The 57,671-nt window shown below is 47.3% G+C and carries 46 protein-coding genes (2 of these 46 cut by a window edge); 20 read left to right on the top strand and 26 right to left on the bottom strand.

Annotated elements, in window-relative coordinates:
• Both BM607_RS11660 and mazG read right to left on the bottom strand, forming a co-directional pair.
• A protein-coding gene (locus tag BM607_RS11660; protein WP_006082617.1) for a CTP synthase crosses the window boundary here: on the bottom strand, positions 1 to 1,331 show its 5' portion. Its footprint begins 307 nt before the window's first position; only the first 1,331 of its 1,638 coding nucleotides appear in the window; it begins with the start codon at positions 1,329 to 1,331; the stop codon falls past the left edge of the window.
• A gap of 116 nt (positions 1,332 to 1,447) precedes the next feature.
• Positions 1,448 to 2,344 carry a nucleoside triphosphate pyrophosphohydrolase gene (gene mazG, locus BM607_RS11655; RefSeq protein WP_071938338.1) on the bottom strand — a complete coding sequence of 299 codons (897 nt, stop codon included), beginning with the start codon at positions 2,342 to 2,344 and terminating at the stop codon, positions 1,448 to 1,450.
• 546 nt (positions 2,345 to 2,890) lie between these two features.
• On the opposite strand from mazG, the gene aguA reads away from it, so the two are divergent.
• A complete protein-coding gene (gene aguA, locus BM607_RS11650; RefSeq protein WP_071938339.1) occupies positions 2,891 to 4,003 on the top strand; it encodes an agmatine deiminase in 1,113 nt (370 codons plus the stop codon).
• Positions 4,004 to 4,076: 73 nt separating this feature from the next.
• Positions 4,077 to 5,783, top strand: coding sequence for an amidase (locus tag BM607_RS11645; protein WP_087486544.1), 1,707 nt, complete (start codon positions 4,077 to 4,079; stop codon positions 5,781 to 5,783).
• A 219-nt stretch (positions 5,784 to 6,002) separates the two neighbouring features.
• Here the strand turns inward: BM607_RS11645 and BM607_RS11640 are convergent, their stop codons facing one another.
• Together BM607_RS11640 and BM607_RS11635 are read right to left on the bottom strand one after the other, a co-directional pair.
• Positions 6,003 to 7,082: a methionine synthase gene (locus BM607_RS11640; protein WP_012089815.1), complete on the bottom strand. Its 1,080-nt coding sequence runs from the start codon at positions 7,080 to 7,082 to the stop codon at positions 6,003 to 6,005.
• A 55-nt stretch (positions 7,083 to 7,137) separates the two neighbouring features.
• On the bottom strand, positions 7,138 to 8,112 hold the full coding sequence (locus tag BM607_RS11635) for a DUF1852 domain-containing protein (protein ID WP_071938340.1): 975 nt from the start codon (positions 8,110 to 8,112) through the stop codon (positions 7,138 to 7,140).
• 838 nt (positions 8,113 to 8,950) lie between these two features.
• Here BM607_RS11635 and BM607_RS22005 point away from each other — a divergent pair.
• Positions 8,951 to 9,451, top strand: coding sequence for a hypothetical protein (locus tag BM607_RS22005; RefSeq protein WP_212669161.1), 501 nt, complete (start codon positions 8,951 to 8,953; stop codon positions 9,449 to 9,451).
• 12 nt (positions 9,452 to 9,463) lie between these two features.
• The gene (locus BM607_RS22000; RefSeq protein WP_212669160.1) at positions 9,464 to 10,327 is read left to right on the top strand and encodes a HEPN domain-containing protein; all 864 of its coding nucleotides are present in this window, start codon (positions 9,464 to 9,466) and stop codon (positions 10,325 to 10,327) included.
• A gap of 448 nt (positions 10,328 to 10,775) precedes the next feature.
• Here the strand turns inward: BM607_RS22000 and relA are convergent, their stop codons facing one another.
• Both relA and rlmD read right to left on the bottom strand, forming a co-directional pair.
• Positions 10,776 to 12,986 carry a GTP diphosphokinase gene (gene relA, locus BM607_RS11625; RefSeq protein ID WP_071938342.1) on the bottom strand — a complete coding sequence of 737 codons (2,211 nt, stop codon included), beginning with the start codon at positions 12,984 to 12,986 and terminating at the stop codon, positions 10,776 to 10,778.
• Positions 12,987 to 13,138: 152 nt separating this feature from the next.
• Positions 13,139 to 14,491: a 23S rRNA (uracil(1939)-C(5))-methyltransferase RlmD gene (rlmD, locus tag BM607_RS11620; RefSeq protein WP_071938343.1), complete on the bottom strand. Its 1,353-nt coding sequence runs from the start codon at positions 14,489 to 14,491 to the stop codon at positions 13,139 to 13,141.
• A 100-nt stretch (positions 14,492 to 14,591) separates the two neighbouring features.
• Between rlmD and barA the strand changes: the two genes are divergently transcribed.
• The 3 genes from barA (at position 14,592) to BM607_RS11605 (ending at position 18,421) form a co-directional block, all read left to right on the top strand.
• Entirely contained in the window at positions 14,592 to 17,393 is a 2,802-nt protein-coding gene (barA, locus tag BM607_RS11615; protein ID WP_071938344.1) for a two-component sensor histidine kinase BarA, read from the top strand.
• The gene (locus tag BM607_RS11610) at positions 17,368 to 17,967 is read left to right on the top strand and encodes a YjaG family protein (RefSeq protein WP_006082631.1); all 600 of its coding nucleotides are present in this window, start codon (positions 17,368 to 17,370) and stop codon (positions 17,965 to 17,967) included. The genes barA and BM607_RS11610 overlap by 26 nt, the downstream gene beginning before the upstream one ends.
• A gap of 220 nt (positions 17,968 to 18,187) precedes the next feature.
• On the top strand, positions 18,188 to 18,421 hold the full coding sequence (locus BM607_RS11605; RefSeq protein ID WP_006082632.1) for a DUF3319 domain-containing protein: 234 nt from the start codon (positions 18,188 to 18,190) through the stop codon (positions 18,419 to 18,421).
• Positions 18,422 to 18,443: 22 nt separating this feature from the next.
• Here the strand turns inward: BM607_RS11605 and BM607_RS11600 are convergent, their stop codons facing one another.
• A complete protein-coding gene (locus BM607_RS11600; RefSeq protein WP_071938345.1) occupies positions 18,444 to 19,343 on the bottom strand; it encodes a LysR family transcriptional regulator in 900 nt (299 codons plus the stop codon).
• Positions 19,344 to 19,642: 299 nt separating this feature from the next.
• Between BM607_RS11600 and BM607_RS11595 the strand changes: the two genes are divergently transcribed.
• Both BM607_RS11595 and recN read left to right on the top strand, forming a co-directional pair.
• Complete coding sequence (locus BM607_RS11595) at positions 19,643 to 20,605, top strand: AEC family transporter (RefSeq protein WP_071938346.1); 963 nt, start codon at positions 19,643 to 19,645, stop codon at positions 20,603 to 20,605.
• A 128-nt stretch (positions 20,606 to 20,733) separates the two neighbouring features.
• The gene (gene recN, locus BM607_RS11590) at positions 20,734 to 22,392 is read left to right on the top strand and encodes a DNA repair protein RecN (RefSeq protein WP_071938347.1); all 1,659 of its coding nucleotides are present in this window, start codon (positions 20,734 to 20,736) and stop codon (positions 22,390 to 22,392) included.
• Between the two features lie 123 nt (positions 22,393 to 22,515).
• Here the strand turns inward: recN and BM607_RS11585 are convergent, their stop codons facing one another.
• From BM607_RS11585 to glyA, 9 genes are all read right to left on the bottom strand, one after another.
• Entirely contained in the window at positions 22,516 to 23,010 is a 495-nt protein-coding gene (locus BM607_RS11585; RefSeq protein ID WP_006082636.1) for a phosphatidylglycerophosphatase A, read from the bottom strand.
• Positions 23,010 to 23,966 carry a thiamine-phosphate kinase gene (gene thiL, locus BM607_RS11580; RefSeq protein WP_037392620.1) on the bottom strand — a complete coding sequence of 319 codons (957 nt, stop codon included), beginning with the start codon at positions 23,964 to 23,966 and terminating at the stop codon, positions 23,010 to 23,012. Before thiL ends, BM607_RS11585 begins: the two co-directional genes overlap by 1 nt.
• 78 nt (positions 23,967 to 24,044) lie before the next feature.
• Positions 24,045 to 24,449: a transcription antitermination factor NusB gene (gene nusB, locus BM607_RS11575; protein WP_006082638.1), complete on the bottom strand. Its 405-nt coding sequence runs from the start codon at positions 24,447 to 24,449 to the stop codon at positions 24,045 to 24,047.
• A gap of 11 nt (positions 24,450 to 24,460) precedes the next feature.
• Positions 24,461 to 24,940: a 6,7-dimethyl-8-ribityllumazine synthase gene (ribE, locus tag BM607_RS11570; RefSeq protein WP_006082639.1), complete on the bottom strand. Its 480-nt coding sequence runs from the start codon at positions 24,938 to 24,940 to the stop codon at positions 24,461 to 24,463.
• 130 nt (positions 24,941 to 25,070) lie between these two features.
• On the bottom strand, positions 25,071 to 26,174 hold the full coding sequence (gene ribBA / locus BM607_RS11565) for a bifunctional 3,4-dihydroxy-2-butanone-4-phosphate synthase/GTP cyclohydrolase II (RefSeq protein ID WP_063882553.1): 1,104 nt from the start codon (positions 26,172 to 26,174) through the stop codon (positions 25,071 to 25,073).
• A gap of 66 nt (positions 26,175 to 26,240) precedes the next feature.
• Positions 26,241 to 26,897: a riboflavin synthase gene (locus BM607_RS11560; RefSeq protein WP_071938348.1), complete on the bottom strand. Its 657-nt coding sequence runs from the start codon at positions 26,895 to 26,897 to the stop codon at positions 26,241 to 26,243.
• A gap of 11 nt (positions 26,898 to 26,908) precedes the next feature.
• Positions 26,909 to 28,063: a bifunctional diaminohydroxyphosphoribosylaminopyrimidine deaminase/5-amino-6-(5-phosphoribosylamino)uracil reductase RibD gene (ribD, locus tag BM607_RS11555; RefSeq protein ID WP_071938349.1), complete on the bottom strand. Its 1,155-nt coding sequence runs from the start codon at positions 28,061 to 28,063 to the stop codon at positions 26,909 to 26,911.
• A gap of 146 nt (positions 28,064 to 28,209) precedes the next feature.
• Complete coding sequence (nrdR, locus tag BM607_RS11550; protein ID WP_006082643.1) at positions 28,210 to 28,659, bottom strand: transcriptional regulator NrdR; 450 nt, start codon at positions 28,657 to 28,659, stop codon at positions 28,210 to 28,212.
• A gap of 286 nt (positions 28,660 to 28,945) precedes the next feature.
• A complete protein-coding gene (glyA, locus tag BM607_RS11545; protein WP_006082644.1) occupies positions 28,946 to 30,199 on the bottom strand; it encodes a serine hydroxymethyltransferase in 1,254 nt (417 codons plus the stop codon).
• 189 nt (positions 30,200 to 30,388) lie between these two features.
• Between glyA and ettA the strand changes: the two genes are divergently transcribed.
• Positions 30,389 to 32,056 carry an energy-dependent translational throttle protein EttA gene (gene ettA, locus BM607_RS11540; RefSeq protein ID WP_006086878.1) on the top strand — a complete coding sequence of 556 codons (1,668 nt, stop codon included), beginning with the start codon at positions 30,389 to 30,391 and terminating at the stop codon, positions 32,054 to 32,056.
• Positions 32,057 to 32,489: 433 nt separating this feature from the next.
• On the opposite strand, the gene BM607_RS11535 is transcribed toward ettA, so the two are convergent.
• A complete protein-coding gene (locus BM607_RS11535) occupies positions 32,490 to 33,434 on the bottom strand; it encodes a LysR family transcriptional regulator (protein WP_071938350.1) in 945 nt (314 codons plus the stop codon).
• 273 nt (positions 33,435 to 33,707) lie between these two features.
• Between BM607_RS11535 and BM607_RS11530 the strand changes: the two genes are divergently transcribed.
• From BM607_RS11530 to BM607_RS11500, 7 genes are all read left to right on the top strand, one after another.
• Complete coding sequence (locus tag BM607_RS11530) at positions 33,708 to 34,628, top strand: MBL fold metallo-hydrolase (RefSeq protein WP_071938352.1); 921 nt, start codon at positions 33,708 to 33,710, stop codon at positions 34,626 to 34,628.
• A gap of 220 nt (positions 34,629 to 34,848) precedes the next feature.
• Positions 34,849 to 35,541: a protein-disulfide isomerase gene (locus BM607_RS11525; RefSeq protein WP_071938354.1), complete on the top strand. Its 693-nt coding sequence runs from the start codon at positions 34,849 to 34,851 to the stop codon at positions 35,539 to 35,541.
• 2 nt (positions 35,542 to 35,543) lie between these two features.
• On the top strand, positions 35,544 to 36,014 hold the full coding sequence (locus tag BM607_RS11520; protein ID WP_212669159.1) for a nuclear transport factor 2 family protein: 471 nt from the start codon (positions 35,544 to 35,546) through the stop codon (positions 36,012 to 36,014).
• A gap of 328 nt (positions 36,015 to 36,342) precedes the next feature.
• On the top strand, positions 36,343 to 37,545 hold the full coding sequence (locus tag BM607_RS11515; RefSeq protein WP_071938356.1) for a metallophosphoesterase: 1,203 nt from the start codon (positions 36,343 to 36,345) through the stop codon (positions 37,543 to 37,545).
• A gap of 278 nt (positions 37,546 to 37,823) precedes the next feature.
• Entirely contained in the window at positions 37,824 to 38,618 is a 795-nt protein-coding gene (locus tag BM607_RS11510) for a transporter substrate-binding domain-containing protein (RefSeq protein WP_071938357.1), read from the top strand.
• Between the two features lie 210 nt (positions 38,619 to 38,828).
• Complete coding sequence (locus BM607_RS11505) at positions 38,829 to 39,938, top strand: efflux RND transporter periplasmic adaptor subunit (protein ID WP_012587082.1); 1,110 nt, start codon at positions 38,829 to 38,831, stop codon at positions 39,936 to 39,938.
• A complete protein-coding gene (locus tag BM607_RS11500; protein ID WP_071938359.1) occupies positions 39,938 to 43,081 on the top strand; it encodes a multidrug efflux RND transporter permease subunit in 3,144 nt (1,047 codons plus the stop codon). Before BM607_RS11505 ends, BM607_RS11500 begins: the two co-directional genes overlap by 1 nt.
• 76 nt (positions 43,082 to 43,157) lie before the next feature.
• On the opposite strand, the gene BM607_RS11495 is transcribed toward BM607_RS11500, so the two are convergent.
• On the bottom strand, positions 43,158 to 44,321 hold the full coding sequence (locus BM607_RS11495) for a multidrug effflux MFS transporter (RefSeq protein ID WP_071938360.1): 1,164 nt from the start codon (positions 44,319 to 44,321) through the stop codon (positions 43,158 to 43,160).
• 142 nt (positions 44,322 to 44,463) lie between these two features.
• On the opposite strand from BM607_RS11495, the gene BM607_RS11490 reads away from it, so the two are divergent.
• On the top strand, positions 44,464 to 45,231 hold the full coding sequence (locus BM607_RS11490) for a helix-turn-helix transcriptional regulator (protein ID WP_071938361.1): 768 nt from the start codon (positions 44,464 to 44,466) through the stop codon (positions 45,229 to 45,231).
• A 72-nt stretch (positions 45,232 to 45,303) separates the two neighbouring features.
• Here BM607_RS11490 and BM607_RS11485 read toward each other — a convergent pair whose 3' ends face one another.
• Entirely contained in the window at positions 45,304 to 46,215 is a 912-nt protein-coding gene (locus BM607_RS11485) for an EamA family transporter (protein WP_071938362.1), read from the bottom strand.
• Between the two features lie 193 nt (positions 46,216 to 46,408).
• Here BM607_RS11485 and BM607_RS11480 point away from each other — a divergent pair, with 193 nt between their 5' ends.
• Both BM607_RS11480 and BM607_RS11475 read left to right on the top strand, forming a co-directional pair.
• On the top strand, positions 46,409 to 47,272 hold the full coding sequence (locus tag BM607_RS11480) for a helix-turn-helix transcriptional regulator (protein ID WP_071938363.1): 864 nt from the start codon (positions 46,409 to 46,411) through the stop codon (positions 47,270 to 47,272).
• A 293-nt stretch (positions 47,273 to 47,565) separates the two neighbouring features.
• Complete coding sequence (locus BM607_RS11475; RefSeq protein ID WP_071938364.1) at positions 47,566 to 48,039, top strand: NYN domain-containing protein; 474 nt, start codon at positions 47,566 to 47,568, stop codon at positions 48,037 to 48,039.
• 79 nt (positions 48,040 to 48,118) lie between these two features.
• Here the strand turns inward: BM607_RS11475 and BM607_RS11470 are convergent, their stop codons facing one another.
• The 7 genes from BM607_RS11470 to BM607_RS11440 form a co-directional block, all read right to left on the bottom strand.
• Entirely contained in the window at positions 48,119 to 48,595 is a 477-nt protein-coding gene (locus BM607_RS11470; protein ID WP_071938365.1) for a group 1 truncated hemoglobin, read from the bottom strand.
• The gene (locus BM607_RS11465; protein ID WP_071938764.1) at positions 48,592 to 49,467 is read right to left on the bottom strand and encodes a DUF3034 family protein; all 876 of its coding nucleotides are present in this window, start codon (positions 49,465 to 49,467) and stop codon (positions 48,592 to 48,594) included. The genes BM607_RS11470 and BM607_RS11465 overlap by 4 nt, the downstream gene beginning before the upstream one ends.
• Positions 49,468 to 49,552: 85 nt before the next feature.
• Positions 49,553 to 51,859 (bottom strand): EAL domain-containing protein, encoded by a 2,307-nt coding sequence (locus tag BM607_RS11460; RefSeq protein WP_071938366.1) that lies wholly within the window; start codon positions 51,857 to 51,859, stop codon positions 49,553 to 49,555.
• Positions 51,849 to 52,526, bottom strand: a complete 678-nt coding sequence (locus BM607_RS11455) for a methylamine utilization protein (RefSeq protein ID WP_071938367.1) — start codon at positions 52,524 to 52,526, stop codon at positions 51,849 to 51,851. Before BM607_RS11455 ends, BM607_RS11460 begins: the two co-directional genes overlap by 11 nt.
• Before the next feature lie 245 nt (positions 52,527 to 52,771).
• Positions 52,772 to 54,076: an HD domain-containing phosphohydrolase gene (locus BM607_RS11450; RefSeq protein ID WP_071938368.1), complete on the bottom strand. Its 1,305-nt coding sequence runs from the start codon at positions 54,074 to 54,076 to the stop codon at positions 52,772 to 52,774.
• A 132-nt stretch (positions 54,077 to 54,208) separates the two neighbouring features.
• Positions 54,209 to 57,367 carry a multidrug efflux RND transporter permease subunit gene (locus BM607_RS11445; protein ID WP_012089844.1) on the bottom strand — a complete coding sequence of 1,053 codons (3,159 nt, stop codon included), beginning with the start codon at positions 57,365 to 57,367 and terminating at the stop codon, positions 54,209 to 54,211.
• A 13-nt stretch (positions 57,368 to 57,380) separates the two neighbouring features.
• Positions 57,381 to 57,671, bottom strand: the end of a protein-coding gene (locus BM607_RS11440; protein ID WP_071938369.1) for an efflux RND transporter periplasmic adaptor subunit. The gene runs 948 nt beyond the window's last position; 291 of the gene's 1,239 nt are visible here — the last part of the coding sequence; the start codon falls outside the window, past its right edge; it ends in the stop codon at positions 57,381 to 57,383.

The following is a 57,671-nucleotide window of genomic DNA, read 5'->3' as shown; positions in this document are numbered from 1 at the left end:
TGAGCGCCTAAACGCATAGTGCCACCTAAGTCAGACGCCTCATGGCGCTGCTCGACATTACCTTCTTCGTCAATCCATTCAGTGATCAAACCCACGACTGGGAATGGTGTTTCTTTATTGAATTCAGTTGAATGTGCATCAGCCATGCCTGCAACATTACGCGCAAATTCAATCAGGGCAACTTGCATACCTAAACAAATACCGAAATACGGTAGATTGTTTTCACGGGCAAATTTTGCCGCCAGTATCTTACCTTCAACACCACGCTCGCCAAAACCGCCTGGTACTAAGATGCCGTCTAAGCCCTGTAAGACTTCTTCGCCTTTGGCTTCTACGGTTTGTGAATCAATGTACTTGATGGTCACAGATACGCGGTTTTTAAGGCCTGCGTGTTTTAATGCTTCGTTAACTGACTTATAGGCATCTGGCAGTTCAATGTATTTACCCACCATACCAATAACGACTTCGCCGTTTGGATTAGCTTCTTGATAAATCACATTTTCCCACTCAGACAGATCCGCTTCACGGCATTCTAAACCGAAACGCTTAACCACTAAGTCATCCAAACCTTGTGAACGTAACAAAGCTGGGATTTTATAAATACTATCAACATCTTTTAATGAAATAACCGCACGCTCTTCGACGTTACAGAACAACGAAATTTTGGCTTTTTCATTAGCAGGAATCGCACGATCACCACGGCAAACCAGCACATCTGGTGCAATACCGATAGAACGCAGCTCTTTCACTGAGTGTTGAGTTGGCTTAGTTTTCACTTCGCCAGCAGCACCTAAGAAAGGCACTAAGGTTAAATGCATGAACAGAGTACGATCACGACCCAGCTCAACACCGAGCTGACGGATAGACTCTAGGAACGGCAAGGATTCGATATCACCCACAGTACCGCCGATTTCGACGATAGCCACATCATGGCCTTCGCCACCTGCTAATACTTTTTCTTTAATCGCATTAGTGATGTGTGGGATAACCTGAATGGTTGCGCCCAAATAATCGCCACGACGTTCTTTACGTAATACTTCTTCGTAAATACGACCGGTAGTGAAGTTGTTACGACGATTCATCTTAGTACGGATGAAACGCTCGTAGTGACCCAAGTCGAGATCTGTTTCTGCACCGTCTTCAGTAACAAATACTTCGCCATGTTGGGTTGGGCTCATGGTACCCGGATCAACGTTAATGTAAGGGTCCAGTTTCATGATGGTTACATTGAGACCGCGGGCCTCTAAAATTGCAGCTAATGATGCTGCTGCAATGCCTTTACCTAGTGATGAAACAACGCCACCAGTAACGAAGATATACCTTGTAGTCATGCTGAACCTGAGAAAATGAGTTTGAAAATACGTGCTTGTAAGAAAGCACTAGGACGGGGCAGTAGTATACCAAAGGCGGCGCGATTCGACAAACACCAATCGGGATAATTTGCCGTTTATCTCGTCTCTGTCGCTTTTACTTGGTCCCAATAGGCATCAAGCTCCATTAATGTGTGCTCTTGCATGCTTTTACCGCTCTCACTCGCCAACTGTTCTACGCCGCGAAAACGGCGTTCAAATTTAAGGTTGGCTTGACGCAACGCTTGCTCTGGATCGACCTTAAGATGACGGGCTAGATTCACCACAGCAAATAATAAGTCGCCCATTTCGGACTGCACTTTCGCTTGGTCTTGCTCGGGTTGATTCACTTCATGTAAGACTTCATCGATTTCTTCGTGGATTTTAGCGACCACGGGTTCAAGTTCGGCCCAATCGAAACCGACTCGCGCCACCCTTTGCTGAATTTTGATTGAGCGCGACAGCGCAGGTTGGGTACGCGGAATATTGTCTAACGCAGAAACCACAGTGTCAGCTTGGATTTCACCCGCCACTTGCTGCGCCTTTTGTTCGCGTTCAGTCGCTTTAATCGCCTCCCAATTGGCTTTCATCGCTTGGGCGCTATCACCTATTTGCGGATTTTGCTCGCCAAACACATGGGGATGACGGCGCGTCAACTTGTCGCTAATTTTCTCAATCACAGTGGAAAAATCAAACAGCCCCTGCTCTTTACCGAGCTGACAATAGAATACGATTTGAAATAATAAGTCCCCGAGTTCATCGGGTAACTCATCCCAGGCTAAGCGCTCTATGGTATCAGCAACCTCATAGGCTTCCTCTAAGGTAAAAGGCACTATGGTTTGAAACGTTTGCGCTTTGTCCCACGGGCAACCTGTTTGCGGGTCGCGCAGTTTTTCCATAATGTTAAGCAGCGGCTCAACATCTGTAGCAGAAAGGCCCGTTATAGAAAGCCCCGTAATTGAAAATGAAGTTAATGGCGCAGTGTGGGAAGTCATGCTTACCTCCTTTAAAGATAAATGCTAAAACAGGCTAAATACTGAGGAAGAACAAAAAGAATACGCCTCAGCAACGCTGATTAGCGAAAGGCTATAATAAAGCGATGATGATAAGCGAGGTAACATAAAAGCGCTATTTTGATGCTGAAATCAGATCTTAGGGTTCTTATTTAACAGGTCTTATTTTAACTAAAAGTGCATTCGCGCCATTGTAGTGGTGAAATTCCCCCAAAGAGCAATAAACTGACGACTTAACGCCCCAACAAATTCTCATCTATGTCCTGCATACAAGTATTTAGCGCAAGCCATCTTAAATGATAAGATACGCAGCAATATTTCAATGAAGCTAAAACTCACTGGGTGAAGACCTAACAATTTCGGCCTAACTATACATGTTATGAATGCATGTAATAAATGCTCGTGATGAGCGCAGCGTGATGAATACGGTCATTCGATTTATTTGATTATGTTAGGTGTATTTCTATTCTGTCGCCCAAAATGGGGCGTACTCCCTTATAGATTTGAGCATTACTGGAGACAAAATTCATGACAAACGCGAATGTGGATGCCACGCCGTTAACGACTAAGCCATCTCAAGATGGTTTCCACATGCCCGCCGAATGGGCAGCGCAGCAAGCGGTGTGGATGATTTGGCCACATCGTCCTGACAACTGGCGCTCTGCTGGGGCTTATGCTCAAGCGACTTTTGCTAAAGTGGCCGATGCCATTGGTGGAGCGACGCCCGTCTATATGGGTGTACCTAAAGCCTTTTTAGCGGAAGCCAAAACGGTAATGCCATCCCACGTCACTTTGGTTGAAATGGACAGTAACGATTGCTGGGCGCGTGACACTGGGCCAACCGTAGTTGTGAATGATAATGGCGAATGCCGTGGCGTTGACTGGGGCTTTAACGCTTGGGGCGGCCATAACGGTGGTTTGTACTTCCCATGGGATAAAGACGAACAAGTTGCACAGCAAATGCTTGCGCAGCATGGTTTTGCCCGTTACAGCGCGCCGCTGATCCTCGAAGGGGGTTCTATCCATGTTGACGGTGAAGGCACCTGTATGACGAGTGCCGAATGTTTACTCAACGCCAACCGCAACCCAGACCTGACGAAAGAACAGATTGAAGACTTACTGCGTGACTATTTGAATGTTAAGCAGTTTATCTGGTTACAAGATGGCGTGTATATGGATGAGACCGATGGTCATATCGACAACATGTGCTGTTTTGCTCGCCCAGGCGAAGTGATTTTGCACTGGACTGATAATGAAACCGATCCCCAGTATCCGCGCTCAAAAGCTGCGCTAGGTGTGCTGCAAAATACCGTGGATGCACAAGGCCGTAAGTTAAAAATCCATCTATTGCCACAACCGGGTCCGCTGTATTGCACCGAAGAAGAATCCAAAGGTGTGACCGAAGGCACTGGCGTGCCACGCACGGCAGGTGAGCGCTTAGCGGGTTCTTATGTGAACTTTTTAATCACCAATAATCGTATCGTGTTCCCGCAGCTTGATCCTGCAACCGACGATATCGCCGCACAAAAACTGCAGGAAATCTTCCCTGAGCATGAGATTGTCGGTGTGCCTGCCCGTGAGATTTTATTAGGTGGCGGTAATATCCATTGTATTACCCAACAGATCCCCTCTGGAAAGTAATCTAAGGAGAACAGCATGACGCTTGATGTCACTGTTATTGCACCACAATTGGCTTTCAGCTGGAGGCAGTCAAATGTTTGAAGTCACTGAAGTTTCTATTGCCGAGCTGCGTGCTGCACTCGAATCCGGCCGCACCACAGCAGTTGAGCTGGTGAAGTCTTATCTCGCACGGGTTGAGGCGTATGACGGCCCAGCTACGAAGACCAAGCTGAATGCGCTAGTGGTCCGCAATCCCGATGCGCTCAAAGAAGCTGAGGCATCAGACGCTCGCCGAGCGCGTGGTGAAACCTTAAGCCCACTTGAGGGAATTACGTATACCGCCAAAGACAGCTATTTGGTGAAGGGACTGACGGCGGCGTCTGGCAGTCCAGCCTTTAAGGATTTAGTGGCGCAATATGATGCCTTTGCCGTTGAGCGCCTACGCGCCGCGGGTGCCATTTGCCTTGGCAAAACCAATATGCCACCTATGGCCAATGGCGGTATGCAGCGTGGTCACTATGGCCGCGCTGAAAGCCCATACAATGCTGAGTATCTTACTGCACCATTCGCTTCGGGCTCTTCCAATGGGGCAGGCACGGGCACAGCGGCAAGTTACTCTGCTTTTGGTCTTGCTGAAGAAACTTGGTCAAGCGGTCGAGGTCCTGCGTCCAATAACGGTTTGTGTGCTTACACTCCGTCACGGGGCGTGATTTCGGTGCGCGGTAACTGGCCGTTAACGCCGACCATGGATGTCGTCGTGCCTTATACCCGCACTATGGCCGATATGCTTGAAGTGTTGGATGTCATTGTGGCCGATGACCCAATTACCCGTGGCGACCTCTGGCGTCTGCAATCTTGGGTACAAATCCCTAAAGCATCGAGTGTCCGTCCAGCATCTTATCTGGAGCTTGCCGCTCAAGCCGACACGCTTAAAGGTAAGCGTTTTGGTGTGCCGTGCATGTACATCAATAAGGATGAATTGGCGGGAACCAGCGAAAACCCAGGTATCGGGGGGCCAACGGGTCAACGTATTCATACCCGCCAATCGGTTATCGATCTATGGGAAGCGGCTCGTAAAGCCTTAGAAGCCGCTGGCGCCGAAGTGATTGAAGTCGATTTCCCGTTGGTATCAAATTGCGAAGGTGACCGCCCAGGCGCGCCGACCGTGTTTAACCGTGGCATAGTCACGCCTCAGTTCCTCCATGATGAATTATGGGAACTCTCAGGTTGGGCGTTCGATGAATTCCTGCGTGCTAACAATGACCCTAAACTCAACAAACTTGCTGATGTTGTTGGGCATTTGATTTTCCCCCACGACTTAGGCACCTTGCCAAACCGTGAAGGTGACTTAGCGGCAGGCATGGAAGAGTACGTCAACATGGCTAAGCGTGGTCTTAAATCCTATGACCAGATCGACAGTATTCCCGATGGTCTACGTGGCTTAGAGAAGACCCGTAAGCTAGATCTCGAAGACTGGATGGACGGACTTAAGCTTGATGCCGTGCTGTTCCCAACCGTGGCCGATGTAGGCCCTGCCGATGCCCATGTGAATCCGGCTTCAGCCGATATCGCTTGGAGTAACGGGGTTTGGGTAGCAAACGGAAACCTTGCGATTCGTCACTTAGGGGTACCGACTGTGACTGTACCTATGGGCGTGATGGCCGATATTGGCATGCCAGTGGGTTTGACCTTCGCGGGCCGTGCCTATGACGATAATAACCTGCTTAAATTTGCAGGTGCATTTGAGTCGACAGGTGAAAGGCGCATGATCCCGCCACGCACGCCAAAGCTTGGTGAATAAGCGCCAAGACAATACATAAACCTAAGCACTAACTGTAAGCATTAAATGTAAGCACTAAATGTAAGCACTAAATGCATGAGCTTAGAAATGAAAACGGGATTGGCATCAATTTGCCAATCCCGTTTTTTTAACACCAATGTAGATACCCTTCCAACAAAACTGGACTCATGCTGCTATAAAACATGCTGCGGTAAAAAAGACAGCAGCACTTATCGCGTCTTATCTTAATGCCAAGAGTTCTTTTCTGACGATCTCTGCGCCTGCACTCAAAGCATTGAGTTTACCTCTTGCGACTTGATGGGATAAAGGCGTCATGCCGCAGTTGGTACAAGGATAGAGCTTGTCGGCATCGACAAATTTAAGGGCTTTTCGTAGGGTGTCAGCCACTTCCTCTGCGGTTTCAATCGTGTCGGTGGCGACATCAATCGCGCCGACCATGACTTTTTTACCGCGAATGAGCTCAAGTAGCTCCATTGGCACATGGGAGTTGTGACATTCTAGCGAGATGATATCGATATTAGACTTTTGCAGTTTAGGAAATGCTTCCTCATATTGTCGCCACTCTGACCCTAAGGTTTTTTTCCAATCAGTATTGGCTTTGATGCCATAACCATAACAAATATGCACCGCCGTTTCGCATTTAAGCCCTTCAATGGCTCGCTCTAAACAGGCAATCCCCCACTCGTTTACCTCATCAAAAAACACATTAAAGGCAGGCTCATCAAATTGGATAATATCAACACCCGCCGCTTCTAATTCTTTGGCTTCCTCATTTAGAATTTTGGCAAATTCCCACGCAAGCTTTTCGCGACTTTTATAATGGTCATCATAAAGCGTATCTATCATGGTCATTGGGCCAGGCAGCGCCCATTTAATTGGTTGCGTAGTTTGCTTGCGTAAAAATTTGGCATCTTCAACAAACACGGACTTTTGGCGACTCACTGGGCCGACAACCGTGGGTACACTCGCATCATAACGATCGCGAATTTTCACGGTTTTACGTTTTGAAAAATCAACGCCGTTGAGGTGCTCAATAAAGGTAGTGACAAAATGCTGCCGCGTTTGCTCGCCATCACTGACAATATCAATCCCTGCGTGTAGTTGATCCTGTAATGACAAACGCAGTGCATCGTGTTTACCTGCAATTAATTCCTCACCTTGTAATTTCCAAGGAGACCAAAGTGTTTGAGGCTCTGCCAGCCACACAGGTTTAGGCAAACTACCTGCCGTTGAAGTCGGTAACAGGGTTTGGTTAAGCAATGTTTTGTTAAGCGGTGTTTTATTAAGTAGTGTTGTCATGATATTGATGCCGTATTGGGTTAATTATTGAGCGTGACGATTAAGTGCAGAGCGACTAAACGAAATTAGCAGACCATTGTTCAAAAAACTTTTGGTAGGGTTTGATAAAGTACTCAGCGGCAAATTTGCCTTGCTCATTCGCCAATTGGCTACGTTCTGCTCGATCATAAACAATTTGAGTCAGTGAATGATCCAGATTTTTCAAATTGGGTTGATAGCATTTACCTGCAACAGCATTGGCGTTATAAATCTCAGGGCGATAGATTTTTTGAAAAGTTCCCATAGTGCTGATGGTGCTTATCAACTCAAGATGGGTGTAATCATTGAGTAAATCACCAAAGAAATAAAAAGCTAACGGCGCCACACTATTGGGCGGCATAAAATAGCGCACCTGTAAGCCCATTTTTTTGAAATATTGCTCTGTTAAAGACGATTCATTTGGCTGATATTCAACCCCTAATACGGGATGCTGATTCTCAATTCTATGGTAGGTTTTATTATCCGAAACACTGAGACAGATAACCGGTGGCTTATTAAAATTCTGTTTATAAGCATCAGAATTAACAAAAGACTGAAATAGCTTGCCATGTAGACCACCAAAATCATCTGGAATACTAAATTTGGCTTGGCCCTTATTATGCTCTGCCAGTAATACGCTAAAGTCATAATCGCGTACGTAAGATGAAAAGTTATTGCCGACAATACCTTCAATACGTTTATTGGTTTTATGATCAACAATATTGGTTTTCAAAACTTCAATTGATGGGAAGGTTTGACCGCTGCCGTCAATATCCAAATTAACGGAGATAATTTCAAGTTCGACAGTATAACGATCGCCTTTAGGGTTATCCCAATGCGCTAAGGCATTAAAACTGTTATCAATCATCTTTAACGCGTTGCGTAAGTTCGCTTGGCGATGGCTGCCTCTGGCCAAATTAGCAAAGTTGGTCGTGATACGCGTCTTGTCTGAGGGATGATAATTTTCATCAAGACAAATGCTGTTAATCGTAAATGTAAAATGCTTATTCATAGTGATCCAGTATCCCATTGTCTGATTTAAAACCTGAGTTTATGCCCTGCTCTTCTAGCTTCTGACCCGACTATGATAGACATTATTCGTGTTCTGTCTGAGTTTCTGTCCTGAGGTTCTTACTCAGTTGTCTCACAGTCGTTTAGGGGCGACTTACTTTTAACTTAAGTGCCGATGACTTTAGCCCTGATGGCTTAGCTAGGGTGCAACTTCAAGCTTGTCTAATATTTTGCTTGGAATCATTTATACGTGGTTCGGCACATGAACAAAAACGGTTTTATTTCACATACAACATGAGCCATATTCATGATCGATTAGCATGGCGTTGTTGATTAACCAGAACTCGGGATAGGGAAAAGCAGGGGAAGCAATATATTGTCGAGTTAGTTTCCCCCTAGAGACAGTTCGTAATATTGCCAGTTACACATATTTGCCCCATCCTCCTTAGTACAATTAATCAGTTATTTTTTGGGGCATCAGAATTTGCCATAAAATTTCTATTGATGAGTAGGGTCAAATAGTAGTTCACCCGTTACGAATTTTTATATAGTTTCAGCATCGTTTCTAGAATTTATTGCTAGACGACAGCAATAAGCACCAACACTTTTGTTCAATAACGAAGTGTTAAAACCTAATGGGGGCTATTTATCATTGCTGAGTTCCACTAATGGCATTGATATTTTAATGCAAATAAAATCATGATCTTAAAAATCATTCAGTACCATAATATGAGAGTCTGTATCTCATGAAGTAGTGGCGATTCATTCCAAATTGACTTTATGCTTATAATACCGGATCTTATCCATATTACAGTGTGTATTTTATTATGAGCAGGCTGATGAAGCTATCCAATAGTTGTAAGAAAACTCTGAACTCCTTGCTTGTGGAAATGGTAAAAAGTTACAAGCTCTGGCACACAGATCATAAAGCCTATTTCCAAGAATTTACTGGAATAGACCGTTTATTTTTAAGCATAAACGCTCCCGCCGACCTTGCTAAAGAAATGAATGATAGGTTTCATGCAGATGAGCATTGTGTATTTCAACTACATCATTCCAACCTATCATTAGTTCAAATTAGAGAGTTATCAGAAGAAGTTAGAAAGCAGAACAATCTAAATTGCCACTCTTACGAGTTAAAAAGTATTTTAGAGGGGATTATCTACGAATATTTTAATGCTGACCTCAATAGCTTTGCCGATAGTTTTGATAATGACGGTGTGTTTTATAAGCCAAATTACGAGATATTTGATAAAATTTTCAACCGCAGAATCCAGCAATTTAAAGCAACTTTTTCAAAACTTGTATATCAATTTCCAGTAATTGTTTTCAGTTTGTAGAATGCACTCAACTTGAGTCAGAACATTCGTCTCATACCGCTAATACCAGAAAAATTAAAAGAAAATGTATTATCTAAATTTAAATATTCTAGGTCATTCGCACCAAATTATTATCTTGAGGTCAGTGTTGATACGCCTTGCAGTAGAAGCCTTTCTATAGAATTGGCAGAGAGAGCGCGTGATACGGCCTATAATGTCCTAAAGTTATTGGCAACTAGATATTCCACAAATGCAGTACCGCTACTATCTGCTAATGACAGAACCTTTCATCACTTTTATTTCCATAGATCAGGTATTAATGTTGAAGCACTACACACTGATACGAGTATTCATTTTCCTGTCTTCCAAAAGGACTCTAAGGAGTTCTGGCAGCACTTCAATGACGAAAAGGACTTACCCAATAGCCTAATAAATATTGCGTTCAACATACCTGAATTGCTGTTAGTCCCAGATATGAAGCAACAAAGGGTTGTAGATCGCTTAGAGCGCTCACTGCTATGGTATGGTGATGCCTCTACCGACTCAAATTCATATTTACAGATACAAAAAATGGTGAGTTCATTAGAAGCAATAGTAAATTTTAAAGAAGCTACTACAACTGAAACATTCAAGACTAGGGTTAGAAATTTGAATATAACTCACAAAGGTATTTGTGAGGACAAAGCTAAAATGGCTGCTGAGCTTTACAATGCACGTTCAAGAATTGTGCATGGTAATTCGATTAATGAGAAGTTAAGTTTTTGTCCGGTACAATTTTGCGCTGAAACTCTGCTAAGAGCGATTTTTTATCTACACCTCTTTGGTATCCACAAAACCGGATTTAGCAAGTCACTCCCCCAATTTATTGATGACATTCCTCTAAATGCTATTATCTAAAATGAGAACTGTCGATAGTTAAGCAAATGCAGGAATAAGTCACAAGAGGACGGGACAGCAGGACCGAGGACATTATCTCATCTGAGGGTATCGTGTTTGAGCTATATATCTATCGCACTTCTGTCCCAAAGTTTCTTATGCTCAATCGAATGACTTCGCTCAAACCAAATCAGATTGAACAATTAAGCTAAATACTCATAACTTAATTTTTGAACCTACTGGTTACGCTGATACGTGAAAGGTGAGCAAGGGTGATTTGCGAGACGACCGTCCGCCCCATGGACGGGGCGGTCGAGCATCCACGGATGGACTGGCTGCGCGTCGGGGAGCAAATGCCATGGCAAACCATTGCTCAGAACGATGAACAGCCTCCCTACCGCCTCAATCCTTTATCTCTTGCTTCTAGATGGTTTCTAGATATCGCTCGCTTCGAAAGGCGTTACAAGCCTTAAAGTCGTCTTGCCTCAATCACGCTATCGACCTGGGTCAGTTTAGATAACACTCGCGATAAACCATCAAGGTTATAAAGCTCTAGTTCCAACTCAATCGCGGCGGTCTGGTTTTTAGTATCCGATGACGAACTCATGGCTAATACATTGGATTTTTCGGCAGCCAACACTGAGGTTAAGTCACGCAATAAACCGCTGCGATCGTGGGCTAATACCCGCAAACGCATTCGATAACCGCCGGAGTAATTTTCGCCCCAGACCACATCGACACCACGCTCTGGGTGAACCCGCATTAACTCTTTAACTTGTTCACAATCAGCGCGATGCACAGAAATACCACGACCTTTAGTGATAAAACCTAAGATTTCATCACCGGGAACGGGCTGACAACAACGGGCGATATGGTTAAGCAAGTTACCCACACCGTTGACTTCAACCTGACCACGGCCACTGGAGGTCGGTTTATGTTGGCCTTTCTTGACTAATTCTTCGACCGCATCTTCTTCTGACACTTCGTCGAGTCGCAGACGGCTTTGAATATGGTTAACCACTTGATGCAGACGCACATCACCGCCGCCAATCGCCGCCAGTAAATCATCCATGCTCGCCATATTAAAGCGCTCGACCGCGATGGCCGCGTCTTTAATTTTAAGGCTCACCCGCGCCAATTCGGATTCAAGCATTTCTTTGCCGGCGACAATATTCTTGTCTCTGTCCTGCTGCTTAAACCAATGCTGAATTTTCGAACGCGCCCGCGAGGTACGGATATAACCTAAGTTAGGGTTAAGCCAGTCGCGCTTGGGATTGGGCTGTTTCGAGGTGATGATCTCGATACGCTCGCCCGTTTCAACCTGATAGGTGAACGGCACAATACGGCCATCGACCTTAGCACCAATACATTTGTGCCCCACTTGGGAGTGAATGTAATAGGCAAAGTCGAGCACGGTTGAGCCCAGTGGCAAGTCGACGACTTCACCGCTTGGGGTGAACACATAGACTCTGTCTTCAAACACTTGGCTGCGGACTTCTTCGACCAAGTTGCCACTTTCGACCACGTCTTCCTGCCATTGCAGAATTTTACGTAGCCAGTTAATTTTTTCTTCGTAGCCGCTTTGCTTACCGGAATGATTATTACCTTCTTTGTATTTCCAATGCGCGGCCACACCCAGCTCTGCATCTTCATGCATGTCTTGGGTACGAATTTGAATTTCAACGGTTTTGCCCTCAGGCCCCACAACTACGGTATGAATCGATTGATAACCGTTAGGTTTAGGGTTGGCGACATAGTCGTCAAATTCCCGCGGAATATGGTGCCAAAGCGTATGCACCACACCTAACGCGCCATAACAATCCTGCAGACGATCGGTCACGATACGCACGGCGCGCACGTCAAACAACTCATCAAATTTAAGGTGTTTGCCCTTCATCTTGCGCCAGATACTGTAGATATGTTTTGGCCGGCCGTAGACCTTAGCGCGAATTTGGTCTTCATCTAATCTTTGTTGCAACTGGCTGACAAACTTGTCGATAAAGACTTCACGGTCCAGTCGTTTGCCGTCTAACTGCTTAGCGATGTCTTTATAGGTATCTGGATGCAGGTAGCGAAAAGAAATATCTTCCAGCTCCCACTTTAGTTGACCTATGCCTAAACGGTTGGCCAGCGGCGCATAAATATCGGCAATTTCGCGGGCCAGTAGCACGCGAGTTTCTTCGTCGGCATTTTTCACCGCCCGCAGCAAACACACACGCTCGGCCAGTTTAATCACCACTGCACGCACATCTTCAACCATCGCCAATAACATGCGGCGGATGTTGTCGATTTGCGGCTCGGTGGAGCGGCTGTTGGGATTGATTTTCAACGCGCCGATGGCATTCATGGTCACAACGCTCGCCACTAAACGCGCCAGCGGCTCACCAAATTTCTCTTTGATGGCCTCTTCGGTCAGTAACCCAGCATCGAACACCACAAACAAAATCGCCGCTTGCAGGGTTTCAATGTCCATGTTCAGCGGTGCGAGGATTTCGATCATCTCTCGAGCACGTTCGAGCAGTTCTCTCTTCGCCGCAGGACTCTTGGCGGGTAAGGCGTCAATCTGCCCTATCAAGGAGAGCAGCATCTGCGCTTCATCGGCATGACCGACATAGCGAGCCACCCAATCTTCTAAGTGAAAATCGGGATCATTAAAGTGCGCTTCGCGAACAGAGACCATCTAATTTATTTCCTTATCCGTGCTCAGAGAGAAAGTGGGCACCACTTCAGCTCTCCTATCTTCAGCATTGGCGCGAACTTGTCAAACCCAACCGACGTAATAATCACATTTTTTACGTTATTCAAACGCTTTGCTTACTTTGCCAGCGCAAATTACTTGGTTAATTCAAACAGTGCCATGGCTTCGATATGGTGTGTTTGTGGGAACATGTCGATAAGTCCCAATTGCTGTAATCGGTAACCGCGCTCTAACAGCACTGCGCTATCGCGAGCCAAGCTCGCAGGATTACACGAAACATACACCACTTTGCGCGGCTTCATTTTCTTTAGCCATTGCAAGCTTTCAAACGCCCCAGCACGGGCAGGATCGAGCAGTAATTTATCAATTTTACCCATCCAAGGCTCAAGGGATAAATCCGCGCTTAAGTCGCCATGGTAAAAGGTCAGTTTATCAAGGTTGTTAGCTTTCGCGTTCACCCGTGCCTGAGTCACCATCTCGGCAACCCCTTCGACGCCAATCACATCAGCGCCCATTTTCGCTAAGGGCAAACTGAAATTCCCCATGCCGCAGAACAAATCCAAAATGCGCTCATCTGGCGCTGGCGCTAACCAATCCATCGCTTGCGCGACCATGGCCTTGTTAATCTGTCCGTTCACTTGCACAAAGTTACCTGGGGTGAAACTTAAACTCACCGCATCCGACTCAGCTTTGTCATCTAACAGCTGATAAACAGGTAACACTAACTCAGCGCCGACGCCTTGGAATTGGCCTTCGTTGTCCTGCAGACAAATATGGATCTGATGCTGCTCGGCAAAGGCTGACAGCTTAGCAAGATCTTTATCGTTTAACGCCTTAGTGATCCGCAGCACGGCAAAGTGACCATTATCAGCGGCAATCAACTCAAGATGGCCTAAGCTGGCTTTAGCCGACAATTGGTTCAGCAACTTAGCAAAGGGGACGATCAAGTCCGATAACGGCTTAGCTAACACCTGACACTGGCTGATTGGTACCACATTACTGCTACTAGCGGCGCGAAAGCCTAAACTTAAGTGCTTGGTATTTTTATCAAATAAAGTTGCAAGACGGGCGCGGCGACGATAATGCCAACCTTCACCCGTTAATGCGGGCGATAACGTGCCGCCTTCGGCGCCGGCAAACTTCGCCATAATATCCAGCAGCGCCGCTTCTTTATGCTCCCGCTGACCCGATAATGACATATGCTGTAAGTCGCAGCCGCCGCAGGTGTGATAGTGTGGACACTCAGGTTCCACGCGCTCAGAGCTAGGTGTATCGACTTTAATTAACTTGGCGCGGGCATAATTTTTCTTTTGCTCGGTGAGCTGTACCGTCACGGTTTCATCGGGCAGTGCGCCGGGGATAAACACGACTTTACCTTGATGTTGTGCTATACCTGCCCCTAAGTGATCGAGCTGATTGACGCTCAGCGATAACTTAGCCGACAACTGTTTGGAACTATTTGGTTTTGCTTTAAAAAATTGCGCCATTTCGGCCTCTAAATCAATAAAATACTGGCAAAGACCGCCCTCTTTCTGGCAGTCTTATAAAATTATCTTAGTCTCTGTCACAGGAAACACCGCCGCTGCTATGAACCCAGTCAACAACATGACCAAATACAGCCTACGTTCTTGGGTTCTTGTACTGGCGCTCGCGCCAACAATCTTGGTCGGTATCCTTCTGGGCAGCTACTTTACCATAAACCGTTTTTATGAGCTCGAAGATACGCTCGTCGAACAGGGCAGCAATATTATTGAGCCGCTGTCGATTGCCAGTGAAATCGGTTTAGTGGCCAATGATCGCGAGGCAACCAAACGCTTACTCGCCGCGGCGCAGCTCAACAAATCTACCCTCGTGAAATCCATCGCGATTTTCGACGCCAATAATCAACTCTTTGTGACCTCGCACTACCACAAAGATTTTGAAATTATGCGCTACAAAGAAGCGCTTAACACACTGCATAAAACCGAAATAGAGCATGTGGGCGACAGCCTGATTTTACGGACACCGATTTTCTCCACCGGGCCCAGCGCCGCTCCCGCTAATTACGATATCCAAACAGACGATGGTCAGCTGTTAGGTTATATCTCCATCATCATCAATAAAGAACGCGCTTTACTTGAGCAACATAGAGCCGCCGTCGCCGCCTTTATTATCGTGTTAATCGGGGTGCAGTTGAACTTGCTGTTCACTTTCCGGCTGGTGAAAAACGTCACTCAGCCCATTACTGAAATGGTGCGCGTCGTCGCTAAAATCCGTGAAGGTAAATTGGACGCCCGCTTAGATGGCAACTTGATTGGTGAGCTCGACTTACTCAAACGCGGTATCAATGCCATGGCGGGGTCGTTGTCGGAATACCATGATGAGATGCAGCAAAATATCGACCAAGCGACTTCGGATCTGCGGGAAACCTTAGAGCAGATTGAAATCCAAAACGTCGAGTTAGATTTAGCGAAAAAACGCGCCCTAGAAGCCAGCCGAATTAAATCAGAATTCTTAGCCAACATGTCCCACGAATTACGTACGCCGCTCAATGGCGTTATCGGTTTTGCGCGGCAATTGGTGAAAACCCCTTTGCATTCGAGCCAAGTGGATTACATCAAAACCATTGAACGCAGCGCCACTAACCTGCTGGGCATCATCAACGATATTCTCGATTTTTCTAAACTCGAAGCCGGTAAAATGGTGTTGGAAAACATGCCCTTCGGTCTAAGGGAAACCATAGGCGATACCATCACGCTAATCTCGGGCAGCGCTCAGGCCAAGGGCCTAGAACTCGTCGTCGATATCGCTCCTAACGTACCGGACAATGTGAATGGCGATGCCATGCGCGTGTGCCAAATCATCAATAACTTGGTCGGTAACGCGATTAAATTCACCGATTCTGGCAGCGTGATGGTCAAAATCGAACTGCAAAGCCAGTCGGAAGAACAAGTGGTACTGCGTTGTGATGTGGTCGACACAGGTATCGGTATCGATGAAAGCCAGCAGGACTTTTTATTCCAAGCCTTTGGCCAAGCCGACTCGTCGATTTCCCGCCGCTTTGGTGGCACAGGCTTAGGTTTAGTGATCACTAAGCGTTTAGTGAATCAAATGGGCGGCCAAATCGGCTTTACCTCATCCCCAGAGAAAGGCTCAAACTTCTGGTTCAGTTTGCCGCTCGGCTTAGGTCAGTTCCAAATCGGTGATTCACTGCCGCTCGAAAAACTCAAAGACAAAACCATACTGTTTTATGAGCCCAGAGTGCTGACTCATGCAGTCTTGAGTCGCCAATTGAAACAATGGGATACCAAAGTGACTCACCATCAGCATATCCCAAGCTTGCTGACCACACTCAACACGGCCGAAGCGCCATACGACTATGTTCTATTGAGTTGCCATGGGTTTAGCGATGCAGGACAACTGGTAAGCACACTTAACTTGGCAAAGACCAAAACCGATTGCCTTGTGGTGCTATACGATTGCCAAGAACAAGACGCCTTAACCCAGTTTATCCGCCCGAATGCCGATGTGGTGTTGTCTCTGCCCGTGAGTGAGCACCAGCTTGCCCGCAACTTACTCTATCCACCGATGGAGTACGACATCATAGCCCCAGTGACCATAGCCACGCCGGCGGCGCGCCAATCATTAACTGTACTGGCGGTGGATGATAACTTTGCCAACTTAAAGCTAATCGACACCTTGCTCAGCGAGTTAGTGACAACGGTAGTTGCAGTCAACAGTGGCGATGAAGCAGTTAAACAGGCGAAGACGCGCACCTTTGATTTGATTTTTATGGATATTCAGATGCCAGGCACAGATGGTATCAGCGCCACTAAGCAAATTCGCCAAGGCTCGATGAACCGTAACACGCCAATTATTGCCGTGACGGCCCATGCGATTGCTGAAGAACGCGAGCTGATTTTAGGCAGTGGCATGGATGGATATTTACCGAAACCTATTGATGAAGCGGCGCTCAAAGACGTTATCCATCGCTGGATCACTCGGCCTAAATTCACCCATTTTGACCTGCATACGCTGAACTGGGATTTATGTTTAACCCAAGCAAATCATAAGGCAGACCTCGCCTTAGACATGCTGAGAATGCTGCTCGACTCCTTGCCACAAACTGTGACGACAATTCAGACGGCGCTGAGTCAAAACGATCACCCCGTCATGCTCAGTACTATCCATAAGTTGCATGGGGCCAGTTGTTACTGCGGCGTGCCTACAACCCAAAGATTATGCCAAGAAATTGAATCGGCACTAAAACGTGAAACAGCGGTCGAAGATCTCGAACCCGAAATACTAGAGTTACTTGATGAGTTAACTAAGGTAGAATCTGCGGCAAATCAAGTGATATCACAGCTATCAGCGGAAATAACAGATGACCAAAAAAACGGGCTTCTTTAAACGTCTTAAGGCGTTAACACTGCCACAAAAACAACTCTTCGCCACTGCACTTTGCCAACGCATGTTGCCCAACTATCAACTATTTTCCGAAGTCTGTGAGTTTGGTGACCCTGCAGTGTTAAGCACTGCATTAGAGCTACTGTGGCAATCCCTGTACGATCCTAAGCTTAAATTCAATATCGATGTGCATCTGCAACGTCTTGAAGATAACACCCCTGAACCCGCTGATTTTGAAGCCTATGGCGTCTATCCAGCCATGGACGCTGTGGTCGCCATATCGACCTTACTGGGTGCGATTCAAGGCAAGATTGAAGAAGATATCGTCAATATCAGCAAACTGTCATCGAGCACAGTGGCTAACTATATCGAAGCCATCAGCGATGTCGATTTAGTCGATGAAGCATTAGATGATTTTGTTTTTGCCCATGAAGTCATGGAAGAAGAGAAAGAATTACAAAATTCTCTGCTGGAAATTATCGAAGAAAATCCAAAGATCACGGCGGAACTGGTCAAAGGTTTACGCAAAGACATTATCGAAGCGGGCGTATCAAATATCGGCATCAGCGTCGCTTAATTGATAGGGTGCTTGGGGTAACTCAGGCACCCTTATTCCTAAACAATATGTCTAAACAATGTTTCTAAACAATGTTTCTAAACAATGTTTCTAAACAATGTTTCTAAACAATGTTTCTAAACAATAAGCCTCTAGTCTCGACTGCAATCACTTTCAAGCAAGCCCAAAACGAGTAAAACTAAAGCTAGCAAGTTCCATCAGCCAATATTGAGTTATTCCAATGAAAAAGATTGTTTATCAAGGATTTGTTTTAACCAATAGCGAAGGACGAACCGACAGTTGGAAACTGACTATCAAAGATCAGCAGCGTATCGGTTCTTTATTCGAACTGCGGCGTTTAGTGGGATACTTCTTGGAACTCGGTATATTACCCGCGACACGCTCCAGCTTGCAGGACGCGAAACAAACGCAAAATACTATGAGCAAAAACACGGTAAAACCTAAAAGACGTTAAAAATCAGTTCCCCCTCGTTAAATCAACGCATAGAGAATAACTCTGGCGCCTTTGACTGCATAAACTCAATAAAGACTCTGACCTTTAGCGGCTGCTGGCTGCGCTGATGATATAAAATCGAAATCCGCCTCTGCTCGCCAATCCATTCTGGCAATAATACTTTAAGTTTCCCTTCTTTAATCTGCTGTTTTACAAACAGTTCAGGACCATACAAGATCCCGCCATGGCCTAAGGTCGCCTGAATCGCACCGTGTAAATCCGTGAGGGTCAACTTAGTTGGGCCATTAAAATAGAAAGACTCACCGCTCGGATGCTTTAAATGCCAATTAAACAGCGGCCAGACTTTTATCAGCTGATGGGCTTCGAGATCATCGGGATGCTCAAGTTTAGGTGCTTGAGCCAAATATTCTGGCGTGGCAAACAGGCAATAATCCAGCTCGCCTAAGGTACTCGACACCCAAGAAGAATCAGGCTGAGCCCCGCCGACAATCGCCACATCTATGCCTTTGTCGATCAAATCCACTAACTCATTGCTCTGGGAAATGTGCAAACGGATATCGGGATACAGGCGGCCAAATTCATTCAATGCTTGAATAAACACGATGGAAATAATCGAAATCGGCGCGGCGATGCGCAGGGTGCCCTCGGGTTTATCGCTGCCCGCACCACTCAGTTCATCAAATTGGGCAACCACACTCTGGTAGCGTTGAAAGAGCGCCAGTCCTTCCTCAGTCAGTCGCAACTTGCGGGTGCTGCGCATAAAGAGCTGTTTATCGAGCTTGTCTTCCAACTTCGCTAACTTGCGGCTCACTGTGGCAATGGGCATATCAAGCTCCTTCGCCGCCTGTGAAAAACTGCCCGCATTGACTAAATGCACAAAAAGATAGACAAGTTGTAGTTCAGCGCCTAAATCATCACTCATTGCATGTCCTAATTCTGTTCTAGCTGCCCACTTTAGGCACTATATAAAGTCATCAACAATCACAGCGTACGCTAAGTCATTGTGTTTTAAACATCAATTAATCCACTTATACGACCATAGCGCAATAGCCTTAGACTGAAATGATATGTTATTTTGTGGCGAGTTTTACTGCGCTGGCGCTAGTTCTGGTTCTAACGTGACATAAAAAAGGCAAGCGCCCACCTAAAATCATAGCGATAGTAGAAATGACGGTGGTGGCTGAGTTTATTCAAATTTAATCGTAAGGATGAGTGAGGGAAATGACCATTTTAACCCCTCTGTTTGCCGTCTTCGGGATCATGTTGCTCGGCACACTAGTGCAAAAATTAAAACTCTTGCCCGTCGATACGGATCAAGTGCTAAACCAGTATGTGTACTATATTGCTTTCCCTGCGATCATGCTTATCGCCCTCGCCCAGCAGCCAATTGGCGAGATTTTGCAATGGGGATTTATTGCGGGCTACAGCACGGCTATGGTGATCACTTATCTTGTCTGCCTTGGGCTCTCGCTGCTTGCTAACCCGAAACAGCATGCGGTTGCCGCCATTCGAGCCCTTAATGCCACCTTTGGTAATACCGCATTTATTGGTATTCCACTGCTCATCATCTTATTCCCGCAGCAGCAAAGTGCGTTAGTTGCCGCCGCGATTGCCAGCTTATTATCCGTGCTGATGTTTGCCGTGGCCTTAGTCTCGATGGAACTGGCCACAAACACCCAAAGACAACACCACGCCATAGTCATAATGATGATGGCGGTCGGTAAAAACCCTATCGTTATTGGTAGCTTGATTGGCGTCGGCATTTCGGCGCTAGAGATAAAACTGCCCTCAGGGCTGGCGCTAATGATCCAACAAATTGGCAATACCTCAAGCCCGTGCGCGCTGTTTGCCATCGGCATGGTGCTCGCCAAAGCGATGCGATACCAGAAAGATAGCAGCGTATTTAGCCCCAAGAATTTTATCGAACTGAGCCTTATTAACCTCTTCAAGCTAGTTGTCCAACCGGCACTCGTCTACTTTATGCTTAACCGTTTTGGTGTGAGCGGTGACTACCTGATCATGGGCGTGATCTTGAGCGCATTGCCCACAGCCGCTAGCGTGTACTTGCTCGCCCAGCGCTATAACACTCAAGCTTCAACCAGTGCTCAGGGCATTCTATTTGGCACCTTAGTCACTTTCTTCAGTTTACCTATCTTAGAAAGCTTAGTAAGAACCCATGCATAATCAGTCAATTAAAAATATTTACTGCCGATAATGCCGATTATTTACCCAAGCCACTTTACTGTATATAAAATCAGTATATACTGTTTATCAATACAGTGGTTTGGTATGTTTTTCGACAGGAATTCACTATGCTTTGCCAACTCAGCATTAATAACTTCGCAATCGTCCGTTTTTTAGAACTGGATTTTCGCCCCGGTATGACCAGCATCACAGGTGAAACCGGCGCGGGTAAATCAATCGCCATCGATGCGCTAGGCCTGTGCCTAGGCAATCGCGCCGATGCCAGCAGTGTTCGCCCCGGAGCCAATAAAACCGAGGTTAGCGCTCGCTTTTCCTTGGATGATATTCCACTGGCAAAACGTTGGTTAGAAGATAACGATCTTGAACTCGATGATGAGTGTATCCTACGTCGAACTATTGGTAGCGATGGCCGTTCACGTGCCTATATCAATGGTAATCCAGTGCCGCTGACGCAACTCAAATTACTGGGTCAGTTGCTCATCGGTATTCACGGCCAACATGCGCACCATGCGATGTTAAAAAGTGAACACCAACTCACCCTGCTCGACAGTTATGCCAACCACAGATTGCTTATCGATACGGTTGCCGCCAGTTTTCAACGCTGCAAACAAATTGAGGCCGATCTAAAGCAACTCGAAGCCTCCCAGCATGAACGTATTGCCCGTAAGCAATTAGTGCAATATCAAGTAGAAGAACTCGATGAGTTTGATCTTAAAGTCGATGAGTTCGATGAAATTGAGCAAGAGCACAAACGTCTTGCCAATGGCACTGAGTTGATTGATACCTGTCAGGCGAGCTTAGATATACTCACCGAGGGCGAAGAGAACAATATAGAGTCGCTGCTCAACCGAGTCGTTTCCCTCGCCGAAGATCTGCAAAGCTACGATCCTGCATTAAGCAATATCAACACTATGCTCAATGATGCCTTAATCCAAGTGCAAGAAAGCGCAGGCGAATTACAGCACTATTTGAGTAAGCTTGAACTCGATCCAACCCACTTTGCCTATTTAGAAGAACGGCTATCAAAAGCCATGCAACTGGCGCGTAAGCACCATGTCAGCCCAAATAAACTGGCCGAACATCATTTAGCACTCAAGACAGAGCTGAGCACCTTAGACAGTGACGAAAGTAAACTCGAAGAAATTCAACTACAGGTCGAGGCAAGTAGAGCCGCTTACCTTAGTCATGCGCAAAAGCTCAGCCAAAGCCGCGCTAGATATGCCAAAGAACTCGACAAGCTGGTGACTCAGTCAATCCATGAACTGAATATGCCTAAGGGTAAATTTACGATCGAAGTCAATTTCCACCCAGAGCAAATGTCGGCCAACGGCAGTGACAATATCGAATTTATGGTCACCACTAACCCAGGCCAACCCTTACAGCCGATTTCGAAAGTCGCGTCTGGCGGCGAGCTTTCACGGATAGGGTTAGGTATTCAAGTGATCACCGCGAAGAAAGTTGCTACGCCAACATTGATTTTCGATGAAGTGGATGTCGGGATTTCGGGCCCCACCGCCGCAGTGGTTGGCCGCATGTTACGCAGCTTAGGGGAATCGACCCAAGTACTGTGCGTGACTCACTTGCCGCAAGTTGCGGGCAATGGTCATCAACACATGTTCGTCGATAAGTTTAATAAGGCGGGCAGTACAGAAACTACAATGAAGTCGCTCGATCGTGAGCAACGCATTCAAGAACTTGCAAGACTGTTAGGTGGCGATACTATCACCAGCAATACCCTAGCAAACGCAAGGGAACTGCTGCAATAGTAGAATCAAGCAGAAAAGGGGTAAGGGATGTTCAGCTAATCCCTTCAATCAGAAAAATGCGAAATCAAAAGCTAAGGGTTAGTTGTTGGCCATGTTAACTATCATGCCAATTTAGCTATCATGTTAGCTAACACACCAGACTAGCCCTTGCAGACAGATAAAGGCAAATACACCCGCTAAAACATCGTCAATCATAATGCCAAAACCACCTTCGACTTTGGCATCGAGCCAACGGATTGGCCAAGGTTTGATGATGTCAAAAAAGCGAAATAAACCAAAGCCCACTAATAGCCAAATCCAGCCCGCTGGTGCCGCTATCATAGTGATCAACAGTCCAGCCACTTCATCCCACACAATCGCGCCATGGTCGTGTACGCCCATGTCATGTGCCGCTTTACCACAGATATAAAATCCTGCAAATACACTGACTAAAGTTAAGCCGATATACCAAGCAAGTGGTAATGGCGCCATCAGTAAATAGAGGGGAATAGCAGCTATGGTACCGAAAGTACCGGGCGCTTTAGCGGCGAGTCCGCTACCGAAACCGAGTGCCAAAAAGTGGACAGGATTTTTTAATGACAGGCGCGTTAACGCCTGATCCTTTGACAACCATTTCATTAGAAGTGCTCGAAACCATGATATGGAGGCGTAAACGGCTCACCATTGAGTTGTAACTTGAGCTTACTGCCCGCACAAATTTGCCCAACACGAACAAACTTTGCTCCTGCATGGCTTAATGCCGTCTCAAGCGCGCCTTTTTGCGCCTCAGGAACGGTGAACAACAATTCGTAATCTTCGCCGCCTGTCAGTGCATAACCTAAGGCATGCTCCTCGCTGACGGTATCTTGCATCGCGCGCGAAAGCGGGATGCAATTAACATCTACAACCGCGCCAACTGCCGAAGCCTTAAGTACATGACCGATATCCGAGATAAACCCGTCGGAAAGGTCGATAGCACTGGAGGCAAGCGAACGCAATGCTTGGCCCGCTAAGACTCTTGGTGTTGGACGATAATGGCGATTGATCAGGAATTCTTTATGCTCGGCTCTAGCCTGTTGCGCGCCGCGAATGATATCCAGACCTAAGGCCGAATCTCCGAGCGTGCCCGTGACATAAATCCAATCACCGGCTTTAGCACCATGACGCGTCAGTGCCTTACCCTGTGGGACTTGGCCGTGCACTGTGATATTAATCGCCCGTGGGCCACGAGTCGTATCGCCGCCAATTAAGGCGATGCCATAGTAATCGGCCGCTTCAAATAAACCTTCGCTAAAACCACTGAGCCAAGTTTCATCGACTTCGGGTAGCGTCAAGGCAAGCGTCATCCACGCGGGTTCAGCGCCCATGGCAGCCAGATCAGATAAATTTACCGCTAAGGCTTTGTAACCTAAGGCAGCAGGAGGCATATCGGGGAAGAAATGGACATTTTCGACTAAGGTGTCACAGGAGATAGCAATCGACTTATTTTCTGCGGGTTGCACTAAAGCGCAATCGTCACCGATGCCAAGCTTCACATCACGGCGAGTGGGGCCGCGGTTGCTAAAATAACATTCAATTAATTGGAATTCTTTCACTGTACAGTTTGGCACGACTTACATCGGCCACCTTTGTTAGCAATGAAAAACGGTATCCTAAGATACCGTTTGTCTTTATTACTTGCGTGCAACCAGTTTGTCGAGCAGTCCGTTCACAAACTTATGACTCTCGTCCGCACCGAAAGCTTTTGCCAACTCAATCGCTTCGTTAATCGCGACCTTGTATGGCACATCTTTACGGAAAGTCAGCTCATAGGTCGCTAAACGAACTATGGCTTTCTCTACTGGAGACACTTCATCAATCGGGCGTTCCAGATGCGGGATGATCAGCTCATCCAATTGGGTTTTCTTCGTTGCAACGCCTGAAAATAGCTCACGAAAATAAGCTACATCAACACCGTCGAGACTTTGTTCAGTTAAAAACTCATGCTCGACATCGGCAATATTATTCCCGCTTAGTTGCCATGAATAGATGGCTTGAACGGCTAAACGGCGGGCCTTGCGGCGCTCAGAAGGCTTCATTATTTTTCCTACTATAACAACTGTTGTTCAAGTTCTTGCAGAACATTGACCATTTCAAGCAGACTTAAAGCAGCTTCGCCGCCTTTGTTACCCGCTTTGGTACCTGAACGTTCAATAGCTTGTTCAATGGTATCTGTGGTCAAAACACCGAAAGCAACAGGCAGATCAAATTCTAAAGCAACTTGAGCTAGACCTTTATTACATTCGCCTGCAACAAAATCAAAATGAGGAGTACCACCACGGATCACCGCACCTAATGCGATAATACCGTCGAATTTACCACTGGCAGCTACGCGACGCGCAGCTAGCGGCAACTCAACCGCACCTGGTACACGGACAACAGTGATATTGTCGTCGCTGACTTGGCCAAAACGTTTCAGCGTGTCAAGTGCACCTTCAAGCAAGCTCTCAACTAAAAAGCTGTTGAAACGCGAAATTACAATCGCAACTTTGGCATTTTTCGCTTCGATATTACCTTGAACTACGTTCATTATCTTACCTAATTTAGCTAAAGCACCCAGCTCGGGGCGAAAAGTGGCGACATGATATCACAGCCAATTGCCCAGAGCCCTATGCAAATTATCAGAAATTGTTAATTTTACTTCAGTGTAACTTTGGGTTTTAGTCCGCCACATACTCAGTCACTTCAAGGCCAAAGCCCGAAAGTGAATGGTAGCGTTTAGGCGAGCTGAGCAGGCGCATCTTAGTCACGCCAAGGCTAGCGAGGATTTGCGAACCCACCCCCACACGGCGCGACGTCCCCTGCCATTTTGCAGAAGCAGGCGCTTGGCCTTGATCTTCGGCTTCAAAGGCTTTCACCTTAGAGAGGATTTCACAGGGATGTTCTTGATTCCCTAATAAAACCAATACGCCACCTTCTGCAGAAATACGCTCCATCGCCTTTTCGAGTGGCCAGCTACGTTGCTGATCGCGCTCTGAATGGAGTAAATCGTTGAAGGTGTTTTGCAGATGCACGCGCACCAAACAATCGCTCTTCACCTCACCTTTGACTAAGGCAAAATGCAGTTGATTGTCGATAGTGTCTCTGAAAGTCACCATGTCGAACTCGCCGAAACGGGTCGGTAGTTTGCATTTAGCTTCACGCACAACCGTGGTTTCTTTGGTGTTGCGATACTCGATCAATGCCGCGATGGTGCCGATTTTGATGCCATGCAACTCGGAGAAAACCTCTAAATCTGGGCGGCGTGCCATAGTGCCGTCTTCGTTCAAAATCTCAACGATAACGCCCGATGGCTCAAGTCCCGCAAGACGGGCTAAATCACAACCAGCTTCAGTGTGGCCTGCGCGGGTTAATACGCCGCCGTCCTGTGCCATTAACGGGAAGATATGTCCAGGTTGCACTAAATCAGACGCTTTAGCCTCTTTAGCCACAGCCGCTTTGACTGTTACCGCGCGGTCGTGGGCCGAAATACCGGTAGTGACGCCTTCGGCTGCTTCAATAGAAACCGTAAAGTTAGTCGAGAACTGGGCGTTGTTATTCGTCACCATTAAGGGCAGATTTAACTGCTGGCAACGGGCTTTGGTCATGGTCTGGCAAATGAGTCCACGGCCATATTTCGCCATAAAGTTAATCGCTTCTGGCGTGACCATTTCGGCCGCCATGATCAAATCACCTTCGTTTTCTCTGTCTTCGTCATCCATCAAAATAACCATTTTGCCTTGACGAATATCTTCGATGATCTCTTCTATACTGTGCAGCGCCATTGTAGGACCTTATGATTTTGCTGTTGTTATGAAATTCTATACCTTAGCAGTACGATTACCAGTGCACTAACGCACAAAGCCGGCACGGGCTAACATTTCCATGGTGACACCACCGCTCTTGCTGTCTTTGCCATCATAATTCATCAAGCGTTCAAGATAACGGGCGATTAAATCCACTTCGATATTCACCATATCGCCCGCTTGCAGATCGATTAACGTGGTTTCCCCTGCGGTATGCGGCACTATGGTAAGGCGGAATCGACTGCCGTCCACTTCGTTAACCGTCAAACTCACGCCATCAATGGTGATGGAACCTTTATGGGCAATGTAACGCCCAAGCTCTGCGGGTGCGGCTAACCAAAACTCGATAGCTTGACCGCGCACTAGACGTTGCTCAACCATAGCTATACCGTCAACATGGCCGCTGACCATGTGTCCGCCTAAACGTGTGGTTGGGGTGACGGCTTTTTCAAGATTCACCTTAGTGCCCACTTTGTAGTGAGCAAAGCCGGTGAGAATCACTGTTTCGGCAGAGACATCAGCCACATAACCGTCGGCTAATTGCTGCACAACCGTTAAGCACACACCGTTGGTGGCAATACTGTCGCCTAAACGCACATCGTTTAAATCCAGTTTGCCGCTCGCCACGGTAAGACGAATATCATCGCCTTTACGCTCCAGTTTGCGCAGGGTGCCAACGGCTTCAATAATCCCAGTAAACATGGTTAACTCACTTAATTAAATAAAGAAGTATCAAGCATAACGCTCAAGATTAAACGGGTATCTGGCCCTAATTTGCGCTCATCGACCAACGTTAATGCAGGAATTTGCGCCATGGTTTGATAATCGGGTAGCTGCAATAAATTACGCCCTTGCCCACCGAGGATTTTCATCGCTTGGTACAGCACTAATTCATCGGCCAGCCCCTCTGCTAAAAAAGCGCCCGCTAAGGTTGCACCCGCTTCCACCAGCACGTGATTACAACTTTGGCCTAAATAGCTTAATAGTTCAGGTAAGGATACGCGACCTGCAATTGCAGGTAACACGAGGCAACTCACATGGGAGGGCAATTGTGCTTGAAACTCTGCGGGATAAGCCACGGTCGAGACCAAGAGTATCGGCGATACGATAACCAAACAGGCAGCCGATAACGGCAAACGGGCGCGACTGTCGAGTATGACTCTTAATGGCTGCAGTAATTGCGCCTCGGTTACGCTGTCTTTTATGCCGCCAAGTTCTTGATATCGCACATTGAGTGAGGGATCGTCAGCCAGTATGGTTTCAATCCCAGTGACCAACGCGCAGGAACGTAAGCGTAAGCGCTGCACGTCGCGGCGAGATTCAGGCCCGGTAATCCATTTAGACACACCGTTAGACAGCGCGGTTTTACCATCGAGACTCGCAGCCAATTTGACTGTAACTCTGGGTAAACCCGATTCCATGCGCTTCATAAAACCTAAATTCAAGGCATAAGCTTCATCGCGGTGTAATCCCACATCCACTTCAATACCGGCGTCGCGCAGCATTTGAATACCGCGACCAGCCACTTGCGGATTTGGATCTTCAACCGCCACCACCACACGCTTAACGCCAATATTGATCAGTGCTAAGGCGCAGGGCGGCGTGCGGCCATAATGACTGCAGGGCTCTAAGGTGACATAGGCTGTTGCGCCGCGGGCGTGTTCGCCAGCCATACGTAGTGCATGCACTTCGGCGTGGGGCTCACCCGCTTTTTGATGATAACCTTCGCCGACAATCTGATTATCTTTAACGATAACGCAGCCCACACTGGGATTGGGCCTCGTGGTGTAAAAGCCTTTACGCGCCAATTGAATCGCGCGGCTCATCATTTGGGTATCGAGTACGGACCAACTTATGTTCAAGCTCATGTTCAACCCTGTTGTTAAAGGTTTCGGCTTTCACCAGTCTTGTAAATCTGTGTTTAAAACCTGTCTTGCAGAAGCTATTAATCAAAAGCCTCTTTTAAAGCTAGCTCAACCAAACATCTGCTCTTCAGACCACAAAAATCGAATAACTACTTTTGCAGTTTGGCGATGGCTTCACCAAATTCAGACACATCTTCAAAGGCGCGGTACACAGAAGCAAAACGAATGTAGGCGACTTTATCGAGACTCATCAATTGCTCCATCATCAAGTTACCGACCATTTCTGAGGGCACTTCCCGCTCGCCAGTGGCGCGCAGGGTCGATTTGATTTTGCTAAGCGCTTGCTCGATTTCATCCATAGACACGGGGCGTTTTTCAACGGCGCGCAGCATGCCACCTTGGAGTTTTTCTTCATCGAAGGGTTGGCGTGAACCATCACGTTTAATCACCCTAGGCATGACTAACTCGGCGCCTTCGAAGGTGGTAAATCTTTCATGGCATTCGGTGCATTCTCGGCGACGGCGCACTTGATGGCCTTCCGCCACTAATCGAGAATCGATGACTTTAGTATCTGTCGCGCTGCAAAATGGACAATGCATTGAGCCTCCTGCCAGTGAATGCGAGTAAAGCGTTAATGGCTTTACCTGTTAAATCTCAGCTAAACACAATGGATTTAAGCCTAAGATTTTACCAATAAAAATGGCCGCTTGATGCGGCCATGGGATTTTATCCTATTTATGGGCTGAGGTTAACTACCTGGTGCTAAGTACCTGATGTAAGTAACTGATGTAAGTACCTCATGTAATTACCTAGTCAGCAAGCGATCACTCTCAGCCAATCATCTACTTAAGCACATACGCACTTAAACCTAGATGCGTCAGCAAATTAGCCGTAAACAGGGAAACGTGCACACAGTGCCAATACTTGGCCCTTAACACGCTCAATCACAGCAGGATTGCTTGCATCATCAAGGATGTCACAAATCCAGCCAGTCAGCTCTTTCGATTCCGCTTCTTTAAAGCCGCGGCGCGTAATGGCTGGCGTACCGATACGCACACCTGAGGTCACAAAAGGTGAACGTGGGTCGTTTGGCACTGAGTTTTTGTTCACGGTAATGTTAGCGCTACCTAAGGCGGCATCGGCCTCTTTACCCGTTAAGTCACGACCAATCAGGTCAACTAACATTAAGTGGTTGCTGGTTCCGCCAGAGACGATTTTGTAACCGCGCTCAAGGAACACTTCAACCATAGCTTTAGCGTTGTTAACCACTTGCTGTTGGTACACTTTAAATTCTGGCTCTAGTGCTTCTTTGAACGCAACCGCTTTACCAGCGATAACGTGCATTAATGGGCCACCTTGACCGCCTGGGAATACCGCAGAGTTCAACTTTTTGTACAAGTCTTCATCGTCAGCAGCAGACAGGATCACGCCACCACGAGGACCGGCTAAAGTTTTGTGGGTCGTTGATGTCACAACGTGTGCGTGTGGAACTGGGTTTGGATAAACGCCAGCAGCGATAAGACCGGCAACGTGCGCCATGTCGACAAATAGGTAAGCACCTATTTTATCAGCAATTTCACGCATTTTTGCCCAGTCAACGATACCAGAATAGGCAGAGAAACCGCCGATCATCATCTTAGGTTTATGTTCTACGGCCAGACGTTCCATTTCGTCGTAGTCAATTTTACCTGACTCGTCGATACCGTAAGGAATGATATTGTACAGTTTGCCAGAGAAGTTTACGGGTGAACCGTGGGTCAAGTGACCACCGTGGGCTAAGTTCATGCCCAGTACGGTATCGCCAGGTTTTAACAATGCCATGTAAACAGCGCTGTTTGCCTGTGAACCTGAATGAGGTTGTACGTTAGCGTAAGTTGCGCCAAACAATTCTTTAGCACGTTCAATCGCTAAGGTTTCAACTACGTCCACATACTCACAACCACCGTAGTATCGCTTGCCTGGATAGCCTTCAGCGTACTTATTGGTTAACTGTGAACCTTGCGCTTCCATCACGCGTGGACTGGTGTAGTTTTCAGAAGCAATCAGCTCAATATGCTCTTCTTGACGCAGAGTTTCATTCTGAATTGCCTTAAACAGTTCCGGATCATAATCTGCGATATTCATATCTTTTTTCAGCATTGCTTACTCCAGCTGCCAATTCTTATAGGTAGGGTTGCGCCGTATTCTACTCGGAACGCGACCACAATCCCAGTATTTGAAACATGAAATTCCTATGGATTTAGCTTGAACTTGGCTCATTGTCGAGTTGAGTTCGGCGCGCAATCGAGTAGAATTAGCCGCATCATTAGTCACTTAAGATAGAGAAAAATGGCTCAGTTTGTTTACAGCATGCTGCGGGTGGGTAAAATTGTTCCGCCTAAGAAGCAGATCCTTAAAGATATTTCTTTAAGCTTTTTCCCCGGCGCCAAAATTGGCGTACTCGGCCTCAACGGTTCTGGTAAGTCGACACTACTGCGCATTATGGCGGGTATCGACACCGAAATTGAAGGTGAAGCGCGCCCAATGCCGGGATTGAAAATTGGTTACCTGCCGCAGGAACCTAAACTCGATCCGAATCAAACCGTGCGTGAAGCGATTGAAGAAGCGGTTGCAGAGGCAAAAAATGCCCTAACTCGCCTCGATGCCGTTTATGCAGCCTACGCCGAGCCGGACGCCGATTTCGACGCCCTTGCAAAAGAGCAAGGCGAACTCGAAGCCATTATTCAAGCCCAAGATGCCCATAACTTAGAGTACGTCCTTGAGCGCGCCGCCAACGCCCTGCGTCTGCCGGATTGGGATGAAAAAATCGAAGTGTTATCCGGTGGTGAACGTCGCCGCGTAGCGATATGTCGTTTGCTGCTTGAAAAGCCAGAAATGCTGTTACTGGACGAACCGACCAACCACTTGGATGCTGAATCTGTGGCGTGGCTTGAGCACTTTTTGCAGGAATATGCTGGTACTGTGGTCGCGATTACCCACGACAGATACTTCCTCGACAATGCCGCTGGCTGGATTTTAGAACTCGACCGCGGTGAAGGTATTCCGTGGGAAGGTAACTATTCTTCATGGCTTGAGCAGAAAGATGCCCGTCTGAAGCAAGAATCGGCTACCGAAAGTGCTCGTCAAAAAACCATTGCCAAGGAATTGGAATGGGTACGCCAAGGTGCGAAAGGCCGTCAGTCTAAGGGCAAGGCCCGTATGGCGCGCTTTGAAGAACTGAACACTAACGATTACCAAAAACGTAACGAAACCAACGAGCTGTTTATTCCGCCCGGACCACGTTTAGGTGACAAGGTTATTGAAGTGAATAACCTGACCAAGTCTTACGGTGACCGCGTATTGATCGACAACCTGTCGTTCTCTGTGCCTAAGGGCGCTATCGTCGGTATTATCGGTGCCAACGGAGCGGGTAAATCGACCCTGTTCCGCATGTTATCCGGCGCTGAAACGCCAGACAGCGGCAGTATTGAGCTGGGTGATACTGTGCAACTGGCATCGGTTGAGCAGTTCCGCGATTCGATGAATGATAAGAACACCATTTGGGAAGAAATCTCCGGTGGTCAAGACATCATGCGTATCAACAACATGGAAATTCCGAGCCGCGCTTATGTAGGCCGCTTCAACTTCCGTGGTGGCGATCAGCAAAAAGTTATCGGCACCTTGTCTGGTGGTGAGCGTAACCGAGTGCATTTAGCCAAACTGCTGCAAGCAGGCGGTAACGTCTTACTCCTCGACGAACCCACCAACGACTTAGACGTTGAAACCCTGCGTGCACTGGAAGAAGCGATTCTGGAATTCCCAGGTTGCGCTATGGTGATTTCGCATGACCGTTGGTTCCTCGACCGTATCGCGACCCACATTCTGGATTACCGTGACGAAGGTCAAGTGAACTTCTACGAAGGTAACTACACAGAATACTCGGCATGGCTGAAAAATACCTATGGCGCCGATGTAGTTGAGCCACACCGCTTGAAATACAAGCGCATGATTAAGTAGTCGGTTTAGCACTTATATACCCAAACAACCTGAAGATGCAGGATTCAGCGGGAATGTAACGCACTTTAGGCAAGGCCCTTTATTGCTCCTGCATAAATGGCATTCACGCCATCCATGGCGATTGCGGTTATTTGCAGACCTAGTGGGCTAAGTTAAAAATAACCAACACGGCATAAAGTGCGTTACAACCCGCCGGGACGGAGCGCCTAGGGCACTCCACTTCCGTGTTGCATCAATTCAAAAGGTGGCCTGATGCGCCTTTAATTGGAGCACCCTAGGCGCTCTGAAACTCGTATCTTCAGGTAGCTTGGGTATATACATAAGTGATTAAGCAAAAAAGGAGCTCAGGTCTAAGGATCTGCGCTCCTTTTTATTGGATGCTTTTTATGGGCTAGTTTTGTGGAGTGCTATCGAATAGCTTCTATAAAACAACTCAGCTTTTCAAACTGGCAAAATAAGCCACCAGCATGTCCATCATCACCCTGAGTGCAGGCTGCATATGTTTGCGGGATTGATACACGCCATACACACCCAGTGACTGCGGCATGAACTCAGTTAACAAAGGCACTAACTGACCCGAATCTAAATAGGGTTTCGCCGCCCACAGCGGTTGCATTGCAATCCCCTCGCCTGCCAGCGTGGCATTGAGCACCACCATAGAATCATTGGCGCTAAAATTACCATTCACAGGCACATTAAACGCCTGCCCTTGGTTTAACTTAGGATCAGAGTTCAGCACTTGAGTCTGTTTCGCAGCCAGATCGGTTTGATAAAAACGCCACATCACATCGCCAAAATAGGAATAGGTTAAGCAATTATGCTGGGTCAAATCTTCGGGATGCAGCACGGCGGCGCGCGCGGCAAGGTAACTCGGTGCAGCGCACACCACAGATTCACATTCCCCCAAGCGCCTTGCGATAAGATTGGGATCGAGTTCATTGGTGATGCGAATCGCCAGATCAATCCGCTCGGCGACCAGATCGACGGTTTGGCTGCTCACGTGGAAATTCACACTCGCCTGCGGATAACTGGCTAAGTATTGGCGCACCACGGGCGCTAAAATCTGATGCGCCAAAAACTGGGAGCAGCTAATACGCAACAATCCCCGAGGAATCGCCACAGCGGCATGACTGACCGCCGGCACTTCATTAGCCAATTCGAGCAGTCGATGGCAATAGTCCAGCACTTGCTCACCCGCTGGCGTTAAGCTGAGACTGCGCGTCGAGCGATGCAACAATCTAGCGCCGGACCATTCTTCCATTTCGCTCAAGTAACGGGTCACCATAGAACGCGACATATCTAAAGCATTGGCGGCGCTTACCATGCTGCCGCGCTCGACAATAGTCACAAACACCTTAGCCGCTTCGAGTCTATCCATGATTTATCTCCACTCACGTTCAATCAATAACGTTTAATCACTCACTTTCAATCACTCGAAGGCTCACTCACATTCTCGCGCCCCACATGAATAATAACTAAGAGTACATCCGGCCATTCGTCCGATTAATGCAACAAACATGGGCAGATACTCGCATTTATCTATTGATTATTGCAACCTATACTTAACTCACTTTTTGCAGCAGCTGCAAATCAATGAATGCTAAATCGAACCTTTTTACTCTTTCATCCTGTGACTATAAGTGAGCCAAAAATGAACACATCGACCTATGCTATACGCAACACAAACGCCATATTGAAGGCCTCGTCTAAAATCAGTCTAGCCGCTACCTTACTGCTAGCGGGACTGGGCGCGGTCAATGCGGCACCATTGCAAGTGAGCCATTTTAATCCAGGCGAAAACAGCATCTTTGCCGTGTCATCGAGCTTTATCAGCGGCGAACACGAAATGATGTTAGTCGATGCACAATTTCAAAATAACGATGCCCAAACCTTGGTTGATACCATCAAGGCCAGCGGTAAAAAGCTGACTCAGGTGTATATCAGTCATAGCGATCCTGACTTTTATTTCGGTTTAGCCGTGATTAAAAAGAATTTCCCCAATGCACAAATTGTCGCGACTCAAACCACAGTCGATGCCATTAAAGCCTCAATGGAAGGCAAGCTCGCCTACTGGGGTCCGATTTTAAAGGACAATGCGCCAAGTGAATTAGTGTTACCTAAGGCGATTCACAGCGACTCTTTCACCATCGACGGTGAGCAAGTGATTATCGAAGGTTTCAATGACAAACATCCTAAACACACTTTCCTGTGGGTGCCATCGGCAAAAACCATTACAGGTGGCGTAGAAGTATTTGATAACACGCATGTTTGGATGGCTGACACTCAAACTACCGCAGAGCGTCAGGAATGGTTAACTCATTTAGATGCGATGGAAAAACTGCTGCCGACCACAGTGATCCCGGGGCACTATTTAGGCGAAGCGCGATTTGATACCCGCGCCATCGGTTTTACCCGTGACTATGTAAAAGCTTTTGAAGTCGCAGCAAAAGCCTCGAAAGATTCAGCCGAATTAATCCAAAAGATGCTGGCGCTATACCCACAAATGCCAGCCGATGCAGGGCTTGAAATCAGCGCCAAAGTTTACATGGGCGAAATGACCTGGCCTATGTAAGTCCAGCCATACCTATCTCGGCGATGAGGTACAGCTAGTTAGGTGTAAAAGATAGTTAAGTGCAAACAGTTAAAGACAGGCACGTGAGCGATTGCGTGCCATTTTTTTAGCTAAATGACTGCACCTAAATAACGGTACCAAACTAACGATTTTAATCGATGATATCAAAGGGCTTAAGTCGCTAATGTAGCGACGAACTTAAGCCAAAAGGTTTAATACTATGACTCACCCAACAACTCATTCTGCTAGCACGGCCAACAGCACACCAGCGGCCAAAGTGCGTACTCTGCACGCGATTATCGACCCTTTATGTGGTTGGTGTTATGCCGCAGCGCCGTTACTCGATGCTGCAGCCAAAGCTGGCTTTACCATTAAGCTCCACGGCGGCGGTATGCTCACAGGCCCAAGACGCAAACAAATCGATGCCAACTGGCGCGACTATGTTATGCCCCACGATCTGCGCATTGCCGAGCTAACCGGACAGCCTTTTGGTGAAAACTACTTTGATGGTCTGCTGCGCGATACCACAGTCGTACTCGACTCAGCGCCCCCCATTAAAGCCATGCTCGCAGTCGAGGCCATGGGCGGCGACAGTTTGGCCTATCTGCACTCAGTACAACTGGCCCATTACCGCGATGGTCACAGCGCCAGTGATGAAGGTAATCTCGCAAGGTTAGCCGCTGAACTTGGGCTCGACCCTATGAGCTTTGCGCAGCATTATGCCCAAGGTGAAGACAAGCTGTATGAGCATATCGTTGAATCCAGAGCATTATTGAATCTGATAGGTGCCCAAGGTTTCCCTTCGATGGCTATAGAGGATGATGACGGCAACATCACCGCCATTAATATCAACCGCTTCTACGGCCAACCCGCCCAGTGGTTAAGCCATCTTGAAGCGCAATTTGAGTCATAATTATGCCAATGCTTAATGGTGTTTCAACAGGTTCATTAATGAGTGAACCAGCTCAGTTAAGTCTTATAGAAACAGCAAGGCAGACTGATGCGAATCTTGCACTGGTTAAAAGCACCTATGAGGGAAGTAGCTCAGCCGAGAACGCCAAAAATCTTCAGCATGCCTTAGCGAGTGACGCACGCTGGACAGAGGCGGCAGGTTTTCCCTATGCGGGCACTTACGTAGGCTTTAGCGCGATAGCCACCAAGGTGTTCGCTCGCCTCGAAACTGAATGGGATAACTACCGCGTCGATATCGAAGACTATGTCGCCCAAGGCGATAAGGTTTTTGCCTTCGGCACTTATTCAGGTACCTATGTCAAAACGGGCAAGTATTTTAGCGCCCGAGTCGCCCATTTATGGAAGATACACAGCGGCAAAATCGTCAGTTTCGAACAGTTTGTCGATAGTCATACCGTCGTCAATGCCATGTAAGTGTCAATGCATGCAACGGCTAATACCATGCAACTGTTAATGCCATGCAACTAAAGTCATCAGCTATAGACATACAAGTGTGAAATAACTGAATAATGAGGCGGGCAAGTTTCATTTAGCCCGCCTCGTGACTTGTCGACCCTAAGCCTTATCCGTATGATTTAGTCTTTTCAATATGTTGAGCACTTGACATTAAGTACTTAAGATTAAGCGTTTGAAATTGAACACTTGAGATTAGCTTCGTAAAGTTACACATTCGAAGACTCATCAACTCAAGTGTCTAAAATGACAGAATGAATAACTAAAACAAGAACAAGGATGCGGTCTAATGCGAATCAATTCGATGTCTGTCGGGGCTAACCCAATCATACTCTCTATCACCCGACTGAGCCGAGCCAGCCAATGGATACTCAAGCAACATAGAAAATTCACGCCCCTGTTATGGCTTGTCACCGCACTCCCTTTTGTTTCACTCTCTTTTACCTCGCTGGCGGCCAATGCAAGTGAGGCCGAGCCAGAACTAAAGATTCAAGAAAGCAGCGTCACCGATGGCCCTTATGTGTTTTTAAACAATGCTCAAAAAGACACTGCCTATTGGATTTGCCAGAGTGAGCTAAAACAAACGCCGATTGCGAAGGCGCAGTTAACTCGCCCTGCCAGTTGCGGTGAATTACCAGAGCCCCATCTTCACACACTAGCGGCCACGGTTGAGCCCGATACCTTTACTCATGTCAGCAAAATTGTCGCCCTTAGCGATGTGCACGGCCAATTTGATGTGATGATTAACTTACTAAAAGCCCATAAGATTATCGACAAAGATAACCACTGGGCCTTTGATGACGGTCATATGGTGATGACGGGCGACATGTTTGACCGTGGCCATCAAGTCAATGAAGTATTGTGGTTTTTATATGCCTTAGATCAAGAAGCCCAAGCTGCGGGCGGGCGCTTACATCTACTCATGGGCAACCACGAGCAAATGGTGTTTCGCGGCGACTTACGCTACGTCAACGAACGCTACCAAGTTTCGGCCGATTTACTCAAACGCCACTACGATGCGCTCTACAACAAAGACACAGAAATCGGCCAATGGCTTCGCAGCAAACACACCTTAGTCAAAATCAATAATATCTTGTTTATGCATGGGGGCATCAGCCCTGAATGGGTCGAGCGTAAATTACATATCAGCGAGGCTAACCAACTATTTCGTCAGCATTTAGATGATAAAAAAGCTGATTTGAAAAAGGATGATTTACTCAACTTTCTGTTTTTTACCAATGGTCCAACTTGGTATCGCGGTTACTTTAAAGATGAACTGAAAGAGTCGGATATCGATAGCATTCTGAGCTATTTCAAAGTCGAGCATATTGTCGTTGGACACACATCGCAGGAGCAAGTACTTGGCCTCTATCACAATAAAATCATTGCGATAGACAGCAGCATTAAGAATGGTCAATCCGGTGAACTGTTACTTATCGACGCCGGCAAACTCACCCGCGGTCTGTATCAGGGTGAGCAGGTTTCGCTATAAGATACCTCACTAATATCTTCGCCATAATACGTGAATGCCCTAGCGCCCTAATGCATGCATAAGTTAGGGCGCGAATGCATGAATAAGCAAAGGTAAACGGGCACCCACCATGGTTCTAAATCTGTAGCGTTCTCAATCTGAATGGCTCTAAATCGGCATAGTTCTAAATCTATATGGCTCTCAACATGCACGCATCTTAATATTCATAAGTTCGCCAGTTTTTATTAACTCTGACTATACTCAAGCCAAGTGCGACTCACCTAAGTGCTGGAGTAGAAATGGGGAAAAAATTACTCACATTATCTGGCTTTTGCTTGTTTATGCTCGGCTTTATCCAGCCCGCGTTTGCGGGGCGAGAACTCCATTTAGTCGCCACAAACTACCCTCCTTTTTATGCCGATGCTTTACCCGAACAGGGCGGCGTCGCCCAAGTGGTCAAAGAAGCCTTTAAACGCCAAGGCTATAATGCCAGCCTCAAGTTTTATCCCTTCGCTCGCGCAGCCCTACTCGTTAAAACGGGCAAAGCCGATGGCATTATTGGACTCTGGTATCGTAAAGAGCGTGAGCAATGGGCCCAATATTCTGCGCCAATCCAACCCGTACAAATCGTGTTTTATAAACGTAAAGATGCGCCGCTGAGTTTCAGCCAGCTCTCTGAGCTCAAGCCCTACACGATCGGCATAGGTCGCGGTTACGCTAATCCACCCGAAATCTTCGCCGCTGGGCTCACCACCGAAGAAGGTAATTCGGATGAAATGAACCTCAAAAAACTGTTTTTAAAGCGTATTGATTTAGTCTTGATTGGCCATAACTTAGCGAGGTATTTAATTAAAAAAGGCCCAGCTGAATATAACGATGCCTTTGAGCAAGTCGGTCAACCCATAGCGACAGAGGTATTTCACTTAGGGGTGTCTCTGGCCGTGACAGATCATCAGCAGTTGGTAACGGATTTTAATCAAGGCTTAGAAAGTATGCGCAGCGATGGTCGATTAGCTTCCATTTTAAGCCAATATCCTCAGGTTGAAACGACTCAAGCCCCAGTGGAAAAAACGCGTACTGAGGTCCATCCCTAGCGCACGAGGGTCTTCTCGCACTGGCCCTTTGCACAAAAAAACCGCAAAAGCCGCGTTGAATTGTGCTTAATGCTCAAAAAACACAATTTCTTTCATTTTCGTTTGCTTACCTTTACAAACTTTTACCCAACTCAGGTAGGTTATTCACTAGAATAGCCCCATTAGAGCTATCACCTTTTTCAACTGCCTTTGCGCGAGATAATAATTACAATGAAAAAAACCATTATTGCCATTGCCCTGCTTGCGGTTATCGCCACAGCGGTGAGTTTTAGTGATGTCCTTCAAGCAGCCAAACCCGAAAGCGCCCCACACCTAATGCGTACCGTTCCAGTGGTCACGGGTGAAGTCGTTGAATATCCGTTAGCGCAATCTATCTCGCTTATCGGCAAACTCGCTGCCGAACGCGCGGTGATCATCGCGCCGCAAGTCACAGGTAAGATTAAGCAAGTCGCCGTGACCTCAAACCAAGCAGTGAAAAAAGGCCAGTTGCTCATCGAACTCGATGATATGAAAACCCAAGCCGCCGTCGCCGAGGCTAATGCGTTTCTCAACGATGAAAAACGTAAACTCAAAGAATTTGAAAAACTGATCAGCCGTAACGCCATCACCCAAACCGAGATTGACGCACAAAAAGCCAGTGTGGATATCGCCCAAGCACGCTTAGCTTCAGCCCAAGCCGATTTACATTACCACTCGCTGATTGCGCCGTTTGCGGGCAATACGGGTCTGATTAATTTCAGCGAAGGCAAGATGGTCAGCATAGGCACTGAATTAATGTCGCTGGATGATTTATCTAGCATGCGCCTCGACTTACAAGTGCCAGAGCATTTCCTGTCGCAGTTGAGCATAGGTATGCAAGTGGCGGCCACCAGCCGCGCTTGGCCGGATGAAACCTTTACCGGCAAAGTTGTCGCTATCGATCCACGCGTCAATGAAGAAACCTTAAACCTTAAAGTGCGGGTGCAATTCGACAACCCCAAAAATCGCTTAAAACCCGGCATGATGATGTCATCCACTATCACGTTCCCTGCAATTTCAGCACCTATGGTGCCAGTACAAGCCCTTGAATATTCAGGCACTAAACGTTACGTGTACGTGGTTAGCGCCGATCACATCGCCAACCGCACCGAAGTGCAGTTAGGTGCGCGTATTGATAACCAAGTCTTGATTGAAAACGGTTTGAACATAGGTGACAAAGTCGTCGTACAAGGCTTAGTGAATATGCGCGATGGCCTGAAAATCAATGAAGTGACGCTCGATGCCAAGGCATCTACCCGTGCGGCTGAGCTTTCAAGCCCAAAAGCTACGGAGACTAAATAATGTGGTTATCCGATGTTTCGGTTAAACGCCCTGTCGTTGCCATCGTTTTAAGCTTACTGCTGTGCGTATTCGGCATAGTCTCCTTCTCTAAATTGTCGATACGGGAAATGCCCGACGTTGAAAGCCCTGTGGTCACCATTAGCACCAGTTACTCGGGTGCATCGGCGGCCATTATGGAAAGCCAGATCACTAAGACCCTAGAAGATGAACTGACGGGGATCAGTGGTATCGACGAAATCACGTCGACCACCCGTAATGGTAGCTCGCGTATCACAGTGAAATTCCTCCTCGGGTGGAACTTAACCGAAGGCGTAAGTGATGTGCGTGATGCTGTGGCCCGTGCCCAGCGCAGGCTGCCTGAAGATGCGAAAGATCCTGTCGTCTCAAAAGACAACGGCTCGGGCGAGCCCTCCGTCTATGTGAATTTAAGCTCGAGTGTGATGGACCGCACTCAATTAACGGATTACGCCCAGCGCGTGTTAGAGGACAGATTTAGCCTTATCAGCGGCGTGAGCTCGATCAGTATTTCCGGCGGTTTGTACAAGGTGATGTACGTCAAGCTCAGACCCGAGCAAATGGCGGGCCGCAATGTAACAGTCACCGACATAACGAACGCGCTGCGCAAAGAAAACATCGAAACACCCGGCGGCCAAGTGCGAAACGACACCACAGTGATGTCGGTGCGAACCAAACGCTTGTACTACACGCCAAAGGATTTTGACTACCTTGTGGTGCGTACCGCCAGCGATGGCACGCCTATCTACTTAAAAGATGTGGCCGATGTGGCTGTCGGCGCACAAAACGAAAACTCGACCTTCAAAAGCGATGGTATCGTTAACATCAGTTTAGGCATTATTGCCCAGTCCGATGCCAACCCATTGCTCGTTGCCAAAGAAGTGCACAAAGAAGTCGACCGCGTACAAGACTTCCTGCCCGAAGGCACTAGCCTAGTGGTCGACTTCGACTCGACCGTATTTATCGACCGCTCGATTAACGAGGTCTATAGCACCCTTTATGTCACTGGCGCCTTAGTGGTACTCGTGCTGTATATCTTTATCGGACAAGCGCGGGCGACACTCATCCCTGCGGTAACGGTTCCGGTATCGTTAATCTCGGCATTTATCGCCGCTAACATGCTAGGTTATTCGATTAACCTACTGACATTAATGGCGTTAATCCTCTCCATCGGTCTAGTGGTCGATGATGCGATTGTGGTGGTCGAGAACATTTTCCACCATATCGAAAAAGGCGAAGAGCCGTTACTCGCCGCCTATAAAGGCACCCGCGAAGTCGGCTTTGCCGTTGTCGCCACCACGGCAGTATTAGTCATGGTGTTCCTGCCGATTTCCTTTATGGAGGGCATGGTTGGACTCTTGTTTACCGAGTTCTCCGTGATGTTGGCGGTGTCGGTGCTGTTTTCCTCCTTAGTGGCACTGACACTTACGCCCGTGCTGAGCAGCAAATTACTTAAAGCCAACGTCAAACCGAATCGCTTTAATCGTTGGGTCGATCGCGGTTTTGCCCGCATGGAAAGCGTCTATCGCGTCGCCGTTACTCGGGCGATTAAACTTCGTCTACTCGCGCCCTTAGTTATTCTCGCCTGTATCGGCGGCAGTGCTTGGTTAATGCAACAAGTGCCGTCACAGCTGGCGCCGCAGGAAGACCGCGGTGTGTTGTTCGCCTTTGTTAAAGGCGCCGAAGGCACCAGTTATAACCGTATGACAGCCAACATGGACATAGTCGAAGACAGACTCATGCCCTTGCTAGGTCAAGGTGTGCTGCGATCCTTCAGCGTGCAAGCCCCCGCGTTTGGTGGCCGTGCGGGCGATCAAACGGGCTTTGTGATCATGCAGCTTGAAGATTGGGGCACACGCACCGAATCCGCACAGCAAGCGCTTGGGATTATTAGCAAAGCATTGAAGGACATTCCCGATGTGATGGTTCGCCCTATGATGCCAGGCTTTAGGGGCCAATCGAGCGAACCGGTGCAATTTGTGCTTGGTGGTTCGGACTATGCCGAACTCTTTAAGTGGGCGCAGGTGCTCAAAGAAGAAGCCAATGCCAGCCCTATGATGGAAGGCGCCGATTTAGACTACGCCGAAACCACACCTGAGCTTATCGTTACTGTTGATAAAGAACGCGCTGCGGAGCTTGGGATCAGTGTCGATGACGTCTCGCAAACCTTAGAAGTGATGCTCGGCGGTCGCACCGAAACCACCTATGTGGATCGCGGCGAAGAGTACGATGTGTACTTGCGCGGTGATGAAAACAGTTTTAACAACGTTGGCGATCTTAGCCAAATCTACATGCGTTCCGGTAAAGGCGAATTAGTGACACTTGATACAGTGACCCATATCGAAGAGATTGCTTCGGCACAAAGATTAAGTCACACCAATAAGCAAAAATCGATCACCCTCAAGGCTAACGTCAGTGAAGGTTACACCTTAGGTGAAGGCTTAAAGTTTCTTGATGCTAAAGCCATTGAATTATTACCTAAGGATATTTCCATTGGTTACACCGGCGAATCCAAAGACTTCAAGGAAAACCAAAGCAGTATCTTCATCGTATTTGGTTTGGCCTTACTGGTCGCTTACTTAGTGTTAGCCGCGCAGTTTGAAAGTTTTATCAACCCGTTAGTGGTGATGTTTACTGTGCCTATGGGCGTATTTGGCGGTTTCTTAGGTCTATTGATCACCAGTCAAGGGATCAACATCTACAGTCAGATAGGCATGATCATGTTGATTGGTATGGTGACCAAAAACGGTATCCTTATCGTGGAGTTTGCTAACCAATTGCGTGACCGCGGCTTTGAACTCGATAAAGCCATTATCGACGCTTCATCCCGTCGTTTACGGCCAATCCTAATGACAGCATTCACCACCTTAGTGGGCGCTGTACCGTTAATTTTCTCGACGGGCGCAGGCTCAGAAAGTCGTATCGCTGTGGGTACTGTAGTGTTCTTCGGTATGGCATTCGCCACCTTTGTGACACTACTCGTCATCCCTGCCATGTATCGATTAATCTCGGCAGCGACCCATTCACCGGGATATGTTGAAGCTAAACTCGAAGCGGCAATTAAAGCGCAAGAGTTAGCGGCCCAAGAGGCGGCGGCAAAGCAGCAGGAGCTTGCGCCTAAAGCCTAACGCTAATCATAGCTGTTAATAATCACATAACAAAAAGCCAAGGCACTCAGTGCCTTGGCTTTTTCTCATTTACGTCTTAAGCATTTTTTACTTTATTGGCTAAGCCTAAATGTAAACCTAAGCCAACACAAAGCAGTGCACTTAACGTAATCACCATACCTAAATGGTGAACGATTCCCGTGCCGCCTAAACCCAGTCCCAACAGAATGTAATAAAACAGTCCGAAAAGTGCACCAGCAGAGCCCGCATAGGTGCGGTAGTTTGCTAAAGCCGAGCTGAGTATGTTCGGAATCGCGATACCGTAAGCAATCACAATCAACAGCATAGGCGCTAAAAAGTAAACATTATTCAGCCCTATAAAGGTCGATTGGATCAGCCAAATCCCCAATCCACCGACAAGTGCAATAGCACTGGCTAAGCGAACCAGTCGTGCACCAGTGTGGCCTCGACCCAGCATTATTTTATTAACATAACTGCCAAGGAATGTACCAAAGCCTAACAGTAAGCCACTGGTACCAAAGGCAAGCGTCGATAACCCTTGTGCCTCAAACATAAATGGCGCCAGTGAAAAGTAGCTAAACCACATCAGATTAAACGCCGCCACCAACAAGGTGTTCTTAATAATCCCGCTGTCACTAAGCATCTTAATCGCTAACTCGCCTATCTCGATTTTCTGGGTGTGTGCGGGTTTGGTTTCGGGTAAAGATTTTACCGACAAAAATAATAATACGATTGCAGAGACCATGAGTGCGACAAACACCCCTTGATATCCCCAATACGCGCTGAGAATACTGCCCAATAGCAATCCGATAACTGGGCTTATTCCAAGTGACATCCCCATTACAGAAAAAACTTTCGCTAATTCCTCTCCGCTATAACTGTCACGCATCATAGTTTGGGTAATCACAGAACCCACTGCCGCGCCAAAGGCCGACAATATGCGGGCCATCAACAACAGGCTAAAGTCGCTAACCATCAAGGCTAATGCTGAGCCAATGGCATAACAGACTAATCCCGCGAGCATAGCTTTACGGCGACCAATAATGTCGGCTAAGCGGCCCCAGCAAAATACGCCGATGGCAAAGGCCATAAAGTACACAGATAAGGTTTGCGATGCAGCGGCAACCGACACCGCAAAGTTTTCTGCAATATTAGGCAAAGCTGGGCTATAGATGGTTTCCATAATTTGCGGAAACATCATTAGCAGCACAACGAGCCCTAATGGTGGTTTTATATTCATGATTTTTAGTCCATTTCAGTCATCCAAATGAGTTGGTTTACCGAAATGTCGCTCCATACTTGTCAAAGATGGCGCAGTATAGATAAAATCCAAATGTGTCCATTAGCAACACTTAGACAAAAAACATCAAAAATAGGACAAAATGGCCTTTATTCTACCTGAACAGCAATTTAATCCAGACCAGCTGGATAATCTGGTCATTGGCATTGCCGCAGATATGGGCGAACACGACTCGGGAGTGCATCACCACAGGAAGGCGCAACTGCTGTACGCCCCCACAGGCGTGATGAGATTCACCCTAGCCGATACTCAAATGGTGTTACCGCCAACGCGTGCGGCTTGGTTGCCAGCTGGCGTTAAGCACAGCGTCACCATGCGTAATGTGGTTGCCTATCGCTCACTCTACTTTGAACCAGAAACCGTCACTTCATTGCCCGATAAAGTCACTATTTTCCATGTAAACCCGCTACTCAAAGCGTTAATCGACACTATGTCATTTTGGCCATGGGACAAACCAAGAAGCACTCAGCACAATGCCTTTTTGCTGCTCTGCGAAGAATTGGGCCATGCCGCGGAAGAAAATCTGGCTTTACCCCTCCCACAGGATAAACGTTTAAAAACCTGGCTTGCGCAACTGCAGCTACACCAAAAACCGCCAGCCAATCTTAAGGATATGGCAGTAGAAATCGGAGCCAGTGAACGCACAATTAGCCGCATTTTTAGCGCACAGACGGGAATGGCTTATCAAGCATGGCGCCAGCAATGGCGTTTACTCTCGGCCATTGAACAATTGGCGGCGGGGAAATCGGTGGCGCAGGTGGGCTTTAATCTACAATTTTCCAGTGACAGTGCCTTTATCAGCTTTTTTAAGCAATATACTGGCACCACACCGGCACAATATTTCAAATAAGTACTGGCTCGACTGACTTACAATCGTCGAATCGAGCCTTTCCTCATGTGCATCATGACGCTAGCTGCGACGTTAGGCTTTCAGCGCTGGCGTGGTAGAAGACCTAAACCAAGCAAGCGGTCGTTGGCGGCGCGTTAACATGTTACCGAGCGCGACCAGCAAGAGTCCCACACTTGAATACCAAGTCCAGTGATAATCCTCAAACACACTCGATACACTAAGCGCCACCACAGGGGTTATCACCAACAGATACGCCGCTGCGTTAGCGCCAATTCGCTCAACCAAGATCAAATAAGCGGTAAAGCCAATCACAGAGGCGATAACGGCTAAGTAGAACAAGCTGCCAAGATAACTCGTTGTTAGCGGTAAACTAAAGCTTAAACCTTTAAACCAGATGATCAGCAGTAACGCCGCACTGCCGTAGCACATGGCATATGCTGTCGAGGTAAAAGGCGACACATTATCGCGCGAGTTACGCATGCTGATCATATTGCCAATCGAGAAAAACCACGTACCTAGCAGCGAAAACAGTAAGCCCAACACTAAGGTTTGTGACCACTGAGTCGCGAGCAAATCGGCACCAAAGAGTAAGATAATGCCCCCCAGACCGATACTGACTCCTAACCAAAAGTTGCGGGTAGTGGGCGTGCCGTAAAAAATGCGGCCATGTATCGCATTAAAAATGGGCGCAGTGGCCATAATCACCGCCGTTAAACCGCTGGCTATATAATGGGTTGCAGTATAAAACGCGATAAAATTCAAACAAAATAGACACACGCCTTGCAGTGCAAACCAAGGATGCTGCCTAAGCTTTACCGCTTGCAGCTTGTTAAAGGCAAAGCCGATGGCGAACATCAACAGGCTCGCTATCGCGAAGCGATAAAAAATCGAGACTTCCGTCGCCACCTCACCGTGCTGCCACTTAATGGCAATCCACGAAAAACCCCACACAAAAATCATCAGCAAATACATCACAGCAGCCATAATGAGTCCCCCTCACCTTCATAAAATACTTAATGAGGCGGACTATACAGCGATGGCTTTCGTCCTTATGTCACCATCTTGTGGGTCATAACACGATATTGCGGTTTTAATCGCGAGCGAACGTTGAGCCGCGTTAATAAGTGCGATAATTTGGACAGACAAAACACTTAGCCTGTGAGATAACAAGGACCCCATGGAGCCCAAATACACCAGTTTTGATAAATCTGCTAAAACCTGTCTTCGCCAACAAGTGATTACGGAGGATTTATCTTGGGCCCATTATCAAAATGCGGGCGAGCGTTTGTATTACCAAAACGACACACAACACACGCTGAGCATGTATCTGGATGGCGGATACGAAACCCACAGAACCGATATCAAAGCCGACTATGGCGCGCCCAGCAAGTTTTGCCTTATGCCCCAAGGCTGCCAAAGCCATTGGCAACTGGGACAACCGCAGCAGTTTATGCATTTGTATTTTAGCGATGAACATCTGAAGAAATTGGCCGTGCGAGTCTTTGATAAAGATCCACGCCAAGTGCGTTTACCTGAGCTGACCTTTGTCGACAATCCGAGGTTAGAGGCGCTATTTCGGCATCAAGTTGCCGGGCTCAATTGGCAGACCAGTGATAACCATCTAATAATGGAACAGGTAACAGACACTGTGCTGGTGACGTTACTGCAAAGTTCCGGCTTTAATTTGTCGGTGGGGCCAATCAAGGGCGGGCTAGCACCTAAAGTTGCTAAAGCGATCAAAGAGTTCATTTATTGCCATTCACATCGGCAGATTTACTTGTCTGAACTGGCCGAGATTGCCCAGCTTAGCGAGTACCATTTTTGCCGCATGTTTAAATGCCAATTTGCGATGACGCCGCAGGAGTATTTGCTGCAAGTGCGCATCGAAAAGGTCAAACAAAGCTTGAGTCATTCAACGCAATCCTTGACCGATATCGCCCTCAATAATGGCTTTGCCAATCAAAGCCATATGGGCCGTTACTTTAAAAAACTCAGCGGCATGTCACCGGGCGAATATCAAAAACATCATCAAGGCCGCTAAGGTACTCAAACGATTTCCCTGCTCGATTCAATCCTGCGTTAATCTTTGCCCACAGCCTGCGTTTAGGCGCGCTGGTTAAACTCGGCATTAAAGGAATTATTTTTCAGTAGTATATGAAGTCGCAATGCTGATAAATCAAACGGTTCATTGGCATTATGAGCGTAAAATGTAAGTACAGAGAACAGGCTCGCGCTGGAAATGACTTAGTAAAGTTCACACTTTCGCGCCTTTCAAAACCGCCACACCAGTCTGTGTTATAGTCATCCCTTAGCCGCTACTGACGTGAGTACTCTGTGAAGAAAATCGCTTTATTTGTGGATGTACAAAACATCTATTACACCTGCCGTGAAGCCTATGGCCGCCAATTTAATTACCGTAAATTATGGCAACACTTAGGTTACGAAGGCGACATAGCGTTGGCCATGGCTTATGCCATCCACAAGGGGGACGATGGGCAGTTAAAATTCCAGGACGCGTTAAAGCACATAGGTTTTGAGGTGAAGTTAAAACCTTTTATTCAGCGCAGCGATGGCTCGGCCAAAGGCGACTGGGATGTGGGGATCACTATCGATATTATGGAAGCGGCGAGTGAAGTCGATACTGTGATCTTATTGTCTGGTGATGGCGATTTCGATTTATTACTGCAAAAAATCCATCAAAAATATGGCGTTGAAACCCAAGTCTATGGCGTCCCTACCCTGACGGCTAAATCCTTAAGGGATGCAGCGTCTCAATTTCACCCCATCGATGAAGCGCTCTTGCTCTAGCACCCATAAAAAATGCTGCTATCGATCACGACAGCAGCATCTTAAATTCACTATTTTAGCCATCAAAGTGACAACACATCTAATGATAGGTAATGTCCGAATACATAGGTGCGAGACGTTTTAGGAGGGCATTGCGGGTCGATAATGGTATGTGTTGCTCCTTCATCGATTCAATTAAATGGCCGACTAAGGCATCAAAATCCGCCTGAGTAATATTCAACCCTTGATGACTCAGTGACATATTTTCACCGTGATACACACAACCGCCATCAGCAACCAGACAAAAATGCTCAATGGCGCGCTCACGAAATAACGCGATATCCGTCTCTTGGAAGTGATGCACTATGCGTGGATCGGTTGCTATGCGGGCAAGTAAGCCATCGACAATAGCCGATAAACCGACTTCACCACCTAGCGCTTGGTATAAGGTTTGCGGGCTTGAGGTGTCATTATTTGAGTTAACCTGTGGCGCCGATGATTCCGCCGTTTGCACTGCGCAGCCAGTGAAAAAAAGCAAAGCGGCGACAGGTAATAGCTTCAGCAATAAACGACTCATAGTGTTCCCTCCACCGACACATACCAACCTTGCTGATCGGCAAAACCCGCAATACTGCCTAAATTCGCATAAGCCGTGACCACGGAAAGATGCTTATTGATAAACCAAGCTAAAAACACATCCTGCCAATCATCTTCACGGGCAAAAGCTAACTCATTGGGTTTCTGGCGATATTCGATACCCAGCGCCACATTATCCGTCAGCAATACCGCCACAGACGCTTCGAGCACAAACTGGTAATCATTACTGGCTTGGGTACCAAAACCCAATAAACCCGTTTGATTCGCCTTGGTCGCGCGCACGGTACCATTAAGTAATAAATTGCGCCCCGCCACCGCATCGAAAAATACTTTGCTGGCAGCAATATACACATCTAACCCCCAATCAGAGCGCGCCCCAACCGCCTGAGGAAGCGCAAAGTCATCGACTCTTTTATACTGGGCACCTAAGGTGATTTGCGGCATAGCCGTATAAAGTAACTCGCCGGCAAGCTTGTATTTTACCCCAAAGATATCTTGGCCTAACTCGCCGCCCATAGTATCTAAATCAAAGGTTTGCCGTGCAACGCTGAGCTCGAATCGATTATCAAAACTCAATGAAGCGCCAATCACTTTCAGCGTAAAGTCATCGACATAAACGCCTGTCGCCATCGCCGTAGCGGACCATTCATCGCTACTGCCATAACCGTTGATCACCGCCCACGGCACTATGCCACCGCCAGCACTGCCCTCAATCGTCGTCCCGCCGCCAGTCGCAACCACACGGCTACCTTCGGCAAGCGCAGGAGCAGGAACTGTGCCCAACAGTAAACACAGGCAAGGCAAAGCCTTCACATAATTCCAAGCTAATGAATTCAACTTCAATGCATTCATGGCAATGTTCACTCGCTACTCCGCTTTATTCTTTCGAAGACGCCTAAGTCTAACGCCTTTTGTGCGCTTTCTTGGGCAAATTAACTTATGCGTCAGAGGGATTTGTATGGTTAAACGCTTCGAACCACAGATCAAATTCAGCCGCTTTTAAGGGTTTTGAAAACACATAGCCTTGGATGATGTCGCAATTGAGGTTACGCAGGATTTCAACGCCTTCTGGTTCCTCAACCCCTTCGGCCACGACGGTAAAACCTAGGCCGTGGATCAACTGAATACTCGTGTTCACTATCATCACATCTTGGCTATTCGTGAGCATGTCTTTGATAAAGCTACGATCAATCTTCACTTCATTGACGGGCAAAATTTTCAAATAAGCTAAGGATGAATGCCCTGTGCCAAAGTCATCGATGGCGACGGATACACCCATGTCACGGAATCGCTGCAATACGCTCACCACAGTCTGTGCATCTTTCATCACAGCACCTTCGGTGACTTCAATACAGAGTGCGCCGCTTGGCAGATTATTATCTTTTAATAAACTAGCAATTTGATTCGGCAAGCGGGTATCGACTAAATCATGGGCCGACAGGTTAATGGCCAGTTTTAGCAGCATACCCCGCTGCTGCCATGCGACTAATTGTTTAATCGCCTGCTTCAACACCCATTGGCTGACTATGTCAATGTTGCCAGAGTTTTCTGCGAGTTGAATAAACTCATCGGGCGGAATAAACCCTAAGGTTGGATGCTGCCAACGGATCAGTGCCTCGGCGCCAGTACACTGATTTAAGTGTAAATCCACCTTAGGTTGAAACACGAGATAGAGTTGGTTTTGCGCCAAACCTATGGGTAAATCGCGGATAATAGTCAGCTCACGCTGGTATTTCTCATCGGCGCCCTGACGATAACTGACGATGCGTTGCTCCTCGAGACAGGCTTGATTGAGGGCAATTTCGGCGCGGCGCACTAACACATCGATATCGGCACCGTTGCCATCGATTTCAAGTAATCCCGCCCGCACGGTAAGAGAGATATTTGAGCCTTGGATTGGAAATGGCGACTCCAACATATCCAATGATTTCAGCAAGTGCTCGGGACGAATACCTTGACTATACAGGAGTAAAAATGAGTCGCCGTCTAATCGCGCGAGTAAATCTGGAGTGGGGGCTAATTGCTCTAAGCGACGGGCAAAAAGCAGCAACAAAGTATCGGCGTTAGCAAAACCGATAATGTCGTTGATATGGCGAAAATGTTTAATATCCAGCAATACCATAGCGCCGGATAGCTCATTTTTAAGATCCGCTAAATGCTGTTTTGCCGCAAAACGATTGAGCAATCCCGTCAAACTGTCGTGGCGGGATTGATAGACTAAATCCTTTTCCCGCGCTTCAATATCGTCGCGCATCAAGGACAAACTTTTGGCCAACACCCGCAGTTCTGCTGGCGCACCTTGAATATTGCCAGGCTGCTTACCTTGACCAATTTTACGGGCATAGGTCACCAGTTGATGAACGGGCTCAGTCAAACTGCCCGACAACCAAATTGCAATCACAATCGCCAGCGCTAAGGTCAAGGCAAAAATCAGTAACATATTATTGCGTAGATGCTGATAACTTTGCTGCCACTTAAGGTTTGACTGATGCAGTAGGGCTAATTGGCTGCCGTTATGATCATAAAGTTTGATCGCCATGGACAGATAATCCACGGGAATATTCTCACTGGGCATTTTCAGTAGGCTGGGGAATAGGCTCGCCTGCTCTACCACACTGCGTTTTTCATCGTCGGATAAGGTTGACGCGATTTCGGTGCGACCTGTGGCTTGATTGACAAAGCTGACATCGATACCGGTAATGGCTTTAGCTTGTTGGGCGACTTTCTCATCCAATAGGAACCCCATTCCGACCCAAGCAATCAAGGTCGGCGCCTTCACGGGCTGCAACACAAACTGATAGCTGGCATGATCAAAATTGAGGATAGCTAAAGCATTGTTATTGCTGGTGGTCATATCGAATAAGGATTGAATGTCATCCTGAGTTAGTCCGGGTAGACTCGAGGTCAAGAGCTCTCCTTTTGGAGACAACAATACTGCAGCGTCGGCGCCGATACGAGAGCCGTGATTGGATAACACTGACTCAATGGTTTCTTGCTCGCCGGTGGCAATCGCGCGCTTAAAACCAAAATCGGCACTGAGCACGGACAAACTTTGGCTGAGCTGAATACCGCGATTCGAAAGGACTTCGAGAAACACATTGGCACCAATATCTAAACTTTTTTGTTGTTGTAAAAAGTTGTCCCTTTCGGTCGCCGTCAATACGGAAAATGCCGTGGCAAACTGCACTAGAGTCAGCACAATAAAGAAAACTAAAATCAGCCGTGCGCGAAAACTATTTAGCATGTAATGGCTTGCCTTGAGCATCGTAGTGGCCAAATCCCGACGGCGGGGCTGACGGTTTAGCTTGGCGTTCAATGTCTAAGGACAAACTGAGTTGATTCGCGCCAGTGGTTAACATTAGCTCAGTCGGCTCGGAGGCCGCCTTCTGCCATGGATGCCAGAGTTTGACTTTATATTGACCGGCCGTAAGATCCTTAAACTGGATCTCACCTTTTTCGTCCGTCACCGCGACAATGGGGCTATCCGCCACATAGATAAATGCCTGCATATAATCGTGAATATTGCAGCCAAGTGCGACTAAGCCGGGTTTATCGAACTGAATCGGCGCTTCGGCTTGACCCACATACAGTTTAAGTTCGAAAGGTTTCGCCTCGGAAAAGGAATACACATGGTGACGAGTGCGATCTAGGTTAGGAAAATCCACCTTGGCGCCCTTAGGGACCGCCAACACAAAAGGGATAAAGGTTCGATTTTTTTGTGACATTTCATAATGTCCAACAGGCATAGCCTTATCGGGCATCACTGCCGGGATCAACTCCACGACAGTATCGGCAATCGCCTGCTGCTGTAAATCCACCAGCTTAATATTGAGCTCAGCGGCCATGACTTGAGGCGTCAGAGAGGCAGAAACACTCAGAACTAGAGCAAATAAAGCGCGATTTAAGATCATCAGTTACCTCGGGCATAGTGATGCAAGGTCAACAAGTACCTTAGCTGAGTACGGCGTAAAACAAACTATTTTTATTCGTCTAGCATTGTACATCACTAATATATCGAATATTCCATTGGAACCTATAGAAGAGCGCCAAAACAGTAATCATTCTAATCGTCCAACTGCCATTACGCACGAAAGTGACCACAAATAATGGATAAACAACATCATACACACATTTAAAGCACGGATAACCACGACGTTTAAATCGAACCATACTGACTCAACGCTGGCACTTCCGTTTCATTATATTCTTGGGTAGATAACTGATAAAAACTATCGGCATCAGCTTGCAACACACCATAGACATACGAGTCCAACTTACCTTGCTCAACCATAGGAGTCATAATTTCAAAGACTTCTGTCAGTTTCAATGAGCCCCGATAAGGCCGTTTCTGCGTGAGTGCTTGGAATACATCGACGATAGCCAAAACTCGTGATGGTAAATCTAACTCTTCCTGCCGCTTGCTAAAGGGATAACCTGAACCATCGAGACGTTCATGATGGTTTGAAGCCCATTCACCAATCACTGATTTTGGGAAAAAACATTTCAGGGTGTTTTCGGTATCGACTGTGTGGCGTTTTACGATGGAATATTCTTCTTTCGTTAACTTGCCTTCTTTGTGTAATAACGCATCGGGGGTTTTAAGTTTGCCGACATCGTGTAATAAACCGGCGACATATAACAACTCGGCATCGAGAGCTGGCACGCCACAATCGAGGGCAACCAGTTTTGCGAGCAAGGCCACTTTATCGGAATGATGGAAAGTAAAAGGACTTTTGGCATCGACTATTTTTGCGAGAAATCTTGCCAGCTGAATAACACCGTCGAGATCTAATTCTTTGTCATAAAAATGGTTTATCTCAAAATCAACGGCCATCTGCTCTATGCTATTGACGTCCATGCTGTACCAAAAACCATCTTTATTAACCAGTTGGCACATAGCCTCAACCATATTCGGTTCAAATAAACTGCCACTGTGCACCCTTAAATTTTCAGCCACTAAGCTCTCATGCAAAGTGATGAGTTCCTCATGATAACCTTGAGTATATCGAGCGCGTAAAAAGTCTGTACGGTCTGCCAGAAAAATCAGTGCAGCAATATCTCGCTCAAACGCTGACAACACTAGGCTCTGACTCTCTATCCATGGGGTATGATGATAGCGCACTGAGGCTGCAAACTTATCCAATAGTGGACACTTTACTAAAGCTTGATAGCCACGTTCGCAATGGGAGTTGGCACCCTCTGGCTGCATCAGCTTGAGTAGGCGTAAATGTTCCTCCGATGAGGACACACCACAGTCATGAATTAGCCCAGCAAAATAGGCAAACTGCTTCTTATCATCGGGCCAATTTAACACCGAGGCACATTTATAGGCCATATACGCGACCCTGTGCCCATGGTGTAAGTCATCAACGCCCACAAAATCTAATGCTTTAGCTACGGCTAATAAAGCATGTCTTACATCAATTTTCACTTTTAGTTCATGGGGTTGAAAAGTGTCCATTACAATTGTCCAATCGTCCTTTTACTCTGATTAAACTATAGTCAACGCTAATGATTTTCGCCGCGAACAAACAAAAAAGGCCTACTTGATGTAGGCCTTTTTTTACGCATTTATCCATCGCGAGAAACAAGCTTAACTGACGGTTAGCTCTTTATGCTCTTCGACTTTTTTACTGCCTCGCTTTGCCAGTGCGTAGTAGAACAATGGCGTTAGGATAAGGCCGAACACTGTCACACCAATCATACCGGCGAATACTGCCACGCCCATGGCTTGACGCATCTCGGCGCCAGCGCCAGTGGAGAATACCATAGGCACCACTCCCATAATAAAGGCGATAGATGTCATCAAGATAGGACGTAAACGTAATCTTGCTGCCTCTAATATCGCATCCATAGGTGCCATACCGTGATCTTGTTTCTCCTTGGCGAACTCGACAATCAAGATAGCATTCTTAGTCGCGAGTCCCACCAGCACTATCAGGCCAATTTGGGTGAAGATATTGTTGTCGCCACCGTAAATTAATACTCCACTGAGGGCTGAGAGCAAGGTCATTGGAATGATTAAGATAATCGCCAATGGCAAGCTTAAGCTCTCGTACTGGGCTGCGAGCACCATGAACACCAGCAAGATCACCAGCGGGAAGACTAACAAGCCCGTATTGCCCGCTAAGATTTGCTGATAAGTTAACTCAGTCCATTCGTAGGTCATACCGTTTGGCAACGTTTCGGCGAGGATTTTTTCAATCGCTGCCTGCGCTTGGCCGGTACTCACACCTGCTGCTGGGCCACCGTTGATTTCAGCGGTCGTAAAGCCGTTATAGTGCATCACTCTGTCTGGGCCTGAGCTTTGGCTGACGTTGATAAACGACCCTAACGGGATCATATCACCATTCAGATTTGGCACCTTCAGCTGACTTATCTGCTGCGGGCTTTGACGGAACGCCTCATCGGCTTGCATATTCACCTGATAGGTTCGACCGAAACGATTGAAATCGTTGACATAGGTCGAGCCCATATAGGTTTGTAATGTCTGGAAGATTTGATCGAGCGACACTGCCTGCTGTTTCGCTTTAGTTCGATCAATATCCAGTTCAAGTTGTGGCACGTTCACCTGATAGCTAGAGAAAATTCCGGCTAATTGAGGATCGGCCCACGCCTTGTACATCACTTGTTGGGTCACCTGATACAAGGCCTCATAACCAAGGTTGGCTCTGTCTTGTATTTGCAGACGGAACCCTCCTATAGTACCGAGGCCTTGCACAGGTGGCGGCGGGAAGATGGCAATAAATGCGTCTTGAATACCAGCAAACTCTTTATTCAATTGTCCAGCAATGGCATTCGCCGACAGCTCTGGACTCTTACGCAATTCAAAATCATCAAGCGCGACAAACACAACGCCTGAGTTAGGACTATTAGTAAAACCGTTGATGCTAAGGCCTGGGAAGGCAATAGAGTGCGCCACACCTGGGTGATTAAGGGCAATCTCAGACATCTTTTTGATAACGGTATCGGTACGTTCAAGGGATGCCGCATCGGGCAACTGAGCAAACGCCACTAAATACTGTTTATCTTGACCCGGTACATAACCCGTTGGTGTATGAGCAAATTGCACGCCAGTTAGCGCTACCATGCCTAAATACACTAGGCCGATAATGCCGCCAAAACGGATCACTTTACGCACTAACCAACCATAGCCATCGGATGCACGGCTAAATAAGCGGTTAAAAGGCGTGAACAACCAACCACCCAGCAACTTGTCCATTAGACGGGTTAAACCATCCTTCGGCGCATCATGACTCTTGAGCAATAACGCGGATAATGCTGGACTCAAAGTGAGTGAGTTAATCGCCGAAATAAAGGTCGAAATAGTGATAGTCAAGGCAAACTGTTTATAGAACTGCCCAGTTAAACCACTCATAAACGCCGTAGGAATAAACACCGCCGCCAGCACCAAGGTGGTTGCCACAATCGGGCCGGTCACTTCTTTCATCGCCTTTTGCGTTGCCGCAACAGGGCTTAAACCAGCGGCAATATTACGCTCGACGTTTTCGACCACCACAATTGCATCGTCCACCACAATCCCGATGGCGAGCACGAGTCCAAACAGCGACAGGGCGTTAAGTGAGAAGCCGAGCAAATGCATAAAGGCAAAGGTACCAACTAACGATACAGGCACAGCCACCAGCGGAATAATTGAAGCGCGCCACGTTTGCAAGAACAGCACTACCACTAACACCACCAGCAACACGGCTTCAAGCAAGGTTTTCATCACCGCCTCAATCGAGCCGCGCACGAACACGGTTGGGTCATAAACGATTTCGTACGTTAATCCTTCGGGGAATCCTTTAGACAGCTCAGCCATTTTGGCGCGCACATCATCGGAAATCTGAATCGCATTTGAACCCGATGCTTGGAACACTGGAATCGCCACGGCATCTTTGTTATCCAGCAGTGAGCGCAACGCATAACTCGTCGCACCCAGCTCGATACGAGCCACATCCTTCAAACGATTCACTTCACCGTTTTGACCGACTTTGATGATGATATCTTCAAATTCAGACAGTTCAGTTAAACGACCTTTTACGTTAATTAAGAGTTGGAAGTCAGCACTACCACTTGGTTGAGCACCTAAACTGCCCGCTGCCGCCTGTTGGTTTTGCTCACGCACGGCAGCAATAATGTCCGCAGGTGATAAACCCAGCGCCGAGACTTTATTCGGGTCGAGCCAAATACGCAGGCTGTATTCCCCAGCGCCAAACAAGCGTACCGCGCCCACACCTTTAATCCGTGCGAGCTCATCTTTAACGTTCAGCGCCGCATAGTTAGACAAATACAACATGTCATAACGGTTATCCGGTGACAGCAAATGCACCACCATGGTGAGGTCCGGCGATGACTTTTCGGTGACTATGCCTAAGCGTTGCACTTCCTGCGGCAGACGCGGCATAGCGCGATCGACTCGGCTCTGCACTTGGGTTTGCGCCCTGTCCACATCAGTGCCAATGGCAAAGGTGATGGTCAAGGTCATGCGTCCATCGGACGTCGCTTGCGATGACATGTACAACATGTCTTCGACGCCGTTGATTTCCTGCTCCAGTGGCGAAGCCACGGTTTCGGCAATCACTTTAGGGTTAGCGCCTGGGTAGTTAGCGGTCACCACGACGGTGGGCGGCACAACTTCAGGGTATTCAGTGATCGGTAGTTGCCAAACGGCAATCGCCCCTGTGATAAAAAACAGCAGTGAGAGTACGGCTGCAAATATCGGTCTTTTAATAAAAAACTGCGATAACATGGTGTTCTATTCCTTAACCGCGGCTAGCCGTTTCGACCGCTTGCGCCGTCAAAGTATCTTGGTTTTTATCTAGGATTAACTGGGCTTGGCGTAATGCTTCGAGCTTGTCGCTGTCGACCATTTCAACCATGTGCGGATCAATTTGCATCTTAGGACGCACGCGCTGCATACCGTTGACGACGATCTTATCTTCGGCCATCAAACCTTGGGTAACGATGCGCAGTCCTTGGACTTTTTCGCCTAAGGTCACGCCGCGATATTCAACTAAACCATCGGCGCCCACCACTAACACAAACTTATTATT

This window comes from Shewanella sp. SACH (assembly GCF_001887095.2).
Lineage (GTDB): Bacteria > Pseudomonadota > Gammaproteobacteria > Enterobacterales > Shewanellaceae > Shewanella > Shewanella baltica.
Note: the sequence above shows the minus strand (reverse complement) of the source record. Positions and strands in the feature narration are given on the sequence as shown.

What these genes read in the sequence shown, in the direction of transcription:
- BM607_RS11445 (WP_012089844.1), bottom strand. Translation starts at nt 57,367, where the DNA reads ATGTTATCGCAGTTTTTTATTAAAAGACCGATATTTGCAGCCGTACTC.
- BM607_RS11600 (WP_071938345.1), bottom strand. Translation starts at nt 19,343, where the DNA reads ATGAGTGATGATTTAGGCGCTGAACTACAACTTGTCTATCTTTTTGTG.
- rlmD (WP_071938343.1), bottom strand. Translation starts at nt 14,491, where the DNA reads ATGGCGCAATTTTTTAAAGCAAAACCAAATAGTTCCAAACAGTTGTCG.
- nrdR (WP_006082643.1), bottom strand. Translation starts at nt 28,659, where the DNA reads ATGCATTGTCCATTTTGCAGCGCGACAGATACTAAAGTCATCGATTCT.
- BM607_RS11535 (WP_071938350.1), bottom strand. Translation starts at nt 33,434, where the DNA reads ATGGATAGACTCGAAGCGGCTAAGGTGTTTGTGACTATTGTCGAGCGC.
- BM607_RS11530 (WP_071938352.1), top strand. Translation starts at nt 33,708, where the DNA reads ATGAACACATCGACCTATGCTATACGCAACACAAACGCCATATTGAAG.
- BM607_RS11560 (WP_071938348.1), bottom strand. Translation starts at nt 26,897, where the DNA reads ATGTTTACTGGGATTATTGAAGCCGTTGGCACCCTGCGCAAACTGGAG.
- nusB (WP_006082638.1), bottom strand. Translation starts at nt 24,449, where the DNA reads ATGAAGCCTTCTGAGCGCCGCAAGGCCCGCCGTTTAGCCGTTCAAGCC.
- BM607_RS11610 (WP_006082631.1), top strand. Translation starts at nt 17,368, where the DNA reads ATGACCAAAAAAACGGGCTTCTTTAAACGTCTTAAGGCGTTAACACTG.
- ribD (WP_071938349.1), bottom strand. Translation starts at nt 28,063, where the DNA reads ATGAGCTTGAACATAAGTTGGTCCGTACTCGATACCCAAATGATGAGC.
- ribBA (WP_063882553.1), bottom strand. Translation starts at nt 26,174, where the DNA reads ATGGCGCTGCACAGTATAGAAGAGATCATCGAAGATATTCGTCAAGGC.
- BM607_RS11470 (WP_071938365.1), bottom strand. Translation starts at nt 48,595, where the DNA reads ATGAGTCGTTTATTGCTGAAGCTATTACCTGTCGCCGCTTTGCTTTTT.
- relA (WP_071938342.1), bottom strand. Translation starts at nt 12,986, where the DNA reads ATGGTCTCTGTTCGCGAAGCGCACTTTAATGATCCCGATTTTCACTTA.
- recN (WP_071938347.1), top strand. Translation starts at nt 20,734, where the DNA reads ATGCTTTGCCAACTCAGCATTAATAACTTCGCAATCGTCCGTTTTTTA.
- BM607_RS11595 (WP_071938346.1), top strand. Translation starts at nt 19,643, where the DNA reads ATGACCATTTTAACCCCTCTGTTTGCCGTCTTCGGGATCATGTTGCTC.
- barA (WP_071938344.1), top strand. Translation starts at nt 14,592, where the DNA reads ATGAACCCAGTCAACAACATGACCAAATACAGCCTACGTTCTTGGGTT.
- BM607_RS11455 (WP_071938367.1), bottom strand. Translation starts at nt 52,526, where the DNA reads ATGATCTTAAATCGCGCTTTATTTGCTCTAGTTCTGAGTGTTTCTGCC.
- BM607_RS11495 (WP_071938360.1), bottom strand. Translation starts at nt 44,321, where the DNA reads ATGAATATAAAACCACCATTAGGGCTCGTTGTGCTGCTAATGATGTTT.
- BM607_RS11460 (WP_071938366.1), bottom strand. Translation starts at nt 51,859, where the DNA reads ATGCTAAATAGTTTTCGCGCACGGCTGATTTTAGTTTTCTTTATTGTG.
- aguA (WP_071938339.1), top strand. Translation starts at nt 2,891, where the DNA reads ATGACAAACGCGAATGTGGATGCCACGCCGTTAACGACTAAGCCATCT.
- BM607_RS11500 (WP_071938359.1), top strand. Translation starts at nt 39,938, where the DNA reads ATGTGGTTATCCGATGTTTCGGTTAAACGCCCTGTCGTTGCCATCGTT.
- BM607_RS11480 (WP_071938363.1), top strand. Translation starts at nt 46,409, where the DNA reads ATGGAGCCCAAATACACCAGTTTTGATAAATCTGCTAAAACCTGTCTT.
- BM607_RS11515 (WP_071938356.1), top strand. Translation starts at nt 36,343, where the DNA reads ATGCGAATCAATTCGATGTCTGTCGGGGCTAACCCAATCATACTCTCT.
- BM607_RS11605 (WP_006082632.1), top strand. Translation starts at nt 18,188, where the DNA reads ATGAAAAAGATTGTTTATCAAGGATTTGTTTTAACCAATAGCGAAGGA.
- BM607_RS11465 (WP_071938764.1), bottom strand. Translation starts at nt 49,467, where the DNA reads ATGAATGCATTGAAGTTGAATTCATTAGCTTGGAATTATGTGAAGGCT.
- BM607_RS22005 (WP_212669161.1), top strand. Translation starts at nt 8,951, where the DNA reads ATGAAGCTATCCAATAGTTGTAAGAAAACTCTGAACTCCTTGCTTGTG.
- BM607_RS11450 (WP_071938368.1), bottom strand. Translation starts at nt 54,076, where the DNA reads ATGGACACTTTTCAACCCCATGAACTAAAAGTGAAAATTGATGTAAGA.
- BM607_RS11525 (WP_071938354.1), top strand. Translation starts at nt 34,849, where the DNA reads ATGACTCACCCAACAACTCATTCTGCTAGCACGGCCAACAGCACACCA.
- mazG (WP_071938338.1), bottom strand. Translation starts at nt 2,344, where the DNA reads ATGACTTCCCACACTGCGCCATTAACTTCATTTTCAATTACGGGGCTT.
- BM607_RS11490 (WP_071938361.1), top strand. Translation starts at nt 44,464, where the DNA reads ATGGCCTTTATTCTACCTGAACAGCAATTTAATCCAGACCAGCTGGAT.
- BM607_RS11640 (WP_012089815.1), bottom strand. Translation starts at nt 7,082, where the DNA reads ATGACAACACTACTTAATAAAACACCGCTTAACAAAACATTGCTTAAC.
- BM607_RS11645 (WP_087486544.1), top strand. Translation starts at nt 4,077, where the DNA reads ATGTTTGAAGTCACTGAAGTTTCTATTGCCGAGCTGCGTGCTGCACTC.
- BM607_RS11635 (WP_071938340.1), bottom strand. Translation starts at nt 8,112, where the DNA reads ATGAATAAGCATTTTACATTTACGATTAACAGCATTTGTCTTGATGAA.
- ettA (WP_006086878.1), top strand. Translation starts at nt 30,389, where the DNA reads ATGGCTCAGTTTGTTTACAGCATGCTGCGGGTGGGTAAAATTGTTCCG.
- BM607_RS11585 (WP_006082636.1), bottom strand. Translation starts at nt 23,010, where the DNA reads ATGAAATGGTTGTCAAAGGATCAGGCGTTAACGCGCCTGTCATTAAAA.
- BM607_RS11520 (WP_212669159.1), top strand. Translation starts at nt 35,544, where the DNA reads ATGCCAATGCTTAATGGTGTTTCAACAGGTTCATTAATGAGTGAACCA.
- ribE (WP_006082639.1), bottom strand. Translation starts at nt 24,940, where the DNA reads ATGAACGTAGTTCAAGGTAATATCGAAGCGAAAAATGCCAAAGTTGCG.
- BM607_RS11485 (WP_071938362.1), bottom strand. Translation starts at nt 46,215, where the DNA reads ATGGCTGCTGTGATGTATTTGCTGATGATTTTTGTGTGGGGTTTTTCG.
- BM607_RS11510 (WP_071938357.1), top strand. Translation starts at nt 37,824, where the DNA reads ATGGGGAAAAAATTACTCACATTATCTGGCTTTTGCTTGTTTATGCTC.
- BM607_RS11505 (WP_012587082.1), top strand. Translation starts at nt 38,829, where the DNA reads ATGAAAAAAACCATTATTGCCATTGCCCTGCTTGCGGTTATCGCCACA.
- glyA (WP_006082644.1), bottom strand. Translation starts at nt 30,199, where the DNA reads ATGCTGAAAAAAGATATGAATATCGCAGATTATGATCCGGAACTGTTT.